General features: G+C 73.8%; 50 protein-coding genes and 4 pseudogenes (2 of these 54 cut by a window edge). 27 read left to right on the forward strand and 27 right to left on the reverse strand.

The features are described 5' to 3' along the window. A protein-coding gene (locus tag ACIPK4_RS15055; protein WP_402312794.1) for a glutamate--cysteine ligase crosses the window boundary here: on the forward strand, nt 1-791 show its 3' portion. Its footprint begins 358 nt before the window's first position; only the last 791 of its 1149 coding nucleotides appear in the window; its start codon lies beyond the left edge, outside the window; its stop codon occupies nt 789-791. A 15-nt stretch (nt 792-806) separates the two neighbouring features. On the opposite strand, the gene ACIPK4_RS15060 is transcribed toward ACIPK4_RS15055, so the two are convergent. Continuing rightward, nucleotides 807-1229, reverse strand: a complete 423-nt coding sequence (locus ACIPK4_RS15060; RefSeq protein ID WP_402312797.1) for a YjbQ family protein — start codon at nt 1227-1229, stop codon at nt 807-809. 210 nt (nt 1230-1439) lie between these two features. Between ACIPK4_RS15060 and ACIPK4_RS15065 the strand changes: the two genes are divergently transcribed. After that, a complete protein-coding gene (locus ACIPK4_RS15065; RefSeq protein WP_376193361.1) occupies nt 1440-1595 on the forward strand; it encodes a DUF6131 family protein in 156 nt (51 codons plus the stop codon). Between the two features lie 217 nt (nt 1596-1812). Here the strand turns inward: ACIPK4_RS15065 and ACIPK4_RS15070 are convergent, their stop codons facing one another. Then, nucleotides 1813-2172: an STAS domain-containing protein gene (locus tag ACIPK4_RS15070; protein WP_402312799.1), complete on the reverse strand. Its 360-nt coding sequence runs from the start codon at nt 2170-2172 to the stop codon at nt 1813-1815. Nucleotides 2173-2433: 261 nt separating this feature from the next. Here ACIPK4_RS15070 and ACIPK4_RS15075 point away from each other — a divergent pair, with 261 nt between their 5' ends. Next, nucleotides 2434-2841 (forward strand): ATP-binding protein, encoded by a 408-nt coding sequence (locus tag ACIPK4_RS15075; RefSeq protein ID WP_402312801.1) that lies wholly within the window; start codon nt 2434-2436, stop codon nt 2839-2841. 13 nt (nt 2842-2854) lie between these two features. On the opposite strand, the gene ACIPK4_RS15080 is transcribed toward ACIPK4_RS15075, so the two are convergent. Next, a complete protein-coding gene (locus ACIPK4_RS15080; RefSeq protein ID WP_402312804.1) occupies nt 2855-3742 on the reverse strand; it encodes a YihY/virulence factor BrkB family protein in 888 nt (295 codons plus the stop codon). A 226-nt stretch (nt 3743-3968) separates the two neighbouring features. Between ACIPK4_RS15080 and ACIPK4_RS15085 the strand changes: the two genes are divergently transcribed. From ACIPK4_RS15085 to ACIPK4_RS15105, 5 genes are all read left to right on the forward strand, one after another. Further along, complete coding sequence (locus tag ACIPK4_RS15085; RefSeq protein ID WP_402312807.1) at nt 3969-4427, forward strand: VanZ family protein; 459 nt, start codon at nt 3969-3971, stop codon at nt 4425-4427. Nucleotides 4428-4636: 209 nt separating this feature from the next. Continuing rightward, a complete protein-coding gene (lanKC, locus tag ACIPK4_RS15090; protein WP_402312810.1) occupies nt 4637-7282 on the forward strand; it encodes a class III lanthionine synthetase LanKC in 2646 nt (881 codons plus the stop codon). Next, entirely contained in the window at nt 7269-7403 is a 135-nt protein-coding gene (locus ACIPK4_RS15095; protein ID WP_376196603.1) for a SapB/AmfS family lanthipeptide, read from the forward strand. The genes lanKC and ACIPK4_RS15095 overlap by 14 nt, the downstream gene beginning before the upstream one ends. A 75-nt stretch (nt 7404-7478) precedes the next feature. Beyond that, nucleotides 7479-9302 carry an ABC transporter ATP-binding protein gene (locus ACIPK4_RS15100; protein WP_402312814.1) on the forward strand — a complete coding sequence of 608 codons (1824 nt, stop codon included), beginning with the start codon at nt 7479-7481 and terminating at the stop codon, nt 9300-9302. Then, nucleotides 9299-11071 (forward strand): ATP-binding cassette domain-containing protein, encoded by a 1773-nt coding sequence (locus ACIPK4_RS15105; protein WP_402312817.1) that lies wholly within the window; start codon nt 9299-9301, stop codon nt 11069-11071. The genes ACIPK4_RS15100 and ACIPK4_RS15105 overlap by 4 nt, the downstream gene beginning before the upstream one ends. Nucleotides 11072-11104: 33 nt before the next feature. Here the strand turns inward: ACIPK4_RS15105 and ACIPK4_RS15110 are convergent, their stop codons facing one another. The 3 genes from ACIPK4_RS15110 to ACIPK4_RS15120 form a co-directional block, all read right to left on the reverse strand. Next, entirely contained in the window at nt 11105-11713 is a 609-nt protein-coding gene (locus tag ACIPK4_RS15110; protein WP_402312820.1) for a response regulator transcription factor, read from the reverse strand. Between the two features lie 195 nt (nt 11714-11908). Beyond that, nucleotides 11909-12736: a DUF1206 domain-containing protein gene (locus tag ACIPK4_RS15115; protein ID WP_402312823.1), complete on the reverse strand. Its 828-nt coding sequence runs from the start codon at nt 12734-12736 to the stop codon at nt 11909-11911. 2 nt (nt 12737-12738) lie between these two features. Continuing rightward, on the reverse strand, nt 12739-13188 hold the full coding sequence (locus tag ACIPK4_RS15120; RefSeq protein ID WP_402312826.1) for an SRPBCC family protein: 450 nt from the start codon (nt 13186-13188) through the stop codon (nt 12739-12741). Between the two features lie 187 nt (nt 13189-13375). Here ACIPK4_RS15120 and ACIPK4_RS15125 point away from each other — a divergent pair, with 187 nt between their 5' ends. Both ACIPK4_RS15125 and ACIPK4_RS15130 read left to right on the forward strand, forming a co-directional pair. Continuing rightward, a complete protein-coding gene (locus tag ACIPK4_RS15125; protein WP_402312829.1) occupies nt 13376-13933 on the forward strand; it encodes a hemerythrin domain-containing protein in 558 nt (185 codons plus the stop codon). Between the two features lie 177 nt (nt 13934-14110). Continuing rightward, complete coding sequence (locus ACIPK4_RS15130) at nt 14111-15208, forward strand: mechanosensitive ion channel family protein (protein WP_402312832.1); 1098 nt, start codon at nt 14111-14113, stop codon at nt 15206-15208. Nucleotides 15209-15334: 126 nt separating this feature from the next. Here ACIPK4_RS15130 and ACIPK4_RS15135 read toward each other — a convergent pair. The 6 genes and pseudogenes from ACIPK4_RS15135 to ACIPK4_RS15160 all read right to left on the reverse strand — a co-directional run. After that, nucleotides 15335-16274: pseudogene (locus ACIPK4_RS15135) on the reverse strand (NAD(P)/FAD-dependent oxidoreductase); the annotation flags it as partial. A gap of 101 nt (nt 16275-16375) precedes the next feature. After that, on the reverse strand, nt 16376-16498 hold the full coding sequence (locus ACIPK4_RS15140; RefSeq protein WP_376196630.1) for a hypothetical protein: 123 nt from the start codon (nt 16496-16498) through the stop codon (nt 16376-16378). Between the two features lie 71 nt (nt 16499-16569). Further along, nucleotides 16570-17034: an ATP-binding protein gene (locus ACIPK4_RS15145; protein WP_402312836.1), complete on the reverse strand. Its 465-nt coding sequence runs from the start codon at nt 17032-17034 to the stop codon at nt 16570-16572. Nucleotides 17035-17159: 125 nt separating this feature from the next. Further along, nucleotides 17160-18110 (reverse strand): anti-sigma factor RsbA family regulatory protein, encoded by a 951-nt coding sequence (locus ACIPK4_RS15150; RefSeq protein WP_402312837.1) that lies wholly within the window; start codon nt 18108-18110, stop codon nt 17160-17162. Beyond that, nucleotides 18107-18544: an STAS domain-containing protein gene (locus ACIPK4_RS15155; protein WP_054226219.1), complete on the reverse strand. Its 438-nt coding sequence runs from the start codon at nt 18542-18544 to the stop codon at nt 18107-18109. Before ACIPK4_RS15155 ends, ACIPK4_RS15150 begins: the two co-directional genes overlap by 4 nt. Nucleotides 18545-18552: 8 nt before the next feature. Next, nucleotides 18553-19488 (reverse strand): SigB/SigF/SigG family RNA polymerase sigma factor, encoded by a 936-nt coding sequence (locus tag ACIPK4_RS15160; RefSeq protein ID WP_402312839.1) that lies wholly within the window; start codon nt 19486-19488, stop codon nt 18553-18555. 218 nt (nt 19489-19706) lie between these two features. Here ACIPK4_RS15160 and ACIPK4_RS15165 point away from each other — a divergent pair, with 218 nt between their 5' ends. Further along, nucleotides 19707-20054 carry an STAS domain-containing protein gene (locus ACIPK4_RS15165; protein WP_402312841.1) on the forward strand — a complete coding sequence of 116 codons (348 nt, stop codon included), beginning with the start codon at nt 19707-19709 and terminating at the stop codon, nt 20052-20054. Here ACIPK4_RS15165 and ACIPK4_RS15170 read toward each other — a convergent pair. After that, a complete protein-coding gene (locus tag ACIPK4_RS15170; RefSeq protein WP_402312843.1) occupies nt 20049-20513 on the reverse strand; it encodes an ATP-binding protein in 465 nt (154 codons plus the stop codon). The two genes, ACIPK4_RS15165 and ACIPK4_RS15170, sit on opposite strands and share 6 nt — an antisense overlap. Nucleotides 20514-20689: 176 nt before the next feature. On the opposite strand from ACIPK4_RS15170, the gene ACIPK4_RS15175 reads away from it, so the two are divergent. Beyond that, nucleotides 20690-24163 (forward strand): HAMP domain-containing protein, encoded by a 3474-nt coding sequence (locus tag ACIPK4_RS15175; protein WP_402312845.1) that lies wholly within the window; start codon nt 20690-20692, stop codon nt 24161-24163. 64 nt (nt 24164-24227) lie between these two features. Next, nucleotides 24228-26651: a SpoIIE family protein phosphatase gene (locus tag ACIPK4_RS15180; protein ID WP_402312847.1), complete on the forward strand. Its 2424-nt coding sequence runs from the start codon at nt 24228-24230 to the stop codon at nt 26649-26651. Nucleotides 26652-26672: 21 nt separating this feature from the next. Here the strand turns inward: ACIPK4_RS15180 and ACIPK4_RS15185 are convergent, their stop codons facing one another. From ACIPK4_RS15185 to ACIPK4_RS15195, 3 genes are all read right to left on the reverse strand, one after another. Then, on the reverse strand, nt 26673-28232 hold the full coding sequence (locus ACIPK4_RS15185; protein ID WP_402312849.1) for a mucoidy inhibitor MuiA family protein: 1560 nt from the start codon (nt 28230-28232) through the stop codon (nt 26673-26675). Nucleotides 28233-28239: 7 nt separating this feature from the next. Continuing rightward, a complete protein-coding gene (locus ACIPK4_RS15190; protein WP_402312851.1) occupies nt 28240-30357 on the reverse strand; it encodes a DUF4139 domain-containing protein in 2118 nt (705 codons plus the stop codon). Nucleotides 30358-30482: 125 nt separating this feature from the next. Further along, nucleotides 30483-30983 carry a VOC family protein gene (locus tag ACIPK4_RS15195; RefSeq protein ID WP_054227421.1) on the reverse strand — a complete coding sequence of 167 codons (501 nt, stop codon included), beginning with the start codon at nt 30981-30983 and terminating at the stop codon, nt 30483-30485. 311 nt (nt 30984-31294) lie between these two features. Between ACIPK4_RS15195 and ACIPK4_RS15200 the strand changes: the two are divergent. The 8 genes and pseudogenes from ACIPK4_RS15200 to ACIPK4_RS15235 form a co-directional block, all read left to right on the forward strand. Further along, nucleotides 31295-31453, forward strand: a pseudogene (locus ACIPK4_RS15200) (serine/threonine protein kinase); the annotation flags it as partial. Nucleotides 31454-31494: 41 nt separating this feature from the next. Continuing rightward, a pseudogene (locus tag ACIPK4_RS15205) lies at nt 31495-31788 on the forward strand (serine/threonine protein kinase); the annotation flags it as partial. A 128-nt stretch (nt 31789-31916) separates the two neighbouring features. Further along, nucleotides 31917-32294 (forward strand): annotated as a pseudogene (locus tag ACIPK4_RS15210) (hypothetical protein); the annotation flags it as partial. A gap of 273 nt (nt 32295-32567) precedes the next feature. Continuing rightward, entirely contained in the window at nt 32568-33074 is a 507-nt protein-coding gene (locus ACIPK4_RS15215; RefSeq protein ID WP_402312854.1) for a hypothetical protein, read from the forward strand. Nucleotides 33075-33193: 119 nt separating this feature from the next. Continuing rightward, the gene (locus tag ACIPK4_RS15220; RefSeq protein ID WP_402312856.1) at nt 33194-33973 is read left to right on the forward strand and encodes a hypothetical protein; all 780 of its coding nucleotides are present in this window, start codon (nt 33194-33196) and stop codon (nt 33971-33973) included. After that, nucleotides 33928-34671, forward strand: a complete 744-nt coding sequence (locus ACIPK4_RS15225) for a class I SAM-dependent methyltransferase (protein ID WP_402312972.1) — start codon at nt 33928-33930, stop codon at nt 34669-34671. The genes ACIPK4_RS15220 and ACIPK4_RS15225 overlap by 46 nt, the downstream gene beginning before the upstream one ends. 255 nt (nt 34672-34926) lie before the next feature. Continuing rightward, the gene (locus ACIPK4_RS15230; protein WP_402312858.1) at nt 34927-35730 is read left to right on the forward strand and encodes a hypothetical protein; all 804 of its coding nucleotides are present in this window, start codon (nt 34927-34929) and stop codon (nt 35728-35730) included. Nucleotides 35731-35903: 173 nt separating this feature from the next. After that, nucleotides 35904-36734, forward strand: coding sequence for a polysaccharide deacetylase family protein (locus ACIPK4_RS15235; protein ID WP_402312860.1), 831 nt, complete (start codon nt 35904-35906; stop codon nt 36732-36734). An 18-nt stretch (nt 36735-36752) separates the two neighbouring features. Here ACIPK4_RS15235 and ACIPK4_RS15240 read toward each other — a convergent pair whose 3' ends face one another. After that, nucleotides 36753-37382 carry a TetR/AcrR family transcriptional regulator gene (locus ACIPK4_RS15240; RefSeq protein WP_402312863.1) on the reverse strand — a complete coding sequence of 210 codons (630 nt, stop codon included), beginning with the start codon at nt 37380-37382 and terminating at the stop codon, nt 36753-36755. 100 nt (nt 37383-37482) lie between these two features. Here ACIPK4_RS15240 and ACIPK4_RS15245 point away from each other — a divergent pair, with 100 nt between their 5' ends. Continuing rightward, nucleotides 37483-38526, forward strand: coding sequence for an aldo/keto reductase (locus tag ACIPK4_RS15245; protein ID WP_402312865.1), 1044 nt, complete (start codon nt 37483-37485; stop codon nt 38524-38526). A gap of 16 nt (nt 38527-38542) precedes the next feature. On the opposite strand, the gene ACIPK4_RS15250 is transcribed toward ACIPK4_RS15245, so the two are convergent. Beyond that, nucleotides 38543-39220 carry a TetR/AcrR family transcriptional regulator gene (locus ACIPK4_RS15250; protein WP_402312868.1) on the reverse strand — a complete coding sequence of 226 codons (678 nt, stop codon included), beginning with the start codon at nt 39218-39220 and terminating at the stop codon, nt 38543-38545. A gap of 61 nt (nt 39221-39281) precedes the next feature. Here ACIPK4_RS15250 and ACIPK4_RS15255 point away from each other — a divergent pair, with 61 nt between their 5' ends. Beyond that, nucleotides 39282-40928, forward strand: a complete 1647-nt coding sequence (locus ACIPK4_RS15255) for an FAD-binding oxidoreductase (RefSeq protein ID WP_402312871.1) — start codon at nt 39282-39284, stop codon at nt 40926-40928. 26 nt (nt 40929-40954) lie between these two features. Here ACIPK4_RS15255 and ACIPK4_RS15260 read toward each other — a convergent pair whose 3' ends face one another. Together ACIPK4_RS15260 and ACIPK4_RS15265 are read right to left on the reverse strand one after the other, a co-directional pair. After that, a complete protein-coding gene (locus ACIPK4_RS15260; RefSeq protein WP_376196628.1) occupies nt 40955-41374 on the reverse strand; it encodes an SSI family serine proteinase inhibitor in 420 nt (139 codons plus the stop codon). Between the two features lie 333 nt (nt 41375-41707). Continuing rightward, on the reverse strand, nt 41708-42940 hold the full coding sequence (locus ACIPK4_RS15265; RefSeq protein ID WP_402312874.1) for a M20 family metallopeptidase: 1233 nt from the start codon (nt 42938-42940) through the stop codon (nt 41708-41710). Between the two features lie 320 nt (nt 42941-43260). On the opposite strand from ACIPK4_RS15265, the gene ACIPK4_RS15270 reads away from it, so the two are divergent. Next, entirely contained in the window at nt 43261-43464 is a 204-nt protein-coding gene (locus tag ACIPK4_RS15270) for a cold-shock protein (RefSeq protein WP_054227409.1), read from the forward strand. A 492-nt stretch (nt 43465-43956) separates the two neighbouring features. Continuing rightward, nucleotides 43957-45078 carry a nucleotide disphospho-sugar-binding domain-containing protein gene (locus tag ACIPK4_RS15275; RefSeq protein WP_402312877.1) on the forward strand — a complete coding sequence of 374 codons (1122 nt, stop codon included), beginning with the start codon at nt 43957-43959 and terminating at the stop codon, nt 45076-45078. Nucleotides 45079-45378: 300 nt separating this feature from the next. Here the strand turns inward: ACIPK4_RS15275 and ACIPK4_RS15280 are convergent, their stop codons facing one another. From ACIPK4_RS15280 to ACIPK4_RS15305, 6 genes are all read right to left on the reverse strand, one after another. Beyond that, a complete protein-coding gene (locus ACIPK4_RS15280; RefSeq protein WP_376202087.1) occupies nt 45379-46260 on the reverse strand; it encodes an ABC transporter substrate-binding protein in 882 nt (293 codons plus the stop codon). A gap of 175 nt (nt 46261-46435) precedes the next feature. After that, on the reverse strand, nt 46436-48562 hold the full coding sequence (locus tag ACIPK4_RS15285; protein ID WP_402312879.1) for an ABC transporter permease subunit: 2127 nt from the start codon (nt 48560-48562) through the stop codon (nt 46436-46438). 52 nt (nt 48563-48614) lie between these two features. After that, nucleotides 48615-49712: a glycine betaine/L-proline ABC transporter ATP-binding protein gene (locus tag ACIPK4_RS15290; RefSeq protein WP_402312880.1), complete on the reverse strand. Its 1098-nt coding sequence runs from the start codon at nt 49710-49712 to the stop codon at nt 48615-48617. Then, complete coding sequence (locus tag ACIPK4_RS15295) at nt 49709-51277, reverse strand: GMC family oxidoreductase (RefSeq protein WP_402312974.1); 1569 nt, start codon at nt 51275-51277, stop codon at nt 49709-49711. Before ACIPK4_RS15295 ends, ACIPK4_RS15290 begins: the two co-directional genes overlap by 4 nt. A 15-nt stretch (nt 51278-51292) precedes the next feature. Beyond that, nucleotides 51293-52777 (reverse strand): aldehyde dehydrogenase family protein, encoded by a 1485-nt coding sequence (locus tag ACIPK4_RS15300; RefSeq protein ID WP_402312882.1) that lies wholly within the window; start codon nt 52775-52777, stop codon nt 51293-51295. A gap of 387 nt (nt 52778-53164) precedes the next feature. Further along, entirely contained in the window at nt 53165-54409 is a 1245-nt protein-coding gene (locus ACIPK4_RS15305; RefSeq protein WP_402312884.1) for a GNAT family N-acetyltransferase, read from the reverse strand. A 176-nt stretch (nt 54410-54585) separates the two neighbouring features. On the opposite strand from ACIPK4_RS15305, the gene ACIPK4_RS15310 reads away from it, so the two are divergent. Next, nucleotides 54586-54948 carry a hypothetical protein gene (locus ACIPK4_RS15310; RefSeq protein WP_402312886.1) on the forward strand — a complete coding sequence of 121 codons (363 nt, stop codon included), beginning with the start codon at nt 54586-54588 and terminating at the stop codon, nt 54946-54948. A gap of 11 nt (nt 54949-54959) precedes the next feature. Then, the gene (locus ACIPK4_RS15315) at nt 54960-55931 is read left to right on the forward strand and encodes an alpha/beta hydrolase family esterase (protein WP_402312887.1); all 972 of its coding nucleotides are present in this window, start codon (nt 54960-54962) and stop codon (nt 55929-55931) included. Here the strand turns inward: ACIPK4_RS15315 and ACIPK4_RS15320 are convergent. Then, on the reverse strand, nt 55882-56023 hold the 3' portion of the coding sequence (locus tag ACIPK4_RS15320) for a hypothetical protein (protein ID WP_402312888.1). 1439 nt of this gene lie beyond the right edge of the window; only the last 142 of its 1581 coding nucleotides appear in the window; its start codon lies beyond the right edge, outside the window — the gene reads right to left on this strand; its stop codon occupies nt 55882-55884. The two genes, ACIPK4_RS15315 and ACIPK4_RS15320, sit on opposite strands and share 50 nt — an antisense overlap.

The following is a 56023-nucleotide window of genomic DNA, read 5'->3' on the forward strand; positions in this document are numbered from 1 at the left end:
TGCCCGTCCAGGAACAGCTGACCTGCGGCTGTCACGTCCACGTGGCGGTGGACTCCGACGAGGAGGGCGTGGCCGTCCTCGACCGGATCCGGCCCTGGCTGTCGGTCCTCACCGCACTGAGCGCGAATTCGCCCTTCTGGCAGGGCGAGGACACCACGTACGGGAGCTACCGCAGCAGGGTCTGGAACCGCTGGCCCTCGGCCGGTCCGGTGGACGTCTTCGGATCGCCCGAGCGCTACCACCAGAGGGTGCGGGCCATGGTCGCCACGGGCGCCATCAGGGACGAGGGGATGATCTATTTCGACGCGCGGCTGGCCGCGTCCTATCCGACCGTGGAGATCCGCGTGGCGGACGTCTGCCTGGACGCGTCGACCGCCGTGCTGCTGGCCGCCCTGGTGCGGGGCCTGGTGGACACCGCGGCCCGGGACTGGCGGGCGGGCCGGCCGTCGCCCGTGGCCGACACGAGCCTGCTGCGACTCGCCGCCTGGCGAGCGGCCCGGTCCGGGCTCGACGGACCGCTGATCCACCCGGCGACCCTGCGCGAGGACTCCGCCGAAGCCGTGGTCCAGGCCCTGTACGACCACGTGCGGGACGCCCTGGAGGACAACGGGGACGCCGGCCTCGTCAAGGAGGGCCTGGCGGGCCTGCAGGCCCACGGCAACGGTGCCCGGGTGCAGCGCGAGCTGCTCCGCGGCGCGGGCGGCGACCTGGCCGCGATGGTGCTCCGGTGCGCGCGCCGCACCCTCGGGGACGATACCGGTGCCGCGGCCGTACCCGCCCGGTCCCGCTGACTCTCCCCGGTCCGCTCAGCCCAGGAAGGACAGCCGGACGGTGCGCCGGGGGTTGTCCCTGTTGGTGTCCACCAGAACCACCGACTGCCAGGTTCCCAGCGCCAGCTCGCCCCCCACCACCGGAAGGGTGGCGTGGGGCGGTACGAAGGCGGGCAGGACGTGGTCGCGGCCGTGGCCGGGGGAGCCGTGCCGGTGGCGCCAGCGGTCGTCGGCGGGCAGCAGCGTGCGCAGCGCGTCCAGCAGGTCGCCGTCGCTGCCGGCTCCCGTCTCGATGACGGCCAGCCCGGCCGTCGCATGCGGGGTGAACACGTTGAGCAGCCCGTCCCGGCCCCGGGCGGCGTCCCGCAGGAACTCCGCACACGCCGTGGTCAGGTCGTGGACGGTCTCCTCGGAGCCCGTCGTCACATCGAGCGTCCGTGTCGTGAAGGTGTCGGTCATGCACCCATCCTCGCCCTCCGGTCGCTGATCGCGATCGACCCACGGGGGCCGACCCGCCGGACCGACGTCATCGCAGCGCGGTCGCGGTCGGCGTCCTGCATTGAGTGGTCCGTCGCACCGGTGGGGACGGGATTCGGGGGTACACGCCGTCAGAGGCGCCACGGCGGTCCAACCGTTCCGCCGGTCCCCAACCTGAGAACGAGGGAACACATGATTCTCGTCGGACTGATTCTCCTGCTCATCGGTTTCCTGACCGGACTTTCCTTCCTGTGGACGATCGGGGTCATCCTGCTGGTGGTCGGGGCGGTGCTGTGGGTCCTGGGCTCGGTCGGGCACGCGGTCGGCGGCCGGCGCCACTACTGGTGACCGCACCAGGCGGTACACACGGGGCGGGCGGGTCCGTTACACGGGCCCGCCCGCCCGTTCTCCGGTGTTCAGCCGGGGTGACCCGGCGGGGAGTCGATCCCGACCCACACGCGCTTGCCGTGGCCGCCACCGCGCTCCAGCCCCGGTTCCGGCCGATCCGCTCCACGATCCGCAGCCCTTTGCCGCCGGCCGGGCCGGCGGCAAAGGGCTGCGGCCGTCAAGGTGTCGCCAGCGCGGCTTCCACGTCGGAATGGAATCGAAAGAGCTGGTCGGCTCCGGTGATGTGGAACATCCGTTCCACCGGCGGGTGCACTCCGACCAGCTCGAGGGAGCCCCCGGACTCGTTCACGGCGAGACGGCCGTGCAACAGCACGTTCAGTCCCGTTGAGTCGCAGAAGTCCAGGTGGCTCAGGTCCACCAGCAGACGCTCGCCGCCGCCGGCCTGCAACGGGGTGCCCAGAGCCTCGCGCAGGGGTCCCGCGGTGTCGTGGTCGAGTTCCCCCGACAGGGTCACCACCGTGGCCCCCGGAAGGGACTCCACCTCGACGCCGAAACGCTCTCCGCTCGGGATGGTCATCGACTCCTCCCTTCTTCGGGCGTTCAGGGCGTACCACGCCTACCCCTCCGTACAGTGCCTAACCCTGCGATCCCGGGCACGGCCCCGGCCGCCCGGCCCGTGGTGTCCGGGCCGTCGGGGCGGGCATACGCGGGTCCGGGGAAAGCAACGTCGACGGTCGGAATGAGGACCACAGTGAACACGACGGGAGTAACAGCCCAGAACCCTCGGAGTACGGGAGGGCCGGTCGCGGGACAGCGCCGCCGCCTCTGCCTGCGCAGCGTGCGGGGAGCGGTCGGCAAGGGCCGCGACTTCACGCGCCGGACCCTGCACGACTGGGGGTGGGACGGCAGCGAGAGCGCCGAGGACGCCCTGCTCGTCGTGTCCGAGCTGGTGTCCAACGCGGCCCTGCACGCAGGCGGCTGCCACGAGCTCGTCCTGACCGCCGGGCAGGCCCTGCGCATCGACGTCCTCGACGGCGCACCCTCGGCGCCACGCCCCCCGGCCGGGTGGCGACCCGGTGTCCCCGGCGGCCACGGCCTGCACATCGTGCAACGGCTGTCCGACCGGTGGGGCTCCTACACCCACGGCGCCGGCAAGAGCGTCTGGGCGGAGATCGAGGGCTCCCGGCTGGCCGGTGGCGGGCGCCGGGACCCCCGGTGGCCCCCCTCGGACGGCCCCCGGGGATGACGGCCGGCGAGGGTCAGGGCGGCGGCCCGGCAGCCGTTCCCCGGGCCCGTTCGGCGTTGAACTGGGCCCCGGTGAGCAGCGCCAGATTGGCGATCCACAGCCAGACGAGGAAGACGATGACGCCGGCCAGCGATCCGTACAGCCGGCCGTAGGTGTCCAGCCCCGTGTAGAGCGTGAAGAGCGCCGAGGCGGCCAGCCACAGCAGGGCCGCCAGTACGCCGCCGGGCAGGCCCCGGCGGGTGCCCCGGCTCTGGGCCGGTCCGGTACGGAAGAGGACCAGCACCAGGAGCGTGACGGCCGCGAGCAGGACGGGCCAGCGCAGGAGCGTGACGGCGTCCGGGCCGGCCCCGCCGACGGTCTGCGCCAGCCACCGGGCCGGCGGCCCGGACAGGACCAGTCCGGCCGCGGCGACCACGAGCAGGACCAGCAGCAGCGTCGCGTTCACGAGCAGCGTGTGGGCCGCCCGTAGCGGGGGCCGCCGGTCGGGCACCCGGTGCATCGCGTGCAGGGCCCGGCGGAACACCGCCAGATAGCTGCACGCCGACCACAGTGCGCTCAGCACCCCGCTGATCAGCAGGGCCCACATCGACGACTGCTCCGCCGCGAGACCGCCGAGCGCGTCCCGCAGCACCTGCGCGGACTGCGGCGGAGCGTACGAGGTGAGCTCGGTGATCAGCCGCTCCCTGGTCACCCCGCCCAGCAGCCCCACGAGGGAGACCGCGATGACGAGGGCGGGCAGCAGCGCCAGGACGGCGTAGTAGGTGAGCGCGGCCGCGTGGTCGGCGAGGTTGTCGCTCCACACGCGGACGGCCGTACGCAGCAACTCGGCGCGGGTGCGCGCCGCGAGGGCGGCGCCGCCCGGACTGCTGCGGTGCGTGGCGGTGCGGGGGATGTCGGTCACGCTGCACACGTGCCCGACGGGGCCCGGCCGCATGCGCCATGCCGCCGCGGGGCCGCGGCGGCGGTCCCGCGTACCGGGCGGCCCGCAGGGTAAGCGCCACCGCATGACATGGAGGCGCGCACGGCGGAGCACGGAGAAGCGGACGGAACGCAGGAGGGCGGGAGGGGATGGGCCGGCCGCCCGGGGCGGACACCGTCCGGCCCACCCGGCGGTCCGGGCGTCCGCCATGGTGACCGCCTTCGCCGGAACCGTGCTGTTCGGCGTGGTCCTGGCGCGGCTGACGCTGGAACCGTCCGCCGCCTCGGCGGCGCTCGTGCACAGCAACGTCCGGCCCGGCGCCTCGATCAGGGCCTATCTGGACGGGACGTCGACGATCGAGGCGGTGCGCCAGCTGGGCGGGAACCTCCTGCTCGGGCTGCCGTTCGGGGTGCTCCTGCCGGTTCTGCTGCCGCCGGCGCGGGGCCTGTTGCGGGTCGGTGCCGTGACGGCCTGTCTGATGACGCTGGTCGAACTCGTCCAGGGCGCCCTGGTCACGGGTCGCGTCTTCGACATCGACGACGTCATCCTCAACACGGCCGGCGCGCTCCTCGGGTACCTGCTGATCGGCCTCCGACTCGGACGGGCCGTGCACCCGCGCCGCCGCCACTGGTGGACGCGCCGGGCCGCGGAGCCGGGTGACACCTGACCCGTGACCGGTGCCGCGCGGGTGGCCCGTGACCGGTGCCGCCCGACGGCTGACCGGTGCCGCGGGTGGCCCTTCCCCGGCGCCGCGTGACGGGTGCCCCGTAACCGGTGACTCGTGAGTACTGCACACCCCATCGGTGACACACGTGACTGTCGCCGCATCCGCCGGACGTGACACCTTCGGGTCTGCCGCCGACCGAGGGAGCAGGTGTGAACAAGGGGTACGCCGCCTTCTGCGACGCCGACCGCTGGTTCTACGACGCGCCGTACCGGCGCGCCGGTGAGAGCTACCCGGCCGCGCTCGCCCCCGTCCCGTCGGGGTGGCGCTCGCATCGCAGCGGCGACTGGCTCGCGCTGCGCCCCGCCGACGCCGAACTGCCCTCACAGGGCTGGAAGATCCACGTCTCGGCCACGCTCGACAACGCCGAATCGCTGCTGTCGAAGGTGTACGCGTACTGCACCGCCCGCCGGATCGCCTTCAAGTTCATACCGAGCCGGTACCTGCTGCACCTGCGGAACGCCAAGTACGCCGACCGGGCGGCGAGCGGGAAGTTCATCACCGTGTACCCGGCCGACGAGGAGCAGTGCCACCGGATCGCTGAGGACCTCGACGCCGCGCTGGCCGGGGCGGCCGGCCCGTACATCCTCAGTGATCTGCGCTGGGGCGCCGGCCCGGTGTACCTGCGCTACGGCAGCTTCACCCTGCGGCACTGCTACGACGAGCACGGCGAACTCGTCCCGGCGATCGAGACCCCCGACGGGCGCCTCGTACCGGACCGGCGCGGGCCGGTGTTCCAGCCGCCCGAGTGGCTCGAACTGCCCGCATTCCTGGAGCCGCACCTCGCGGCGCGCTCCGCGACCACCCTGACCGGCATCCCCTTCACGGTGGAGCGGGCGCTGCACTTCTCCAACGGCGGCGGGGTCTACGTCGGCAAGGACAGCCGCACCGGCGAGGCCGTGGTCCTCAAGGAGGCCCGCCCGTACGCCGGGCTCGCCGCGGACGGCGCCGACGCCGTGACCCGGCTGCACCGCGAACGGGCCGCGCTGGAACGGCTGGCGGGCCTGGACTGCGTACCCGCGGTCCGCGGCACCTTCACCGTCGGCGACCACCACTTCCTGGTGCTGCAGCACCTCGCCGGCAAACCGCTCAACACCTACTTCGCCCGCCGCCACCCGCTGATCGAGGCGGACCCCGACCCGGCGGAGCTCGCCTCCTACACCGAGTGGGCCCTGACCGTCCACCGGCGCGTCACCGAGGCCGTCGAAGCCGTGCACGCCCGCGGCGTGGTCTTCAACGACCTGCACCTCTTCAACATCATGGTGGAGGAGGACGACGACGGCGAACCCTCCGTCGCCCTCCTGGACTTCGAGGCCGCCGCGCACGTGGACGAGGGCTTGCGGCAGACCGTCGCCAACCCCGCCTTCGTCGCGCCCGCCGAGCGGCGCGGGTTCTCCGTCGACCGCTACGCCCTCGCCTGCCTGCGGCTCGCCCTGTTCCTCCCGCTGACCAGCCTGCTCGTCCTGGACCGGGCCAAGGCCGCCCATCTGGCCGCCGTCGCAGCCGAGCAGTTCCCCGTACCACGGCGGTTCCTCGACGAGGCCGTCGAGGAGATCCTGTCCGGCGCCCCGCAGGGCGCACCGGGCCGCCGCCCTCCCGCACCGCCCGGCCCGTACCTGCCCGTCGAGCCGGGGGACTGGCCGGCCGCCCGTACGTCGATGACCGCGGCGATCCGCGCGAGCGCCACCCCGGAGCGCGAGGACCGGTTCGTGCCCGGAGACATCGCCCAGTTCGCGAACGCCGGGGGAGGCACCTGCTTCGGCAACGGCATCGCAGGAGTGCTCCACGCCCTCGCCGAGACCGACGCCGAACCCTGGCCCGAGGCCGAGGAATGGCTGCTGGAGCGGACCGCGGAACCGGCCTCCGGCACCCCGCTCGGCTTCTACGACGGCCTCGCCGGCACGGCCTGGACCCTGTACCGGCTCGGACACGCGGACCGCGCCCTCGCCCTCGCCGAGCGGCTGTTGCACCAGCCCTGGGGGAGCGCCGGCCCGGACCTGCACGGCGGACTCGCCGGCATCGGGCTGGCCCTGGACGCACTCGGCACCGCGAGCGGCGAGGGCGAACTGCACACCGCCGCCCTGCGCTGCGCCGAACTGCTCTCCCGGCCCGAACAGCGCACCGCCCGCGCCGGACTGATGTACGGGAACACCGGCCCCGCCCTGCTCTTCCTGCGGCTGTACGAACGCACCGGCGACAAGGAACTGCTGCTCCAGTCCGCCCGGGCGCTCCACCGCGACCTCGACCGCTGCGTCACCAGCGCGTACGGCACCCTCCAGGTGAACGAGGGCTGGCGCACGATGCCGTACCTCGGCGAGGGCAGCGTCGGCATCGGCATGGTCCTCGACGACTGGCTGGAGCACGCTCCCGACGAGCGGTTCGAAAAGGCCCGGCGTGAGATCGTACGGGCGGCGCAGGCGACCTTCTACGCCCAGCCCGGGCTGCTGCGCGGCGCCGCCGGCATGATCCTCCACCTGGCCCGGACCACCACGCCCGGCCCGGGCACGGGCCCCGCCGACATCGCCCGCCAGATCGACGCGCTGGCCCGGCACGCGGTGCCGTACCAGGGGCATCTGGCCTTCCCCGGCGAGCAGATGATGCGCCTGTCCATGGACCTCACCACGGGCACCGCCGGCGCTCTCCTCGCCCTCGGCAGCGCCGCGCCCGGAGGGCGCGCGCACCTGCCGTTCCTCCCGCCGCTGCGACACACTGCGGTGGCCCCAGAGCCGGTCCCGTCCGGGACCGTGACCCATCGCACCACTCAAGAGAAGAAGAGGAATCGACATGACGCTTCTTGACCTGCAGTCGATGGAGACCCCGAAGGAAGAGACCACCGAGGCCGCGATGACCGGCGGCGGCAGCCGCGCCAGCCTGCTCCTGTGCGGGGACAGCAGCCTGAGCGTCACGACCTGTAACTGACGCAGGTCCTCTCGGGCCCGGGCGGTTCGCCGTCCGGGCCCGCACCACGTACCACGCGACTGGAGGCATCCGCCGATGAGCCCCCTCGACGCGCAGGACGCCGGCGCGGAGCGGGCCGCGTCCGTGGCAGCCACCGCAGACCGGGCTCTCGTGGCGGCGGCCCGGCACAGCGCCGGGCGCACCGCCGCCGTCCTCGGATGCACCCTGGGCGCCGCCGCGGCGGCGCTCGCCGAACCCGCCGTCCTCGGCCACACCCTCGACCTGCTGCTCCGCGGCGCCCCGGCGGGCCCCACCTGGACCCTTCTGTGCGCCGTGGTCATCGCCGCCGAAGTGGCCCTGGACGCCGCCGCCGGCCGGCTGACCGGGGACGTCGACGGCCGCTCCACCGCCCGGCTGCGCCGGCTCGGGCTCGCCCGGCTGCTGCGGGCGGCCCCGCACCACGCCGCCCGCCACGCACCCGGCGAGACCGCCGCGCGGCTGACCGCGCACGCCACCGAGGCCGGGAAGGTCCCGGCGGCCGCCGCGCACGCCGTCGCGGCGCTGCTGCCGCCGCTCGGCGCGGTGACCGCCCTCTTCCTCATCGACCTGTGGACGGCACTCGCCTTCCTCGTGGGCGTTCCGTTCCTCGTGCTCCTGCTGCGGGCCTTCGCCCGCGACACCCACGCCAGCATCGCCCGCTACCAGCAGGTCCAGCTGGAGACCGCCGGCCGCCTGACCGAGGCACTGGCCGGGGCGCGCACGATCGCCGCCGCCGGCACCGTGGAGCGCGAACGCGCCCGTGTCCTCGCCCGGTTGCCCGAGCTCGGCACCGAGGGCCGGCGGATGTGGCAGGTCTACGGCGGCACCACCGCCCGGTCCACGGCCCTGATGCCGATGCTCCTGTACGCGGTCCTCGCCGTCGGCGGCGTCCGCCTGGCGGCCGGGGCCATCGGGGTGGGCGAACTCCTCGCCGCGGTGCGGTACGCGGGTCTCGCCGCCGGGATCGGAGCGGTCACCGGCGGCCTCGCGGCCGTGGTCCGGGGCCGGTCCGCGGCCCGGCGGACCGCCGCACTCCTGACCCTGCCCGCACTCGCCCACGGGCGGGCGCAGCTGCCGGAGGGCGGCCCGGGCACCCTGGAACTGCGCGACGTCCGCGTCGTGCGCGGCGCGGCCACGGTCCTGCACGACATCAGCCTGGTGATACCCGGAGGCACCACGGTGGCCGTGGTGGGCCGTTCGGGCGCAGGGAAGACCCTGTTCGCGGCCGTGGCCGGCCGGCTCACCGATCCCGACGCGGGCCGGGTGCTGCTGGACGGAGTGCCCCTGCGGGAGCTGACCGCCGAAGCCCTGCGCCGCGACGTCGGGTACGCCTTCGACCGGCCCGTGCTGCTCGGGGACACGGTCGGCGGTGCGATCGCCTTCGGCGCGGGCCCCGGCCCAGGCCCCGAAGCGGTGCGCGTCGCGGCCCGTGCCGCCGGCGCCGACGCGTTCGTACGGCGTCTGCCCCACGGGTACGGCACGGCCCTCGCCGACGCCCCGATGTCCGGCGGGGAAGTCCAACGCCTGGGGCTGGCCCGGGCGTTCTGCCATGCGGGCCGACTCCTCGTCCTGGACGACGCCACCTCCAGCCTCGACACCGTCACGGCCCGCGAGGTCGAGCGTGCCCTGGCCCGCGAGATCCGTCCGGGCACCCGGATCGTGGTCGCGCACCGCCTGTCGACCGCCGCCCGGGCCGACATCGTCGTCTGGCTGGAGGACGGGCGGGTACGGGCGACCGGCACCCACCGTGAGCTGTGGCGGGCAGATCCCGCCTACCGAACGGTTTTCGGCGCCGACGCGGACGAGGACACGGAACGGGACACCGGACGGGACACGGAACGGCACACCGGACGGGACACGGAACGGGAGGCGGCGCGGTGACGGTGACCGGGGCGGCGGCGCGGGGCAGGGTGGCCCCCGAGGGCAGGCGGTTCCTGCGCGGCCACAGGGGCGCCCTCGGACGCCTGGCCGCATGGTCCCTGCTGGAGTCCGTGCACACCTTCCTCGGCGGCTACGGGGTGGCCCGCGCCCTCGACGACGGCTTCCTCGCCGGCCACACCGCCACCGGCCTCGGCTGGCTGGCCGCGGCCGGGGCCGGGGCGCTCCTCGGCGGCTTCGCGCTGCGCGGGGTGTTCGCCGGACTTGCGGACCTCGTGGAACCGCTGCGGGACGGCCTGGTCCGGCGGGCGGTGCGGCAGGCACTGGACCGGGCGGTCGCGGACCCGGCGGGCGCCGGTGACACCGGCGCGGTGTCCCGGCTGACCCAGCAGACGGAGATGGCCCGGGACTCCTTCGCGGGACTCGTCCTGACGGCGCGTTCGTTCGTCTTCACCGCTGTCGGCGCCTTCGCCGGCATGGCCGCCCTCGCGCCCGTGCTGCTGCTGGTCGTGCTGCCGCCCCTGCTGCTGGGCGCGGCGGCCTTCCTGGCCACCCTCCGCCCCATGGCCGCCGTACAGCGCGTGTCCCTGGACACCGACGAGGCGCTGGCCGACCGGGTGGGGGAGCTGGCCGCGGGCCTGCGCGACATCGCCGCCTGCGGCGGACAGGGCGCGGCGCAGGCCCGGGTGGAGCCCCTGATCGCCGCCCAGGAGCGGCTGGCGCGCACCCTCGCGGGCTGGGCGGCCCTGCGTACCCTCGCCCTGGGGACGGCGGGCCGGCTGCCGGTGATCGCCCTCCTCGCCGCGACACCCTGGCTGCTGGGCCGGGGGATCACCGCCGGCACGCTGGCCGGCGGCCTCACGTACCTGGTGCAGGCCCTGCTGCCGGCCCTCAACTCCCTGATGGCCGCGTTGGGATCGGCCGGGACCCGGCTGCTCGTGGTCCTCGAACGCTTCACCGCGACGCCGCCGGACCCGGCCCGCGGACGCCCGGCGAAGCCGCGGCCGGCCGGGCCGGCCGGGAGGCACAGCGCCGCCGCGGCCGAGCTCCGCGGCGTCACCTTCGCCTACGGCCCCGGCGCGGCTCCCGTACTCGACGGCCTCGACCTGGTGGTGCGTCCGGGGGAGCACCTCGCGGTCGTCGGGCCCAGCGGCATCGGCAAGTCCACGCTGACCGCGCTGCTCGCCGGAATGCTCTCCCCCGACGCGGGAGCGGTCCTCGTGGACGGCGCCGCCGCCCGCCGGGACCCGGGGGTCACCGGACCGGACCCGCGGCGGACCCTGCTGCCGCAGCAGGCCTACGTGTTCACCGGCACCGTACGGGAGAACCTGACCCATCTCGCCGCCGTCCCGGGCGCCACCGGGCCCGGGGACGCCCGCGTGCTGGGCGCCGTCCGGGCCCTGGGGCTGGACGGGCTGGTGGAGCGGCTCGGAGGCCTGGACGCCGAGGTGGCGCCCCGGCTGCTGTCGCGGGGCGAGAGCCAGCAGCTCGCGCTCGCCGCCGCCTACCTCTCGCCCGCTCCGCTGCTGCTGCTCGACGAGGCCACCTGCCATCTGGACCCGGCGGCCGAGGAGCGCGCCGAACGCGCGCTGGCGGAGCGCCCCGGCACCCTCGTCGTGGTGGCCCACCGCGTCTCGTCCGCGGCGCGCGCCGACCGGGTCCTGGTCCTCGACGGGGCCCGGGCCGTCTGCGGCACGCACCGGGAACTGCCCGCCAGGTCGCCCCTGTACCGCGAGCTGGTGGGGAGGTGGAACCAGGCCGCGGACGGGTGAAGGGCGGGTGGGCCCGTCCGCGGCGCCCGCGGATCACACCCAGCCGGCCCGCCTGGATATCCGTATCGCGTCGATGAGGTTGCGCGCGCCGGTCTTCCGGGTCGCCGCGGCCATGTAGTTGCGTACCGTGCCGCTCGCCAGGTGCAGCGTGCGGGCGATCTCGGCGATCGAATCGCCCTCCGCCGCCCGGGTCAGCACACTGAGTTCCCGCGGGCTCAGCGGCAGCGGATCCGCCTCCATGAACGCCGAGGCCAGGGAGGCGTCGATGAACCGTTCCCCCGCGGCGACCTTGCGGACCGCCCGTACGAGCCGCCCCGGCGAGCCGTCCTTGTCGACGTAGCCGCGCGCCTCGGCCCGGAAGGCCCGGTGCAGCAGCCCCGGCGCGCCGGTGGAGGCGAGCACCAGGACCGTCGACGGGGGCGGGAGCACCTGGTGGTCCGTGCGCTGCCCGGAGGCCAGGACGGCCGTGGTCCCCGGACAGTCGAGGTCGACGACCGTCACGTCCGGTCGTAACGACTCGGCTTGGCGCGCCGCGGTCCTCCAGCCCGCCGACGTGACCTCGAACGGCCCTTCGGATCTCAGCAGGGCGGCCAGCGCCGACCTGACCAGGCTGACGCTGTGCAGGACAAGGACCTTCGTCATCGTGTGCGCTCCTCGTTTGACGTGCCAACGGCCCACGGGTGCCCCCATACAGGGCCGATGGAACGTCACTGCGGGGGGCGTTCAGGGGCGCACGGCCAACTTGGCCGAGATTCCCTCGGAATACGCTTCCGTTCGGCGGGTTACCCCCTTGAGCGGCCGGAACCGCTCTGGCCCACCGCCGCCGACGGGCCGGTCTCAGACCTCACGCCACCGCGCCATCGCCGCGGAGAACACCCCGAAGAGCATCAGCCCGACGGCGACCGCGACGAGGAGCCGCGGCCCCGCCGCGGTTGCGGCGAAAGCCCTCAGGGTGTCGTCGACGCCCTTCGCCTGCGCGGGGTCGTAGCGCACCGCGGCGTACACGACGAACCCGCCGGCCGCCGCGAACACGGCGCCGCGGGCCAGGCCGCCGCTCACCCCGAGGAAGTCGACGGCCCTGCGGCCCCACCGGGGGACCCCGCCCATGGCGAGGTGCCTGCGGAAGCTGCGCCGCGCCGCCTGCACCCCGACGACGACGCCCGCGACGGCGATCCCGAGCCCTGCCGCACCCACCAGCCACCGGCCGGCGGGCAGGTCCAGCGCCCTGGCCGTCACATCGCGGGACTGCTCGTCCCCGGAGTGCCCGCCGCCGCCCGTGGCGAACGACAGGGCGGAGAAGGCGACGACGGCGTAGAAGACCGTCCGGCCCGCCGAGGCCAGCCGCTTCGCGGCCTTGTCCCCGTCCGGGCCGGCCGCGCCGAACACCGCCTCCGACAGGCGCCACAGCATCATGCAGACGAGTCCGAGGCCCACGGCCCAGACGAGGACGTCGCCGAAGGGTTTCTCCACGAGCTCCTGCAGGGCGCCCTGGCGGTCGGCCTCCTCGCCTCCGCCGTCACCGGAGGCCACGCGCAGGGCCAGCATCCCGATCAGCACGTACAGCACTCCGCGCGCGAGCAGGCCGCAGCGGGCCGTGACCTTGCGGAGCCCTCCGCCGCGGGACGCGGTCTGGACGCCCGTGCCCTCGAACCCGCGTACCGTCACGGTCAGACCTCGCCCCGCCAGGCGCCCGTCTCGGCACCGCGCGACTCGATGAACAGCTTGAAGCGCTTGAGATCGCCGGCCACCTGGCGCTTGACGAAGCCGAGTTTGTCGGCGGCCGTCTCGGCCAGGCCGTCGGGCACCCAGTTCATGTGCAGGACGACCTTGGTGGTGGTCGCGTCGATCGGCTGGAAGGTGACCAGGCCGGCCTGGCGCGGCTCCCCGTCCACCGTCATCCACGCGACGCGCTGGTCCGGGAGCTGCTCGGTGATCTGCGCGTCGAACTCGCGCTGCACACCGTTGACGTTCGTCACCCAGTGGGTGAGGGTGTCGGTGCGCTGGTCGATGCGCTCGACCCCCTCCATGAAGGCGGGGAAGTCCTCGAACTGCGTCCACTGGTTGTAGGCCGTGCGCAGCGGCACGTTGACCTCGACATACTCCTCGACGTGTGACATGTGACTCCTTCCGTGTGGTCGGCGGACATGGTCGGCGGAACTTTCACGGCCCGGCTACCCGTACCCGCGCGCGGCATGCGCCGACCGCCGCGGACCCGCGCCCTCCGTTAGCACTGCGTGATCCCGGGTACGCGCGCGGCGACCGGCGCGCACCGCCGGCCGAGGCCGAACGGGAAGGAACAACGGCATGGGACACGCAGGCGACATCATCGCCGAGCTGACCGTCGACCACCGCGAGGTGGACGGGCTGTTCGACAGGATCGAGCACACCACCCCGGCGGGCGAACGGCAGAAGGCGGCCGAACAGCTGACCATCGAGCTGGTGCGGCACTCGGTCGCCGAGGAGGAGCATCTCTACCCGGCGATCCGGGAGCATTTCCCGGACGGCGACCTCATCGCGGACAAGGAACTCGCCGACCACGCGCGCGTCGAGAAGCTGCTGAAGGACCTGGAGGGACTGGACGCCGCGGGGCCGGAGTTCGACCAGCTGATCGCCGTACTGAAGGCGGAGGTCACCGCCCACGTGTACGACGAGGAGCAGAACCTGTTCCCCCGGCTGCGCCAGGCGTGCTCACCGGAGGCCCTGGAGACGCTGGGTGACAGGGTGCGCCGGGCCAAGAGGTTCGCGCCGACCCGCCCGCACCCCGGCGCCCTCCCCTCCTCCCAGCCGCACCACCGGCTGCTGTCCGCCGGCACGGGGCTGGTCGACCGCGCCCGGGACTTCCTCAGCGGACGCGGCGAGTAGGGGCTCCGGCAGCCGACCGCCGCCGCCGGTTCCACCCCTGTCCGCAGGGGCGGGACCGGCGGCTGTCGTGTACGCCACAGGGCGCCCGGCACGCGCCGCGCGGAAGGCCCCCGTGTCGCCCCTCCTCGGCTGGGCATGCGCGGGGAATCCATGCCGTCTACATTCGCCGAGGAGAGCATGAACCACGCCCTTCGCTTGCTGACCGTCCTGGGAGGTTCGATCCTCCTCACCGTCGCGGCCGGATGGGCCGCCGACCTGCTGTTGCGCCGGGCCGACGCCCGCCACCCCGAAACACCCCTGTGGAACTCGCTGCGCCGCTGCCGGCCGGCCCTGCAGATCGTGCTGTTCGCCGCCCTCCTCAGGGGCGCCCACGGGCAGACCGGGTGGCAGCCGCTCCAGGAGCACGAGGCCGCCGTCGGCCGGACGCTCTCGCTGGCGCTGATCGGAGCCGGCGCCTGGCTGATCGTGGGGGTGGCCTCGGCCGCCGTCGAGTCCGGTTACGCCCGTTACGCCGCCGGCACCCGCGATCCGGCCAGGCTCCGCAGGGTCCGTACCCAGGTCACCCTGATCACGCGGGTCCTGACCGCGGTGGTGGCCGTGGTCGCGGCCGCCGCGATGCTCCTCACCTTCCCGAGCTTCCGCGCGCTCGGCACGTCCGTGCTCGCCTCCGCCGGGATCATCGGGATCGTGGCCGGTGTCGCGGCCCAGTCCACCCTGGGAAACCTCTTCGCCGGCTTCCAGATCGCCTTCGGCGACATGGTGCGCATCGGCGACACGGTCGTGGTCGCCGGCGAGTGGGGGGTGGTGGAGGACATCACCCTCACCTTCCTCGCCGTCCGCACGTGGGACGAACGCCGCCTCACCATGCCCGTCTCGTACTTCACCACCCGGCCCTTCGAGAACTGGTCCCGCGGCGGGGTCCAGATGACGGGCACCGTCTTCCTCCACTGCGACCACAGCGCGCCCGTCGACCTCATGCGGGACAAGCTCCAGGAGATCCTGCACGACTGCCCGGAGTGGGACGGCCGCGGCTGGGACCTGGCCGTCACGGAGACCACGCCCTCCACCATCGTGGTGCGGGCCATCGTCACGGCCAAGGACGCCGACGACCTGTGGACCGTGCGCTGCGCCGTACGGGAACGACTGGTCGCCTGGCTCGCGGAGAAGCACACGGAGGCCCTGCCCCGCGTGGTCCTCGCCCCGGCACAGGAGTCCGCCGCCGACTGGGGCGTGACCCTGGACAAGCCGGGCTCGCCGAGCCCCCAGGGCCGGTGACCCCGCCCCGGGCAGCATCGTCGCGGCGCGGGACGGCCCCGCCACCGGGGATCCGCCGCTTCCGACGGTGTGCGGCCCGCGGAGGCGGGCCGCACCGCCCAGGCGCTGCGCGGCGAGCCCCGCCGGTGCCGTGGGGCCGCGGACCTGTTCGGGGGTCAGGTGTGTGTCGGCGTGTTCGAACTCCCTGAGGGGCGCGGCGGCCCCGCCTGGCAGCCCGTGCGGACGAAGGCGTCGCCCGCGACCGCGTCGAGGAGCCGGTTCGCCGGCTCCCGCGTCCTGGCCACGGGGGTGCGCAGCGCCGCCGAGTGGCACCGCGGGCCGCCGCCTGCGCGGGCAGCCCGCGCAGGCGGCGGCCCGCGGCGAGGTCGGGGACCGCTGCGGCGTCGCCGAGCCCGAGGACTCCGGGAAGGCCGGGCAGGCACCGTCAGATCGGGCGGGACCACGAGCCGTCCGTGATCGGTGTCGGCCTCCAGGGCGGCGATAAGCGGGCCGGCGAACACAGCCCCGGCGCGGTGTCCACGAGGTGCCGGCGGATCTGCCCCGGGTCCAGGGGGAGCGCCGGACCGCGTGGCGGGTGAGCCGCTGGAGGGGGGCCGCCGTCCCGGTGCCCGCGTATCCGCCGCCCACGGCGACGAAGACAGCCTCGACGCTCGCTCCGCCCCGTCGCGCAGGTGTCGGCGAGGTCGAGCTGAGCGATGGCGTGGCGCGCAGGTGGGCTGCCTCGGCAAGGGCCTGCATACCGCGGGCGTGCACGGCGAGCGCGGGGATGTCGAAGGAGCGGGTGCTTGCTGCCCGGGGCCAGGCCCAGGTCGGTGGTCGTAGGGCCTGCGGGGTGAGCGCGCCCGTGATCTTCCGTACGGCGCACGCCCTCGCCCGGGTGTCCACGCCGCCGACTCCGCCGGGAACGATGCGGGGTCAGCACCCCGCCGTCCATCTACGGCAGCTGCGGCAGGTACAGCGGGAGGAGGACGGGGTGACGAGGGTGATCTCTGCCTCGGCGCGGCGCGGGGGAGAGGCGCCGCTCCAGGCGGCGCGCCCGCTCCACACCGGCGAAGCCGTCGCCCAACCACCGGGATCCCGACGTGCCACGGCTGTCATGGCGTCGTTCCCTTCCCGGGCCTGCCGGGTCCACCGGCTCCTGCGGGTCCGCCCGGGGGAAAAGGGTTCCTACCGGTGGCGGGCCAGGGTGCGGACGAGGACCAGGAGGGCGAACGCGATGACGAGCAGGTGGACCCAGGCGGGGCCGGGCGCCGGGGTCAGGGCCAGGGAGGTGAGTGCATTCGATGTCATACCCTGCGCCTGCCCCGGCCTCCCGGAATGACGCCCCCCGGCGGGGAAAACGGCGCCGGGGGGCGGTCGGGTCAGCGACCGGTGGGCCTGCCCGAGGTCAGCCGCGACGACTCGATCTCGGCCCAGACGGCCTTGCCGCGCTCGTGGGTGTGGGTACCCCAGCGATCGGACAGGCGCTCCACGATGTAGAGCCCGTGCCCGCCCGGGAGGCCACGCTGCGGGGCCGGGTGGCGGCGCGGCAGCACCGTCGAGCCGTCGAAGACCTCGACCCGCAGGACCTCGCCGGCCGAGACCACGAGCTCGATGCAACCGCCCGCGTGCAGTGCCGCGTTGGTCAGCAGCTCGGACACCAGGAGCAGGGCGTCCTCGGAGGTTTCGGTCCCGTCCCAGCCCCAGTCCAGCAAGGCCTGGCGCGTGAAGTCGCGGCCCTTGGCCACGTGGCCGCGGACGCCGGACAGGGCGAGGCGGCGGCGCTGCACCACGGCGGAAGGTCCGGAACGCAGCGGATCGCCGGTTCCCGGTCCAATGGTTTCCACTGTGGTACCTCACCCCCGCCGTTGACGCTGGTCTCTCTGCTCGCCGGGACCCCTGTGGTCCCATTCGCCCCCCGTAGTCTGGGACATTCGAGCATGCCCGTGACAGTTTAGAGGACCCGCCGGTCTCAAGAGCATGCCATGTGCATCCTCAAAATGAGGCCGCTGCCCGAGGAGCGGATCTCGACCAGGTCGCACAGCTGATGGATCATCCACAGGCCGCGGCCTCCGTCGACCGACGCCAGGGAGGGGCGGCGGCGCCCCGCCAGCGGGTCGGCCAGCCGGCCCCCGTCGCGGATCTCGGCGACGACCCCCGCGCCGGCGCTGCTCCACAGCCGCAGCGAGCCGCTCCCGCCGCCGTGGGCGAGGGAGTTGGCGGCGGCCTCGCTGACCGCCAGGAGCAGATCGCCGCGCCGGGCCGCGCCCAGCGCCGTGCCGCCGGTCCACGCCTCGGTGTACGCGCGCACCTCGCCCAGCTGCCCCACGGTGTAGGCGAACGAGGGCACGTCGCCGTCGGGTTCGGGCAGCGGGCGGTCGCAGTCGGCGCCGACCGATGCCGGGTCGGCGTACTCCGGGCTGAGCGTGCTCTTGCCGTCCGCCATCACGGTGGGATGGGTCCGCCGGGCGTCGGACACCACCGCGGACGGCAGGCCCAGGACGTCGTACGGGCACAGCACCGTGGCCCGCCGCCCCGCGAAGGCGGTGTTGATCAGGGCCTCGTGACGCGTGGCCTCCAGCACCTCGGGCTGCGTGCGCCCGGGCCATATCGGCTCGCCCACGATCCGGGCCGGCCGGTCCGCCTGCCGGTCGGCGAAGTCCTGCAGGGCGGCCAGGATCCGCCCGGGATTGCGGCCAAGCTGCGTCATGTCCGCCCAGGAGACCTCGGCCGCGCCCACGTCGAGGCTCTCACGCAGGGCGTCCATGCGGGGGCCGGGCACGGCCACGAGCACCGGTTCGTCGGCCGCGAGTGCGGCGCGTACGAACCCGCCCACCTCCGCCAGGTACTCCGCCTCACCCTGGTAGAACAGGGCGGGGTGGACGAAGTCCCCAGGGGTGGTGGACGCAGATCCGTTCATCATGCTGCGACCTCCAGCGCGGCACATTCGTCCGGGAACATCTCCACTACCTTGCGGAGCGAGTATGGCGGGTGGTGGAGCAGCAGGCGACGGCCCTGCCCCGCCACGGTGGCGTTGGCCTGCACCAGGGCGGCGACGGCGGAGGCGTCGAGGAAGGCCACACCGGAGAGGTCGAGATGGACGACCGGGCCGGGGATCCGGGTGACGACGCCGAGCGCCGCGGACAGGATCGGCCGCGTGTCGAGGTCGCAGCTGCCGTGCAGCAGGGCACCGGGACGGTCCCGCAGCGGCTGGGCGGTCAGCGGCTGCGGCGCACCCGTCCCGGTGCCCCCGGCGTCCGCGCACCGTACGACGGCGTCCGCCCACACGACGTCGTCGTAGAGCGCCTGTGCGCCCGGGGGCGGTACGGGACCGTCGCTGCGGTGAGCCGGTGTCATGCCGCTGCCTACACCGAGAGCATTCCGGCGCGCAGCCGGGACAGCGTCCGCGACAGCAGGCGCGAGACCTGCATCTGCGAGATGCCCAGCTCGGCGCCGATCTCGGCCTGGGTCTTCTCCTGGCCGAAGCGCATCTGCAGGATCAGCCGGTCGCGTTCGTCCAGCTGCTGCAGCAGCGGTGCCAGTGTGTGGAACTCCTCGAAGAGCTCCATGGCGGGGTCCACGTCACCGAGCCGGTCCGCCAGCGGCCGCGTCGTCCGGCTCGTCGACGTCGCGGGCTCGTCCCCTTCGGTGCCGGCGGTGTCCAGGGAGCCGCTGGTGTAGCCGTTCGCGGCGACCAGCCCGTCGATGACCTCCTCCTCGGTCAGTTCGAGGTGCTGGGCGACCTCTTTGACCGTCGGGGCCCGCCCCAGGACGTCGGTGAGGGCCTCCTGGGCCTTGGCGAGCTCCGTACGCAGTTCCTGGAGGCGGCGCGGTACGTGGACGGCCCACGTGGTGTCGCGGAAGTAGCGCTTGATCTCACCCGTGATGTACGGGAGGGCGAGCGTGGAGAACTCGACCTCGCGGGCGGGGTCGTAGCGGTCGATGGCCTTGATGAGGCCGATGATGCCCACCTGGATGATGTCGTCGATGTCCAGGCCGCCGCCCATCACCCGGGCGCGGAAGCGCCGCGCGGCGAACTGCACGAGCGAGAGGTTCATCTCGATCAGGGTGTTGCGGGCGTACTGGTACTCGCGGGTGCCTTCCTCCAGGGAACGCAGCCTGCTGAAGAAGAGCCTCGACAGCTCGCGAGCGTCGCCGGGTGCCACCTCCCGGGGGTTCCTGACCTCGGGCAGTGCCACGTCCTGCGACGGGGTTCCCACGGTCCTGTCGGCGGGTACCGAGGGCGTGACCTGCTCGTCTGTGACACGAATGGGGCCTGCGGCGGTGGCCGAGCGTGACATGTGGCCGTTCCCTCCCGATTGACTGACGGCTGCCCGGGCGCTCATGCCCCGGCTTTTCCTTCTTACACGATCGGGGCGAAAACTTTTTTGCAGGCGTCCGCCGGGCGGCCGCAACGGCCTGCCGCAGCGGCGTGCCGCGGTCCCGGCGCTTTCGTACCGGCGAGAGGCAGGCATACTCCCTTCCGGAGGCCATACAGGTGACGACCGGGGAGGCGGACATGACCGGAGCAGGGGACACGCACCGTGAAGGTGTGGTCGGGGACGGCCACCCGGCCGGGCCCGGATGGGTGGTGGCCGCGCACGGGGAGCTCGACCAGGACACGCTGGCCCCCCTCGAGGAGGCCCTCGCCGCCGCCGCGGACCGGCACCCGCTGGTGGTGCTGGACGTGGGATCCGTCACCTTCGGGGACTCGTCGTTCCTGAACCTCCTGCTGCGGCTGCACCATCAGACCGCCCTGCGCATCGCCGCCCCCGGCGAGCAGCTCCGCCGCCTCTTCGCCCTGACGGGCGCCGATACGGTGCTGTCCGTGTACCCCAGCGTCGAGGAGGCCGTCGCCGGGTCATGACCGGCGCGGCCCGGCCCGGCCGGCCGGCGGGCCGGTGTGCGGGTCCGCACCGCCGTACGGGCGGAAGCAGGCCGTGATCGCCTTGCCGCCGTGACACGCATGGATGTCCCACGAGTCGGCCAGGGCGGTGACGATCCCCAGCCCCCGGCCGTGGGTGGCGCCGCCGCCCACGTCCGCCCGCGGCGGGCCGGGCAGGTTCGGGTCCGAGTCGGCGACGCTGACGTGCAGACAGCGGCCGTCCCACGTCAGCACGAGGTGGGCGGTGCCGGCCGCGTGCAGGTGGGCGTTGGTGACGAGCTCGGAGACGCTGAGGAGCACCGAATGCACGGTGTCCGCGGCCGAGTCGTCCCACGGCAGCGACTCCAGGTGCCCGGCGGTCCACTGTCGTGCAGCCCGCACCCCCCTCGACACCGGGAACGAGCGGGCCCAGCCCACAGCCTTGATCGACAACGTCCTCACCGCTTTCGTCGGTTGTGTTCTTCGTCACCGGTTCGTCTTACCCGGCTGCCGCTTGTAAACCCGGCGCTTGCGCGTCCGTGTCCGGAAGCGCTGCTTCAGAGTGACTGGTCGTGCCATAGGGTCCATCGGGTCGGCGTTAACCTTCGTCGATCGGTCGCATGGCGAGGGGTTGACGGATGGCTGAGCGGACGAGCCCGGATTCGCCGAGCGGTTCGCCGGAGCCCGCGGCAGGCGACGGGGTCGGTGAACCGGAGCTGCGCAGGCTGCTGGCCGGCCTGACGGCGGTGCGCGACGGCGATTTCCGTACCCGGCTGCCCGACACCTCGGACGGACTGCTCGGTGAGATCGCCACCGTCTTCAACGGGATGGCCGACCAGCTGTCCCTGGTCACCTCCGAAGTGACGCGGGTGGCCCGCGAGGTCGGCACGGAGGGCACCCTGGGCGGCCAGGCCGAGGTAGTACCCGGCGTCGGCGGCGCCTGGCTGGACCTCACGGATTCGGTCAACTTCATGGCCGGAAACCTCACCGACCAGGTGCGCTCCATCGCCCAGGTCGCGACCGCGGTGGCCGAGGGCGACCTCTCGCAGAAGATCACCGTCACTGCGCGCGGGGAGATCCTGGAGCTGACGGAGACCATCAACACGATGGTCGACCAGCTCTCCGCCTTCTCCGGGGAGGTCACGCGGGTGGCCCGCGAGGTCGGCACCGAGGGCCGGCTCGGCGGCCAGGCGGACGTCAAGGGCGTCTCCGGTACGTGGAAGGACCTCACGGAGTCGGTCAACGTCATGGCCGACAACCTGACCGCACAGGTCCGTTCCATCGCCCAGGTCACCACCGCGGTGGCCAAGGGCGACCTGACCCAGAAGATCCGCGTCGATGCGCGGGGCGAGATCCTGGAGCTGAAGGAGACCATCAACACGATGGTCGACCAGCTCTCCGCTTTCGCCGCCGAGGTCACGCGGGTGGCCCGCGAGGTGGGCAGCGAGGGCCGGCTCGGCGGCCAGGCCGAGGTGGAGGGCGTCTCCGGCACCTGGAAGCGGCTGACCCAGAACGTCAACGAACTGGCCGGGAACCTCACCCGCCAGGTCCGGGCCATCGCCGAGGTCGCCAGCGCGGTCGCCGAGGGCGACCTGACCCGCTCGATCACCGTCGACGCCTCCGGCGAGGTCGCCGAACTCAAGGACAACATCAACTCGATGGTCGGTTCGCTGCGCGAGACCACCCGGGCCAACCAGGAACAGGACTGGCTCAAGTCCAGCCTCGCCCGGATCTCCGGTCTGATGCAGGGCCACCGCGACCTCTCCGTCGTCGCCGCCCTCGTCATGGACGAACTGACCCCGCTGGTCGCCGCCCAGTACGGTGCCTTCTACCTCGCCGAGGAGCGGCCCGGAGGCACCGTGCTCACCCTGGTCGGCTCCTACGGCCGCCCCGCCGGCACCGGCGAGGGCACCGCCTTCGCCCTCGGCGAGTCCCTGGTCGGACAGGCGGCCCGCAGCCAGCGCATCATCGCCACGGACCAGGTTCCCGGCGACTACGTGATCTCCTCGGGGCTGGGCCGCACCACCCCGGGCAGCCTGATCATCCTGCCGATCGTGGTGGACGACCAGGTCCTCGGGGTGCTCGAACTCGCCTCGTTCGGCGCCTTCACCGCCGTGCACCGGGACTTCCTCGGCCAGCTGATGGAGACCATCGGCGTCAACGTCAACACGATCGTCGCCAACGCGCGGACCGACGAGCTCCTCGGGGAGTCCCAGCGGCTGACCGGCGAACTGCAGGCGCGATCGGCCGAACTCCAGGTGCAGCAGGAGGAACTCCAGCGCTCCAACGCGGAACTGGAGGAGAAGGCGGCCCTCCTCGCCAGCCAGAACCGCGACATCGAGGCCAAGAACCTGCAGATCGAGCAGGCGCGGCAGGAACTGGAGGACCGCGCCCAGCAGTTGTCGCTGGCCTCCAAGTACAAGTCCGAGTTCCTCGCCAACATGAGCCACGAGCTGCGCACCCCGCTCAACAGCCTCCTGATCCTGGCCCAGCTCCTCGCCCAGAACCCCACCCGCAACCTCACCCCGAAGCAGGTCGAGTACGCGGGGGTCATCCACTCGGCGGGATCCGACCTGCTCCAGCTGATCAACGACATCCTCGACCTGTCGAAGGTCGAGGCCGGGAAGATGGACATCAACCCCGAGGCGGTGGCCCTGCCGCAGCTGCTGGAGTACGTCGACGCCACCTTCCGCCCGATGACCACGCAGAAGAGCCTCGACTTCACCGTCACCACCGCCCCCGACGCCCCGCACGCCCTGCACACCGACGACTCGCGGCTGCGGCAGGTCCTGCGCAACCTGCTCTCCAACGCCGTCAAGTTCACCGAGCGCGGCGGCGTCGAGCTGCGGATCGAACCGGCGACGGCGCCCGAGGTCCCCGCCGGGCTGCACGGGCGCGGGCCCGTGGTGGCCTTCCGGGTCCGCGACACCGGCATCGGCATCCCCGAACAGCAGCTGGCGTCCGTCTTCGGCGCCTTCCAGCAGGCCGACGGCACCACCAGCCGCAAGTACGGCGGCACCGGCCTCGGACTCTCCATCAGCCGTGAGATCGCACAGCTCCTCGGCGGCGCCGTCACCGCGGAGAGCACACCGGGACAGGGCAGCACGTTCACCCTCTACCTGCCCGTCAAGTGGGCGGAGTACGAGAAGGACCCGGTCCCCGACGCTCCGGCGTCCGTTTCGCACGGAGCCGCGGCCGGGCCCGCCGAGGCGGGCTACCCGGGGACCCCGGCCGTGCCCGCGCAGCGCCAGGCCCGCCGCCTGCTGGTGATCGAGGAGCGTCAGGGCGGCCTGCTCTCCCTCGTCGCCGAGAGCGCCGACCGGGACTTCGCGCCCCACCACCGGCCGGCCGGGGACGCGGGAGGCATACAGGTCGTCGGCGTCACGAGCTCCCGGGAAGCCGCCGCCGCCCTCGCGACGGACTCCTTCCACTGCGTCGTCCTCGAACTCGACATGCCCGACGGCGAGGCCGTGCGCTTCCTCGACGCGCTCGACGGCGACCCGGCGCTCTCCTCCCTCCCCATCCTCGCGCACAACAATCCCCGCCTGAACACCGGCCAGGAGAGCGCCCTGCGGGAACGGGCCGCGTCACGCCGCCTGGAGCTGCTGTCCAGTCTGGACGAGCTCCGCGAACGCATCGTGCTGCACCTGTCCGCGGACCAGCCGGGGGACGTACTGCCCTTCGTCCAAGCGGGCGCGGAGCGCGGGCAGACCCCCGCCCACGTGCCCGACGACGGCCTGGCCGGACGCACCGTCCTCGTCGTCGACGACGACGCGCGCAACCTGTACGCCCTCAGCGGCGTGCTGGAACTGCACGGCATCCGCGTGCTCCACGCGGAGGACGGGCGCAAGGGCATCGAGACCCTCAACCGCAACCAGGACGTCGACCTGATCCTGATGGACGTGATGATGCCGGAGCTGGACGGCTACGCGGCGACCACCGAGATCCGGCGGATGCCCGCCCACGCCGGCCTGCCCATCATCGCGGTCACCGCCAAGGCGATGCCCGGAGACCGGGAGAAGAGCCTCGCCGCGGGCGCGAGCGACTACGTGACCAAGCCGGTCGACGCCGACGACCTCATCGCCCGCGTCCGCCACTGGCTCACGAGATGAGCACCTCCCCGCCCAACTGCACGCCGCCCCCGCACTCCCATCCCGGCAAGGAGCCACTCGCACCGTGAGCACCCCCGACACACAGCGGCTCGGCGATGCGCGGGCACCGGAAGCGGTCACCGAGGACCCTCTGCCCCCGGCGATCCCGCAGCAGGCCCCGACGCCCCTGGGCCGGCTCGTCGCCACCGTCGAACGGCTGCGCCGCGAGGTGCAGGCGGCGCACGCCGCCGCGGACGGCAGGGCCCTCGTCGAACTGGCCAAGGGCATTCTGATCGGACAACTCAGCTGCACCCCCGCCGCAGCGGCGCGACAGCTGGACGAACTGTCGCGCGAGACCGGCCTGTCCCCGCTCGACCTGGCCGCGGACATCGTCAACCAGGCCGCCCGCGACCACGTCAGCGAGGTCGCCGCCGAGTTCGTCGAGCGCACCGGCACGCTCGGCCCGGCCAAGCCGTCCACGAGGGTGGCGGTACGGCTGCGGACCGCCGAGAGCGGGATGCTGGCCGCCGCCGACGACACCCAGGCGGTCGCCGAATCCCTCCTGACCAACGCCCTCAAACCCCTGGGCGCGATCGCCGTCGCCGTGTGGACCGCGGCGCCCGACGGCTCCCTGGCCCTCGCCGGGTACGCCGGGTTCCCGCCCGGGGAGGCCGCGCGCTGGCGCCACGTACCCCCGGGCGTCTCCACCGTCGCCCGCCTCGCGCTGCGCGAGCGCCGGCTGGTCACGCTCGCCCGTCTGGGCCGGGAGGGGCTGCCCTCGATCGCCCACCTGCACTGGCCCGACGGCGGACGGATGGCCGTACCCGCCGGGACGGGCGGCCGCATCCACGGGGTCCTGGAGATCTGCTGGCCGCAGCCGCTGGCACCGCAACCCCCGCAGATCGAGCGCCAGGTCGAGGCCCTCGCCGAACTCTGCGCCCGCACCATGGACGCCTCGGCCCCCGCGGATCCCGTCCTCCCCGACGTGCCGCTCCCGGACGTCTCGGAACTGACCGACCTCGCCGAGGGACTGCACGATCCGGCCGTCATCCTCACCCCGGTGCTCGATCCCGAGGGCCGGCTGACCGACTTCCGCATCCGCCACGCCAGCAGCCGCTTCGTCGACCCCGCCGGGCGGCAGCGCGCCGACGTGAACGGCGCCCTGCTGCTGGAGGCCTATCCCATGGCGGCCGGCGCGAACGGGCTGTTCGACATCATCGAGCGCGTCCACGCGACCGGTGAACCCTTCAGGGCCGAACGCATGAGCCTGACCGCGCTCGTCGACGAGATCCCGCTGACGTCCGTCGCGGACATCAGCGTGAGCCGGCACGGCACGGCCGTCCTGCTGATCTGGCGGATCGAGGACGAGACGGCGCGCCTGGCCGACCTGCTCCAGCACGCCCAGCGCCTGGGCCGGATCGGCGGCTTCGAGGAGAACCTCGTCACCGGCGAGATCACCTGGAACGCGCAGCTGTACGCGCTGCACGGACTCCCGCCCGCCGCCCGCCCCGTACCGCTGCGGGACCTGCCCGGATACGCCCACCCCGACGACTCGGCCGCCCTGGGCCGCTTCCTGCGCGCCGTGCTGCACCACCGCCGGCCCGCATCCGTCGACCTGCGCCTGCAGCGGTCCGACGGGATCACCCGCCACATCCGTGTCGTCGCCGAGCCCGTCCTGGGCGCCGACCGGCGCCTGCACGCCGTGCGCGGCGCCTACCAGGACATCTCCGCCCAGCACTGGACCGAAGTCGCCCTGGCCGCCACCCGGGACCAACTCGCCCACACTGCGGCCGAGTCCGCCGAACGCAACCGCCTGACGCTCCAGCTCCAGCACGCCATCATGCCCCCCACCCCGGCGGCCGTCGAAGCCCCCGGCCTGCGCGTCGCCGTCCGCTACCGGCCCGCGGAATCCGAGTCGCTCGTCGGCGGGGACTGGTACGACACGGTGGTCCTGCCCTCCGGGCTGATCATGCTGTCCGTGGGTGACGTCGCCGGACACGGCATCGAGGCCGCCACCGGCATGGTCGTCCTGCGCAACGCCCTGCGGGGGCTCGCCGTCACCGGAGCGGGCCCCGCCCAGCTGCTGTCCTGGCTCAACACGGTCACCCACAACCTGGCGAAGAACGTGACGGCCACCGCCGTCTGCGGGCTCTTCGACCCGCGTACCCGGGTGATGCGGTGGGCGCGCGCCGGCCACCTGCCGCCCGTGCTGGTCCGCGGCGGCGAGCCCGAGGTCTTCCCGCTCATCGAGGGACTGCTCCTCGGAGCCCTGCCGGACATCACGTACGTCGAACGGGAGGTCCAGCTGGAACCGGAGGACACCCTGCTCATGTTCACGGACGGGCTGGTGGAGCGCCGGGACTCCTCGGTGGAGGACTCACTGGGCCACCTCGTGAGCGCGGCGGCCGCCGCGGCCGGAGACCTCGACCGGCAGCTGGACCGCCTGCTCGCCGAGAGCCGCTCCGACACGGACGACGACACCTGCGTCATCGGCATCCGGGTCGGCTGACACCGCCCGCGGTACGACGCGTCAGAGCCCGGCGACCTTGGCGCTCGCCGACAGCTCGTAGACCAGGGTGACCGTACGGCGGCCACCCGGCGGGAGGGTGACGTCCCAGCGTGCGATGCCCTCGGCGTCGACCTCGTCGGGGGCGGGGGAGCAGGCCTCCTGCAGCAGGCGCACCTCCACCGCCGAGACCTCCGAGACCGGGATCCGCTCCCGTACGGTGACGACCCGTCCGCCGTGCTCCGCCGGCGCGGAGAACCGGGACAGGTGCAGGCGCACCGTGCGGGTGACCACGGTCCGCTGGGTGATCCCGGTGGTGGTCCGGGACTCCTCGGTCTCCCGGACCACGCTGTGGTCGTCGCAGCTGCCGAAGGCCAGTGCGACCGGGGCGCCGGGGGCGGTGAACTCCAGCGCGCCGCGGCCGCTGAACCCACCGGTGCGGACCAGGTCCACGGGACCGGCGAGCAGGACGTGGCCGGACGCGTTGTCGAACCGCACCACCCGGGTGACCAGCGGGGACAGCTCGGGCGAGCAGGCGTACTCGCTGCTCGCGGGCGTGGTGAACGCCGACAGCGGCACCCGGTGGGCGCGGCCGTCCCCGGGCACGGAGACCGGTGCGGGAGAGTTCAGCACCCGCGCCTCGCCCCCGTCGTCCACGCCCGGCAGGCCGAGCACCGGGGCCGGGCCGAGGTCCCCGATCGCCTCCTCGCGCAATTCGACGTCGACCGTACGGCGTTCCGCTGCGGTGCGCTCACCCAGCGTCAGCCGGTCCTCGCCCAGCCGCGGCGGCTCGCCGGCCAGCGCCGACCGGGCCGTCGACAGCGTCAGCCGTACACCGGACCAGTCCTCGCCGGTGCGCTGCCAGACCATCGCGTCGGTCTCCAGCGTCAGGGAGCCGCCGTCGAGCACGGCCCGGTAGGCGGGCCGCCACAGAGCACACGGGGTGAGGTGGCTCAGCCGCAGGCGGACCGGCCCGGCGGCTTCGGCCTCCACGGTCAGCTCGACGTGGCCGACCAGCTCGGCGGGCGCCGTCTCTGAGCGGGTCATGGCCCCCTCGACCGCCCTGAGTTCGGCGTCGAGCTCGTCCAGCCGGGCCTGGGTGGCGCGCAGCTGTTCGCCGAACTCCTCGCGCTCACCGTCCACCCGGTCCAGTTCACGCGCCCAGCGGGGCCCGTCACTCTCCCCGGCGCCGGCGCCTTCACCGATCTCCCGCAGCAGATCCGCGGCGAGGCGGCCGAGCACGTCGAGGCGGGCGTGCAGCCGGTCGCGCCGCTGTTCCACGGCGTGCTGCTCGGCTTCGATTTCGTGCAGGCGGCGGCGCAGCGCGGAGTCGTCGGCCGATGGCAGCGGCCGGGCGGGAGTCCAGGTGCGGACCATCCGTACGTCGAGCACGGTCGCCGGGTGGTCGGCGGTCAGCTCGGCGTGGAGGCTGCGGTCGACGGCCAGCGCACTGACCGGCCCCAGACGCAGCCGCTGGACTCCGGCCTCCAGATCGAGCACGACGGTGCGCTCGACGTGGGCCCGGTCCTCCAGACAGGTGACGGCGGTGACGGGGAGGGCGATCGGCGTGGGGGCCGTGAACATGGCTGTGTCAGCTCCTGCGGTTGCCGCCGACCAGGCCCTTGCCTGCCGGTATGCGGATCTCGTAGCCGCCGTCGAGGGCGGTGGTGGCGCCGGCGGGCAGGTCCACCCGCCAGATGCGGGTGCCCGGTGCGTGGTGGTCGGGTCCCGCGCCCTCCTCGGGCACCCTCCAGTCGGCGCGTTCCTCGATCCGGACGTCCGCTTCGGAGGTGACGGGCACCCGCTCGCGGACCTCGACCGTGACGGGGGTGCCGAGCCGGTTGGCCAGCTCCACGTGGACGCGGTGGTCGAGCACGGTGGTGTTGCCCCGCAGGCCGGCGGTCGACTCGTGCAGGTTCGTACGGCGGGTGACGCCGATGCCCTCGGCCGGCCCGAGTCCCACCCGGCGGACGCCGCCAGGGGCGAGGGTGGGCAGGGCGGCGGTCAGCAGGAACTCACCGTCGACGGTGACCTCCACCGGCCCGGCCAGCAGAGCCTGGTCGGTGGCGTTGGAGAGCACCAGCGTCGCGTACACGGTCTGCTCCACGGACGGCACGCACAGGTACTCGGTGCGCAGACCGACCGGGATCTCGCCGACGGTGACGGTGTGCCAGGTGCCGTCCGAGGGGACGTCGGCACGGGCGGCGGCATCGAAGCGGTGGTCGAACGAGCCGGCCGACGTGCGGGGGCGCACGGCGTGTCCGGGCAGCGCCAGAGCGGCCACCGACTCGGCACGGCGGCGGTGTTCGGCCGCTACCGGGTCGAAGGGGGCCTCGGGGAACAGCCGGCCTCGGCGGCCGCCCTGCTCGTCGGGGCCGGACAGCGTGAGGGCGGCGTAGTCGAGTTCGGCACCGCTCGGCCGGGGCGGACCGGCCGGTGGTGCCGCAGGCGCCGGTGGCGGGGGCCCGCCGGGAGCCGCGGGAGCCACCGGGGCGGGGGCGGGCCCGGCGAAGCCTCCGCCGCCGGGGCGGCCGCCGGCCCGTGACCGGGCGGGTGGCGGGGCGGCGCCGAAGCCCGGGGGAGCGGCGCCGGCCGCGCTGCCGGGTGCGGCGGGCATCGCAGCCGGCGCGCCGTACCCCTGGGGTGCCGGCGGCGGCGCCGACACGGGTACGGGTACGGGGGGCGGCGGCGGAACGGGACCGGGCGCGGAACCGACCCCGACGGCCCTGCGAGCGCCACCGGTGGGCGCGCCGGCCGGGGCCGGGCGAGGGCCCGCCGCCTCGTACCCCGCGAACAGGTCGCCGAGCCCCGCCGGAGGCTCGCGCCAGCCGGACGGCGCGGGGGCGGGCTGACGGCGTCCGATCCGGATGGAGTGGAGCTTCGGCAGATCGGTGCGGCGCATGAGGTCGGCGGTGGCCAGGGCGATGCGCACGCCGGTCCAGTCCTCCCCGGTGCGCTGGGCGACCGAGGCGCGCAGCACGAGGCGGCCGGTGCCGTCGCCCTGCCGGTGGGCGAGGCGGTAGGCGGGCACCCAGACGGCGCCGGGCACCGTGTACTCCAGCTCCAGCTCCAGCTGCAGGTCCGGATCGGGCTCCTCCCCGTCGGCGGCGCCGCCGAGGGTCAGTACCGCGCAGACCGTGGTCTCCACGTGCCGGGACGGCGCGTCGGTGGACGCGCGGGCGAGCCTGTCCGCGGCGACGGAGAGTTCATGCTCGGCGAGGCGCTCCGCCTCCTGCAGTTCGGTGAGACGGGCGTGCAGCGCGGTCAGCCGGGCGTCGACGAAGTCGGCGAGCTCCAGCCATGCGTCGACCGGAGTACGGCGGTGCGGGTCCCCGCGCCGGCGGTCCGGCGGCACCGGGCGCAGCCCCCGGACCTCCTCGATCAGCCCCTGTTGCCGTTCCCGGCGGCCCTGCGCCGCCGCGTGCCGCTCGCGCAGCCGCGCGACTTCGCGGCGGAGCGCCTCGGGTGCTCCGGCGCCCAAGGGCTCGGCCCCGACCTCCACGCGGGCCTCGGTGACGCGCACTCCGGGGGTGTTCAGGACACGGGCCCGCAGGGAACCGTGGTCCATCGAGCGGGGGAGACCCGTCACCCGCAGCCGGGCGTCCGGCGGCATGATGCCGCGCACCAGGCGGCGGCAGACCGCCCCCTGCGCGTACACCACGACCGAATCGAGGGTCGACCCCCAGGTCCGTGCCGTCTTGTCGGTCATGTGCCCCGCCCCGCCCCCGTCGCGTCCGTGCTGAGCGAAGCCTACGCCCGAGCGCCGGGTGCGCACGGGCGCCCTCGTCATCCTGGCAGGCCCTTCCCCGCAGGCGGTGTCCCGCAGGCCGTTCGTCAGCTGGCGGAGCCCGCCGCCGAACCCGTCGCGAGGTCCGCGCCCCACCGTGCGATCGCGGCCGGCAGGTCGAGCGCACCCGGGCGCAGGCCGGAGTCCTCGGCGGGCCAGTCCTCGCGGGGGACGCGCCACATCACCTCGAACTCGTTGCCGTCCGGGTCCTTGGCGTAGAAGGACTTGGAGACCAGGTGGTCGCTCGCACCGACCAGCGCACCCCGGTCGGTGAGCTTGCGCCCCAGCTCGGCGAGCTCGCCGAGGGTGCCGACCTCCCAGGCCAGGTGGTAGAGCCCGACCCGGCCCTGCTCGGGACCGGGCGCGTCGCCGCCGACCGAGAAGAGCCCGAGGTCGTGGTCGTTGAGGCTGCCGGGAGCGCTCAGGAAGGCGGCCCGGCCGGCGACCATGTGGTCGACCTGGAATCCGAACACGTCGGTGTAGAACGCGACAGAGCGCTCGACGTCGCGGATCCAGAGCACGGCGTGATTGAGGCGGCGTACGGACATGGGACAGCGCTCCCGGTGGCTCGAAGGGCGTGGCTCGATCTGGTCAGTACCAGCATAACGTTCAAATTCGAACTATCGACCCCGGAACCCTGTTCTCCGCCGGCGCCGGAAGGCGGCGTTGTACCTCGACGGTCGCCACGGCGCGGGGGGCCACGGCGTGGTGTACGAGGGCTACGGAGCCGACGGCCGTCGGGTGCCCGTCAAGCGACCGGGACGGGCTCCGCAAGGAGGTCGAGGCCCGGAGCCGGGTGGCGCCGTTCTGCACCACCACGGTGCTCCACGCCGACCTCGACGGGTCCGTCCCGTTCGTCGTGAGCGAGTACGTGGCCGCGTCCGACCTGCGACGGGCGGTCACCGCCGACGGACCCTGCGGCCCGGAGGAGCTGCGCCGCCTGGCGATCGGCGTCGCGACAGCGCTGGTCGCCATCCACCGGGCCGGCGTGGTGCACCGGGGCCTCAAGCCCGAGAACGTCCTCCTCGGCCCGGACGGCCCCCGCGTGATCGATTCGGCATCGCCCGGATCATGGAGGGCACCGCCACCGCCGGGCTGCCCATGGGCACCCTGCGCTACATGCCGCCGGAGCGCTACCGCGGCGAGAACGCAAACGCCAAGGTCGACATGTGGGGCTGGGGCGCCGTCGTGTTCTTCGCCGCGACGGGCCGGCACGCCTTCGACGGGGACACCGCCGGGGCGCTGACCTACCAGGTCGCCACCCACGAGCCCGACACCTCGGTGCTGCGGGAACCGCTGCGCTCCCTCGTCCGCGCAGCGCTGTCCAAGGACCCGGCGGACCGGCCGTCCTCGGAGGAACTGCTGCTCTCTCGTCGGCCGCTCGGACCCCGCCGACGTCGTGAAAGGGGTCGTTCCCCAGAGTCCGTCGGGGCCCGAGGAGCCCTCGCGCTCCGACGGCGCGGAGGCCGGCCGCCTTCTCCCGCCTGGGCACCGCCGCGCAGGAGCCGGTCTCCCAGGTGCTGCTGCGCCTGGTCGCCCCGGGGGAACGAGCCGAGGACACGCTGCGCTCGGCGCACCGGTCCGAGTTCGCCGACGGCCGGACGCCGCAGGAGGTGCTGGACGGGGACCTGACCGCGTTCACGCAAGCGCGGGTCCTGGTCTGGGATGGCGATCCGGTCACCCTGTCCAGCGCCGCACTGATCCGGGCCTGGCCCCGGCGGCGCGACTGGGCGGAGGCCGAACGCCCGGGCCTGGGCGTCCACCAGCGCCTGTCGGAAGCGGCCCGGCTCTGGGAGGGGAACGGCCGGAAGCCCAACGACCTGCTCCAGGGCACCGCTCTGGAACGCACCCGCGACTGACTGGGCCGCCAAGGGGCGCCGCCACCTCATCCTCAACCACACTGAGCGGGACTTCCTGGACGCCGGATCCGCGCTGACCCGGCGCCGGGGGCGCCTGCGCGTCCTGCTCAGCGCCGTCCTGGCCGTCCTGCTGGTCCTCGCCGTCGGCGCGGCCGCCGTGGCGTTCGACCAGCGGCCGGACCGTTATCGCCCAGCGGGACCGGGCGGCCTCCACCCAGGTCGTCGGCACGGCCCAGTCCGTCCGCAGCACCGATCCCCGGCTCGGCCGCAGGCTTGCCCGGCTTCGTCCCGGCCTACTCCGATCTCGATGCCACCGGGCGGACGCTCATGGCCGCCGCGGACACGAACGTGGAGTTCTGGAACGTCGAGACCGGCACGAAGACCGGCTCCTACACGGCTCCGGCCAGGATCCACCGGGTCGACCTCTCCGACGACGGCACGACGGCCGCCGTGAGCACCGACGACGCATACACCCGCGTGCTCGACGTCGCCGTCGTCCGCCCGCGCGACGCACACACCTTCCCCACCCCCAAGATGTCCGGCGGGTACTGGTCCCCGATGAAGCTCAGCCCCTCGGGAAGCTATCTGCTGGGTGAAACGCTCGATGCGGACATGAAGTCCACGCTGACGGTGTGGGAGACCCGGACCGCGGACCCTCACGCTGCCCCGCGCCTCCTCCCTCGACATCCGCTCCCCGCAGTCCGGGGCCAAGCGGGCCACACTGAGCCCGCCTGTCGAGGGTTACTCAAGCCCCATGGAGAAGACCGAGCTCAGCCGTGACGGGCGCCTGGCCGCCGTACTCCAGAGCACCACGATCGGGATCTGGGACACGGCCGACGAGCAGAGGCCGGTCCTGCGCAGCCTGCCGGTCGTGGACCAACCAGCAGGTGCGCAGCGGGGTGTCGATCGCCTTCGCGTTCTCGCCGGACGGCAGGTCGCTGGCCGTCCAGGTCGTGACGAAGGACGAGGTCAACACGTTCACGTTCCGGGATCTGACCGCCATGCGGCAGATCCGGAAGGTGAGCGCCGCCCTCGGCTATCCCGCCAACGGCGGCCCCGTCACCTTCCAGCCGGACGGCGCATCCGTCATCGCCGCCCCCATGTTCGGCCGGGTCGCCTTCCCCTCGGGCGAGGTCATCACCAAGGGCGGCCCGAGCCTTGAAGTGGACCCGGTCAGCGACGACGGCACGACCCCCTACACACACCCGCGCGGCTTCCGCCCCTACATCCGGCTCTGGGACGCCCGTACGCTCCGGCCCATGGGCCAGGACCTGAGCACCGGCCCGGTCCGGACGAGCCTGTCCGCACCCGAGACGGCGACGGCCGTCTCCCCGGACGGACGGCTGTTCGCCACCGTGCACGCATCCCGGCCCGGCCACCAGATCAAGGTGTGGGACAGCCGCACCCGCACCCAGCTCGGGGTACCCCTGACCGGGCCGGCGCGCCGGCCGTGGCCGGGCGGGTCCCCTGTCGCGACGGGGGTCCGCCCGCCACACTGGTGGCCACGGGGCGCGGCGCCCCGTCACGAGGAGGTGGTGGGGTGTCGTCGGCGAACCCTGCAGAGCAGCCCGCTCCGGCCGTACGGCCCGAGGTGTGGGAGACGTACGGGCCGGCCGATCTCAGTGCCGTGCCGGTGTTCGCCGGAGGGTTCATCAACTTCGGCTACTGGCGCGCCGTAGACCTCGAACGGCCCCTGTCCCAGGGCGACCGGATCCGCAGCGAGCAGGACCTCTACCGGCACGTCCTCGACGCGGTCGGCCCCGGCGGCGGCCGCGCCGTGGAGGTCGGCTGCGGTCTGGGCCTCGGGTGCGCCCTCGCCCTGGAGGAGTACGGACCCGCGCAGATCACCGGCGTGGACATCCACCCCCAGCAGCTCCAGCGGGCCCGCGAAGCCAACGGCCGCCTCCTCGAAGCAGAGCCGGACCGGCTGCGCTTCGTGCTCGGGGCGGCGGAGAGCCTGCCGCTCGGCGACGCCGCATTCGACTGCCTCTACAGCGTCGAGGCGGCCCAGCACTTCCCCGACCTGCCCGCGTTCGCCCGCGAGGCGGCGCGCGTCCTGCGCCCCGGCGGACGGGTCGCGGTCACCAGCTTCTTCAGCGTCGAGGGCGCGTCCGCCCCGGCGGAGCGGCTCGCGGGGCTGCTCGACTCGTTCGCCAGCGGCCTGGACATCGCCCGGCCCGTGTCCCGGCTCGGCGAAGCCCTGGCCGACGCCGGTTTCACCGACGTGCGGACCACTTCGATCGGCCCGCAGGTCTGGCCCGGCTGGGACCGCTGGCTCGCCCGCCTCTGGGAGCCCGGCACCTGGCCCCGCAACTTCCTGGCCGCCTGGGAACAACAGATCCTGGATTACTACCTGGTCACCGCCACCCGTCCGTAGCCGTACCGCAACGGCATCCCTCCGGCGCCCGGGCAACACCTCAAGGCACGTTCGGGGAAGGGGAGTTCCGCGCCCCGGCCTCGTACGCGAACACGCCGTCGGGGCGCGGAAACACACCCTGCACGCGTTGCTCCGCGCCGCCCGGCAACTCCGACCGCGAACACCTCCTTTGGGCTCGGTACCGCTCAAACCCACACACCTCACAGGTCACCTGGGTAGAGTCCGCACCCAACACCGTCCATCGGAGGAGTCCGCATGTCCGCTCGGGAGATTCCCAACCTCAAGTCCCAGTACGCAGAGAAGGTCGCCGCCGACCTCGACCTCAACACCGCCGAGCAGGAACGCATCCGAGAGGAGATCACCTCCCTCCAGGAGCGCCTGGCCGGTCTGGAGCAGGACCACGCACTCCTCGTCGGAATGCGGTCGGCCCTCGGCGACGTCGCGGCCGCGGTGCCCGCTCCGCGCGCCGGCAAGAAGGCCGTGACGCCTGCCCCCGCGACGGCCGGCACCGCGAAGAAGGCGACCACCAAGGCGACCGCGAAGAAGGCGACCACCACCAAGGCGACCGCGAAGAAGGCGACCGTCACGAAGACGGCGGCCAAGGGGGCGACCGCCGAGAACGCAACCGCCAGGAACACGACCGGCGCGAAGACGGCCGGTGTGAAGTCGGCCGGCGCGAAGACGTCCGCGGTGAAGGCCGCGGCGAAGGCGCCCGCGAAGGAGAAGGCCGTCGCGTCCAAGGAGAAGCAGGTCCCGCTGACCGAGCTGATCCACCGGCACCTGAGCGGGCAGGCGGAGCCCAGGACGGCCCGCGAGATCGCCCAGGCCCTCAAGGCCGCGCACCCGGACCGCAGCGTCAGCGACAACCTGGTGCGCACGACCACCGAGCGTCTGGTGGCCCGCAGCCTGGCGGAGCGCGTCAAGCAGGGCGCCACCGTCTACTACACGGCCCTCCCGCACCACGGTGGGGCTGCCGAGGCCGCCGAGGCCCCTGCCGCGGCCGTCGAGGCGGCGGCCGGAAGTGAGACGGAAACCACTCCGGTGCCTGCCGACGCCTGACCGGCCCGTACCACGGGCGCCGCGACGCGGTGCTTCCCCGGGCCTGCCGGCTCTGCCCTCCGGCCCGGGGGTGCCGAATGGGCCGTTCGGATGAGATGGGCCCGCGTGCACGTGACCTACCCTGGATCGGAATCGTGTGTTCCGGGGGTCGAGCGCAAAGGAAGAGCGCGTCCATGGGCATCACCAGCAGTTCCGCGCGTCGTCGACGGGCGGGGTCCGCCGTGGCCGGGGCCGTCCTCGGCCTTCTGGCGGCAGTTGCCACCCCGGCCTTCGCCACCACGGACGGCTCGGCGGGCCGGTCCACGGACGGCTCGGCGGGCCGGTCCGCGGCCGGCTCGGAGCACGCCAAGCAGGCCAGGCAGGAGAAGCCGGCCAAGGGCGCCACCACCACGATCCCGCTGGGCATCTCCCGGCTGGCCCAGGGACCGGGCCATGACGTCGCCATCACCATCGACGACGGCCCCGACCCCCGTTGGACCCCTCAGGTCCTCCAGGTGCTGAGGCAGAACCACGTCAAAGCCACCTTCTGCATGATCGGAACCAAGGCCCAGAAGTACCCGGAGCTGGTGCGCCAGGTCGCCGCGGACGGCCACCAGCTGTGCGACCACTCCGTCGACCACGACGTGACGATGGACCACAAGCCCGTCGCCTACCAGCGGCAGCAGATCCTGGACGCCAAGACCATGATCGAGAAGGCTGTGCCGGGTGTCGCCGTGAACTACTACCGGGCGCCGGGCGGTGCCTTCACCCCTGACAGCCGTGCGATAGCCGTGGCGAGCGGGATGCGGCCGCTGGGCTGGAGCGTGGATCCCCGGGACTGGAGTCGCCCGGGCCTGCCGGCGATCGTCGCCGCCGTGGAGGGCAAGCTGCCCCGGCAGCCGACCGTCCTCTTCCACGACGGCGGCGGCGACCGCAGTGAGACGGTCGCCGCGCTCAAGGTGTACCTGCCCTGGCTGGCAAAGCAGGGCTACAGCTTCACCTTCCCGGCCCTCACCACCCCGTAGGGCGGCCGGGTCCGGGACTCACCTCCCGGCCGCCCGTACATACGCCCCGGCCGCCGCGGCCGCCGCCGCGGCGTGCGCGGCGCGGTCGGCGTCGGCCTCGTCGAGCGGGAGCGCGGTGGTCAGGAGCCGGTAGTACAGCGGGGCTGACGTCGCGCGGATCACCTCGCGCGCATCGGTGCCCCCGGGCACCTCTCCGCGGGCGGCGGCCTGCTCCACGCACGGCGCCCACTCCTCGACGCGGGCCGTGTAGAAGCCGCACAGGGCCTCCGCCGCCTTGGGGTCGGATCCGGCCGCCGCGATCACCGCCTTGAACAGGGCCCCCTGGCGGGGGTCGGCCAGCGTGCGCTGCACCAGACGGGCGTTGGCCGTCAGGTCCCCGAGCAGCGAGCCCGTCTCCGTGCGCGGCACGGACTGCTGTGCCATGTCCAGCAGCAGGTCGGTCACGAGGCCGGTGGCCGTGCCCCAGCGGCGGTAGACGGTCGTCTTCCCGACCTCCGCGCGGCGCGCGATGTCGGCCAGGTCGAGATGGGCGAAGCCATGCTCGGCCAGCACGTCCGCGGCGGCGCCCAGCACGGCCGCCCGCACCCGTGCCGTGCGCCCTCCGGGCCGGGTGGTCCCCGGATCGGACTCGGCTTCCGTGTACTCCATAACGGGACTCCAGTTCCATTAACTCGCGCACCTTGCTACGCTCGACCCATCTTAACGGAACCGCAGCCCCATTAGCAGGGCTGGTGAGAGGGGATTCGTCATGGAGTACAGGCGACTGGGTGCGTCGGGACTTCAGGTTCCGGCGCTCAGCTTCGGCGCCGGCACCTTCGGGGGCCGCGGACCGCTCTTCGGGGCCTGGGGCAACACCGGGGTGGAGGAGGCGCGCCGCCTCGTGGACATCTGCATCGACGCCGGGATCACCCTGTTCGACACCGCGGACGTCTACTCCGACGGCGCGTCCGAGGAGGTGCTCGGAGCCGCTCTCAAGGGCCGCCGCGACCGGGTGCTCATCTCCACCAAGGCCGGCCTGCCCACGAGCGACGCCCCGGGTGACGCGGGTACCTCGCGCTCCCGCCTGATCACCTCCGTCGACAAGGCGCTGCGCCGCCTCGGCACGGACCGCATCGACCTCTTCCAGCTGCACGCCTTCGACGCGGGAACCCCCGTGGAAGAGGTGCTCTCCACGCTGGACGACCTGGTCCGGGCCGGGAAGATCCGTCACCTCGGCGTCTCCAACTTCTCCGGCTGGCAGGCGATGAAGTCCCTCGCCGCCGCCGACCGCCGCGGCCGGGAGCGCTACGTCGCCCACCAGGTCTACTACTCCCTCATCGGCCGTGACTACGAATGGGAGCTGATGCCGCTCGGCCTCGACCAGGGGGTCGGTGCGATCGTCTGGAGCCCCCTCGGCTGGGGACGGCTCACCGGCAGGATCCGCCGGGGCCGTCCGCTGCCCGCCGGCAGCAGGCTGCACGACACCGCCGACTTCGCGCCGCCCGTGGACGACGAACACCTCTACCGCGTGGTCGACGCCCTGGACGAGATCGCACGGGAGACCGGGAGGGCGATTCCGCAGATCGCCCTCCGCTGGCTGTTGCAGCGGCCGACCGTCTCCTCCGTCATCATCGGCGCCCGCAACGAGGAGCAACTGCGCCAGAACCTGGGGGCCGTGGGCTGGGAGCTCACCCCTGAGCAGATGGCACGGCTCGACGAGGCCAGCGCCCGCCCGGCCCCCTACCCCTACTTCCCCTACCACCGCCAGCCGGGCTTCGCCCGCCTCAACCCTCCCGTGGTCCCGGCTCGTTGATCGCCGGCGGCCGTCGTCAGCCGCCGCGGACGGCCCTGAGGAGGCGGGCGCAGCGGGTGCTCATGTCCCGGGCTGACTGGTCGGGGTGGGCGATCCACCAGCCCATCAGGGCGCTGACGGTGCCCGTCCACACGTGCTTGAGGGCGTCGGCGTCGAGGGGGTCGTCGTTGCCCAGTCCGCTCAGCAGCGCCGCGGTGCCCGTCGCGGCGAGTCCGTCGACGGCCTCGCGGTGCCGCTGGGCGGCCAGGCGCAGTTCGGATCCGGGCGGCAGGCTCCTGTCGTAGAGGACGAACCAGGCGTGACGGCGTTCTTCGAGGGCCGTGAAGAGCCCCGTGAGGACCGCGTGGGGGAGCCGCTCGTCGTCTGCGGCCGGTCCGGCGGCCATCGCCGCGTCGATGGCCGCGATGACGCGGGCGGCGATGTGTTCGAGGCAGGCGAGGTAGAGCCCGTCCTTCGAATCGAAGTAGGCGTAGAGCATCGGCTTCGTCACGCCCACCCGCCGGGCGATCGCGGCCATCGAGGCGGACGCGTGACCGTGGCGGCCGAACTCCTCCATCGCGGCGGCGAGGATCTGTTCCTCGCGTTCGGCGCGCGGTACGCCCTTCGTCCCCGCCGGTCTGCCCCGGCGCCTGCCCGGTGGTGGTGTGGGCGGCGGTGCGGTGCCCGGCGCGGCGCCGGAGCTTGTGGAGTCCATGAGGAGAACTATACGGTGGAGTAAATTACCAAGCGGTAAATTACCGAAGGGTTGCATCGCCATGGCCGAGACCGTGCCCGTCGCCCCTCTCGCCCCGCCCCCGCCCCGCCGCTCCTGGTGGGGCTGGGGCGCCGCCGACAAGGCCCTGTCCGACCGTGAGTGCGTCGCCCTCGGCGCGCTGGTCCCGGGGGCAGCCGGCACCCCGCTGCCGGTGCCCGACGTCCGCTCCACCGACCTGCCCGACGTCCGCGTCGCCCCGCCCGCCTCCCTCGCCCACCTGATGTCCGACACCCCGCCGGACCGGGTCTCGCACACCTACGGCAAGGCCTACCGTGACGTCGTACGGGCCCTGCGCGGCGAACTCGGGGCCGCACCCGACCAGGTCGCGTTCCCCCGCTGCGAGCAGGACGTCGTGGACGTCCTGGACTGGGCCGAGGCCGCGGGCGTGGTCGTCGTGCCGTACGGGGCGGGGAGTTCGGTGGTCGGGGGAGTGGAGTACCGCGGGGACCGCCGGGGCGGTGTGCTGTCCCTGGACCTCTCCGCCCTGGACCGTGTCCTCGACATCGACACCACCGGCAGGGCGGCACGGATCCAGGCGGGCGTGCTCGGGCCCGACCTCGAAGCCCAGCTGCGGCCGCACGGGCTGACCCTGCGCCACTTTCCGCAGAGCTTCGAGTTCTCCACCCTCGGCGGCTGGCTGGCGACCCGTGCCGGCGGCCACTACGCCACGCTCCTGACCCACGTCGACGATCTGACCCAGGCCCTGCGCGTGGTCACCCCGGTCGGCGTCAGTGAGTCGCTGCGCGTGCCCGGTTCGGGTGCGGGCCCGTCCCCCGACCGGCTGTTCCTGGGGTCGGAGGGCACGCTCGGAGTGATCACCGAGGCGTGGATGCGGCTTCAGGACCGGCCCCGGCACAAGGCGTCCGCCTCGTTCCTGTTCGACGACTTCGCGACCGCGGCCGGAGCCGTCCGCGCCATCGCCCAGTCGGGCCTGCACCCGGCCAACTGCAGGTTGCTCGATCAGGGCGAGGCGGCGCTCGCGGGCGTGGCCGGCGGCGGCCGCAGCGTCCTCGTGCTCGGGGTGGAGTCCGCTCACTTCCCCGTCGCCGACCGGCTGGCCGAGCTGGTCGCCCTGGCGCGGGACCACGGCGGTTCGCCGGCCCCGGCCCCGACTCCGCCCGTGGCCGGGAGCCCTGCCGGCGGCCGCACCGACGACTCCGCGGCCGACGCGTGGCGCTCCGCGTTCCTGCGCATGCCCTACCTGCGGGACGGGTTGGCGCGGATGAGCGTGATCAGCGAGACCTTCGAAACGGCCTGTACGTGGGACCGCGCCGAGGCGCTGTACGAGGCCGTGCAGCGGGACCTGGGCGCCGTCGTGCGCGAGGTCACCGGCGCCGAGGCGATGATCAACTGCCGCTTCACTCACGTCTACCCCGACGGCCCCGCCCCGTATTTCACCGTCATCGCCCCGGCGAGGCGCGGTTCGGAGGTCGCGATGTGGGACGAGGTCAAGTCCGCCGCGATGGACCTGCTCGGCGCGCACGGCGCGACCGTCACCCACCACCACGCCGTCGGCCGTGACCACCGGCCCGGATACGACCGGCAGCGCCCGGAGCCGTTCGCCCGGGCGCTGCGGGCCGCGAAGACCGCGCTCGATCCGGCCGGGATCCTCAACCCCGGAGTGCTCTTCGACGGGGAGCGGGGCTGACCGGACGGCGCACCTGCGGCGGGACGTCAGAACGCGAAGACGGGGTTGCCGTTGAGGCTCGCGGACATGGTGCACGCGTTGGAGAAGGTGTGCTTCCAGGAGATGCGGCTGCCCTTCCAGATGCCGTCCGCGGAGACGGTGACGGGGGCGTAGTGCATCGGACAGACCCGGTCCCGGTCCGGGGCGGCGAGCAGCGCGTCGAGGCTGCCCGCGGTGGCGGTGAGGGCGGCGCAGGCCGCCTGGGGGTCGGGGTGCGTGCCCTGGGCGGTCGGCGCGCAGCTGAGGGCGGTGGCGCGGGAGACGGCCGCCCCGGCGTCGCCGGGGGCGACCGCGAGGACCACGGCGGACGGGGCGTACAGGCTCGCGGGCTGTGCCTCGGCGGTCCCGGCGGCCCCGGCGAGGGGGAGGAGGGCGGCGGCGGTGACAGCAGCGATGCGGTGACGCACGACAGTACTCTCTTTCAATTCGAAGGGTGGACGCAGAATTTGGCTGCGGTGTACCGGTTGGACAGCACTGAGTCTCTCGGGTGCGAAGGCCGTGTGCACATCGATGACCGATTTACGGACACTGCGTTCGATTACCGACGACCGAACGGTCGTTCTGGCAGCTCAGGCCCGGTGTGAGCCCTCCGCGATCACGCGTGGACGGAGGGTGATGCCGGGTGTGACGCGCCGATCGCAGCCCGTTGACCTGCCCTGGGACGCACGCGGTTCATCGAACGTCCATCCAGGCTGACCGGATAGTGCCGTTGTGCACCCTCCGGCCCGGTGCGGGCCGGCTCAGGCGCGTTCCGCGCCGGACGTGCCCCCGGCGTACAGGGCGGCGGCCGCGTGCAGGGCCGATCCGGCGGCCAGGGCCCCCTCGTCGAAGACGACGCGCGCCGAGTGCAGGTCGGGAGCCTGCGCCGCCGGGGTTCCGGGCGGACGGGCGCCGAGGAAGGCCATCGTGCCCGGCACCCGCTCCAGGACGTACGCGAAGTCCTCGGCCCACAGGAACGGCCGGTGCAGCAGGTGGACCCGGTCGGCTCCGAGGAGTGCGGCCGCGGTGTCCCGGAGGGCGGCGGTGCGATCCGGATCGTTGACCACGGGCGGATAGCCCTCGGTCAACGTGACCTCGGCGTGGGCGCCGTGGGCGGCGGCGACGTGGTGGGCGACGCGGGTGACGCCCTCGCGTACGAGCCGCCGCGTGGCGGGGGAGAGGGTGCGGAAGGTTCCGGTGATCTCCGCCGTGTCGGGGATGACGTTGGCCGTCGTACCGGCGTGCACCGACGCGACGGTGACCACCGCCGGATCGTGGACGTCGACGGTACGGGTGACCATCGTCTGCAACGCCTGGACGATCTCGCACGCGACCGGCACCGGGTCCAGACCGAGATGCGGGGCCGAGGCGTGCCCGCCCCGCCCGCGGACGCTCACCCGGAACAGGTCGGAGGCCGCGAACGTCGGCCCGGGCCGCAGGTGGAGGGTGCCGCTGTCGAAGCGGGTGGTGAGGTGCAGGGCGAAGGCGCGGTCCACGCTCCCTCCGTCCGCGGTCCGCAGCACACCCTCGTCGATCATGCGCAGGGCACCCCCGCCGGACTCCTCGGCCGGCTGGAACATGAACACGACGCGCCCGGCCAGTGCTCGGCGCCGCGCCGAGACCAGCCGGGCGGCCGTGACGAGCATGGCGGTGTGGGCGTCGTGACCGCAGGCGTGCATGACACCCGGCACCTGCGAGGTGAAGTCCAGGCCGGTCTCCTCGTCCAGGGGCAGGGCGTCCATGTCGGCGCGCAGCAGGACCGTGGGCCCCGGCAGTGCGCCGTCGAGGGTGGCGGTGACGGAACTGAGGCCGGATCCGGTGGCCACATCGAGCGGCAGTCCGGCCAGGGCGTCCAGGACGGCGCGTTGTGTGCGCGGCAGATCCGTACCCAGCTCGGGGTGGCGGTGGATGCTCCGGCGCAGGGCCACGGTGTCGGGCAGGAGTGCGTGCGCCTCTGCGAGCAGCCCCGCGAGTGCCTCCCGGGCCGCGCTCACCGGCCTTCCAAACCGCACACACCTCACCCGTATCGCGGACCGCTCTGACCGCAGAGGGTAGACGGGGAGGGCGCCGAACGGGCTCTGCGCCGCGCGGATGACGCCCCGTTCGGGCGCAGTTCGTACGGCTCGTCGCAAACGAGTGATCGTTGCTCTCTGGTGAGGGGCAGTTCCGCCGTGTAGCGTCAGCGTCAGCTGTCGTGGTTCGCAGTCCCTGCCCGCGCCCTGGCGTGGGCATTCTGCTGTGCAGTGCCGGACCAGGGCGATCACCTCCCGGGGCCGCGCGGTGCGGACCCCACATCGAACTGAGAGGTACGAGCATGGCCAGCGGAACCGTGAAGTGGTTCAACTCCGAAAAGGGCTTCGGCTTCATCCAGCAGGACGGCGGCGGTCCGGACGTCTTCGCGCACTACTCCAACATCAACGCCAACGGCTACCGTGAGCTCCAGGAGGGCCAGGCCGTGACCTTCGACGTCACGCAGGGCCAGAAGGGCCCGCAGGCGGAGAACATCACGGTCGCCTGATCGCAGACCCGTCACGAGGCTCCCGGAGCGATGCGCTCCGGGAGCCTCGTGCGTTCCCCATGCGCCTACGGATGGCCCCTCGCGGCGGAGTTCCGGGCGGCCCGGCACGGAGCGCGGCCTCCACCGGCACGGGCCGCGACGCCCCCGCCCAGCCGCGCCCAGCCGGGGTCATCGGCATCGCGCTGGGCGCCGTGCTGGCGGCGATGCTCGCGCGGGGTCCGTGGCGGCGTTTCGCCACGTGCATCCGGGTGACACTCGGCCGGCCTCTTCGAGGAGGTGGCCGCGGACGGCGTCGAGGCGGTGGGAGCCGGGACGTGGCAGTGGTGGCGCCCGGAGGGGAGGGCTGCTGGCCGACAAGTCCCGTCCCAGAACGTCCGATTATCGCCCCCTTCAGCGGGAACACAACATCGCCGCCCGGCAGTTTCCCGAAGGGAACCGGGGCGAGCCCGCACGACTCGGCCTCGACCGGCAGACCACTGGCAAGGAGAAACCGTGCGCATACTCTTCACCAGCCCGGCCGCGGCAGGCCACCTCTTCCCGATGATCCCGACCGCGCAGGCCCTGCGTGCCGCCGGGCACGAGGTGCTGTTCGCGGGCTCGCAGCCGTTGGACCGGCTTCGCGAGGCCGGTTTCCCGATCGTCGAGATCGGTGACGGCCGCACCATCCGGGACGTGTTCGAGCAGTCCACCGGCGAGCAGACGCGCTACGTCGCCCCCGACATGACCCCGGACCAGATCCTCGACATGGCGGCCCGCGGCTTCGCGCTCGTCTCGCGCCCCACCGTGGACGGTCTGCTGGACGTCGCCGAGAACTGGGGCGCCGACCTGCTGGTCTACGACTCCTTCCAGGCCTCCGCCCCCCTGGTCGCGGCCAAGCTCAAGATCCCGTCGGTGATCCAGAACTTCGGCGTCATGTCCGGCATCGACATGGTCGGCCGGATCGCCGCCAACTTCACCGAGGCGTACGAGACGTACGGGGTGGACGGCCCCGCCGGAGCCACCGCGCTGAACATCGTCCCCGCCTCGCTCGGCGGCGACCCCGGCGGCATGCGGATGCGCTACCTGCCCTACAACGGCGGTGGTACGGTCCCCGCCGAGCTGCTCCGCCGCGGCGCCCGCCCGCGCGTCGCCGTCACGCTGGGCACCGTGCTCACCGAGATGGACGGCGTCCGCTCCATCGTCCGCCTGATCGAGGCCGCCGCCTCGGTGGACGCCGAGTTCCTGCTCGCCGTCGGCGACACCGACCTCGCCGCGCTCGGCACCCTCCCGGACAACGTGAGCCCGCTGCCCTGGGTTCCGCTCGCCGAGCTGCTCACCGCCTCCGACGGCCTGATCCACCACGGCGGCTCCGGCACCTTCCTCACCGCCCTGCAGGCCGGCCTGCCGCAGCTCGTGCTGCCCCAGGGCGCCGACCACTTCACCAATGCCGACGCCCTCGTGGGCAGCGGCGCCGCCCTGCGCTCCTCCTCCGACGACGTCGACACCGAGCTCCTCACCCGCCTCATCACCGACCCGGCCCTGCGCGAGGGCGCCGCCCGCCTCCGGGCGGAGAACGCCGCGCTGCCGACCCCGGCCGCAACGGTCCCCGCCCTGGAGGCCCTGGTCACCTCCTGACCCCCCGCGCCACCCGCCGGGGCGGGGCACCCACCGCCCCGCCCCCGGCGTTGCGCGGAGCGCGACAGAACGGGGGCTCGGACACCGGCCCTCGCGGTTTTGGAGGCCGACGGATTCCCCATCCGGGTGAATGCCGAGTACGCCGTCGTCGACGAGGTGACCGGCTCCTCGGGGAAGCCCTGACGTCAGGGGAGCCTGCGACGCCGGGGCGGGCGCCGCCGTCGTCGACGGCCCCGCGCACTCGTGCGCGGGGCCGTGCGGAGGGAGCCTGCGGGAAGGGGCCAGGCCAGGCAGGGGCGGTCAGGCCAGCCAGGGGCGCCAGACGGCCTCGTTGCGCTCCACCCACTTCTTCGCCGCCTCCTGCGGCGAGAGCTTCTCCTCGGCGATCATCAGGGCCACCTCGTTCTGCTCCGCCGTGGTCCAGCGGAACTTCTTCAGGAACGCGGCGGCCTTGCCACCCGATTCGGCGAAGCGCGTGTTCAGGTACTTCTGCAGCGGCGTGTGCGGGTACGCGCAGGCCACCTTCTCCGGGACGTCGGCGCAGCCCTCGGTGTACTCGGGGAGCTTCACCTCGGTCATCGGGACCCGCTCGAAGAGCCACTGCGGCTTGTACCAGTACGTCAGGAAGGGCTTGCCCTCCTTGGCGAACTGCCTGATCTGGGTGATCTGGGCCGCCTCGGAGCCCGCGAAGACGACCTCGAAGTCGAGCCCCAGGTTCTTCACCAGCGCCTTGTCGTTCGTGACGTACGAGGGCGAGCCGTCCATCAGCTGGCCCTTGCCGCGGCTCTCGGCGGTGCGCAGCTGGTCGGCGTACTTGTCGAGGTTCTTCCAGTCGGTGACGTCCGGGTGGGCCTCGGCGAAGTAGGTGGGGACGAACCAGCCGATGTGGCCCGTCACGCCCAGGTCGCCGCCCCGCGTGATCGTCTTCTTGCCTTCGACGTACCGCTTCTCCTGCTCGGGGTGGCCCCAGTCCTCCATGATCGCGTCGACGCGGCCCTGGCTGAGCGCGTCCCATGCGGGAACCTCGTCGACCTGCACGGTGTCCACGCGGTAGCCCAGCTCGTGTTCGAGGAGATAGGCCGCGACGGCGGTGTTCGCCTGGGCGCCGACCCAGGACTGTACGGAGAGGGTGACGGTCTTCGCGCCTCGCGCGGCGGCGTACGGGGACGTCTGCCGTGTCATGTCGGCCGCTCCGCAGCCGGTGAGCACGGCGAGCCCGGTCGCCGCCGCGAGCAGGGCCGTGCCCCGGCGGCCGGGGCGCCCGCGTCTGCGGCGGCCGGGGTGTCCGGCGTCGCCGGAATCCGCCGGGCTTCCGGCGTGTCCGTCGCGTCGTCCGGGGAAGGGTCGGTTTCGCATCTCAGGCCTCCTTCGCGGGCTGGGTGACGCGGTCGAGCAGCAGGCCGAGGCATACGATCGCGGCGCCGGCCACGAGGCCGGTGGCCAGGTCGCCCTGCGCGAGGCCGAGGACGACGTCGTAGCCGAGCGCACCACCGCCGACCAGACCGCCGATGATGACGACGGCGAGGACCAGGACCACCGCCTGGTTGACGGCGAGCAGCAAGGCGGGCCTGGCAAGCGGCAGCTGGACCTGCCGCAGCTGCTGCGAGCGGGTCGCGCCCAGCGAGCGCGCGGATTCGAGCGCGGCCGGGTCCACCTCGCGCAGGCCCTGCGTGGTGATGCGTACGACCGCCGGCAGGGCGTACACGACGGCGGCAGCCGCGGCCGGAGCCCGGCCCACCCCGAAGAGCGCGACCACAGGGATGAGGTAGACGAACTGCGGCAGGGTCTGGCACACGTCCAGCACGGGGCGCAGCAGACGCTGGGCGCGGTCGCTGCGGGCGGCGCCCACCGCGATCGCGAAGCCCAGTACGAGGGTGACGGCGACGGCCGCGAGGACCTGGGAGAGCGTGTCGAGGGAGGCGTCCCACACACCGAGCACGCCGACGGCGGCGAGGGCGAGGACGGCCGTGAGCGCGGTGCGCCAGGTGCCGACGAGCAGGGCGAGAGCACCGGCGCACAGCAGGAGCAGCCACCAGGGCGCCGCCTGCAGACCGCCGCGCAGGGGGTCGAGGACCCAGCCGGTGAACCGGGCCGCCCAGTCGGCGGTGCCGCCGACGACGGGCACACCGGAGTACAGGTGGGCGGTCATCCAGGCGACCGTCTCGTTCACGGGCGCGGCGATGGGCACCGTCCAGGACGCCGGCCACAGCGAGGTGCCCGCCATCCGGCCGGCGACGGCGACGGCCACCGCCGTGAGGACGGTCAGCAGCCATCCGTACCAGCCGTCGAACACGCGGAGCAGCAGCTGCCGCGGGCCGCGTCCCGGGGCCTCGGTGCCGCCGATCCGCCGGCCGGCCGCGTCGGCGGTGCGGTCGAGGACCACGGCAAGCAGCACGATGGGGATGCCGGCGGCCAGGGCGGCGCCGACGTCCACGGAGGCGAGGGCCTGGTAGACCCGGTCGCCGAGGCCACCCGCGCCGATCACGGAGGCGATCACGGCCATCGAAAGGCCGGTCATGATGGTCTGGTTGACGCCGAGCAGCAGCTGCCGGCGGGCGAGCGGCAGCCGGGCCGTCAGCAGCCGCTGGCGGCCGGTGGCGCCGAGCGAGGCGGCGGCCTCCAGCACTCCCGCGTCGGCCTCGCGCAGGCCGAGGGCGGTGAGGCGGGCCATCGGCGGGGCGGCGTACACCACGGTGGCCAGCACGGCGGCGGGCACGCCGATGCCGAAGACCAGCACCATCGGCAGCAGGTACGCGAAGGCGGGCAGGATCTGCATGGTGTCGAGCACCGGCCGCAGGACGCGGTCGGCGCGCGCGGAGAGCCCGCCGGCGAGACCGAGGAGCCCGCCCACGGCGACGGAGGCGGCGACGGCCACGACCATCAGCGCGAGCGTCTGCATGGTCGGCACCCACATGCCCAGCAGCCCGCACGCGGCGAAGGCGGCGGCACACGTCAGGGCGAGCCGCAGGCCCGCCAGACGCCAGGCCACCAGGGCCGCCAGCGCCGTGACGCCGGTCCAGCCCGCGGCGAGCAGGACGACGTAGACGGCGCGGACCGACACGACCACGGCGTTGCTGATATGGCCGAAGAAGTAGAGGAACAGCGGGTGGCTGTCCCGGTGGTCGATGATCCAGTCGCCGGCCCGGCCGAGCGGCCCCGAGAGGTCGACGGCCAGCGCCGCGGGCCAGCTGCCGGCGCCCGGGAAGACGACGGCGAGCGGGACCAGTACGGCGGCGGCGACGGCGAGCGGCAGGAGCAGTCCGCGGCCGAGGGGGCGTCCGAGCAGGGTCCGGCCGCCGCGCACACGGTCCGCCGGCCGGTCCCCGGCCGCCGCGCGTCTCGCGGCGGCGGTGCGGTCACGGGGAGCCGGGCTCTTCGCCGCGGGCCGGTCCGCGGCGCGGTGCTTCGCGTCGCCGGGGCAGCCGGACGACTGCGGGCCGCCCGGCCGGGAGGGTTCGCGGGCGGGGGCGGTGGTCGCGGTCATCCGCGCCACCCCCCGGTGCCGGGGGTGGCGACGGCGGGCCGGGGCGTGCCGGTCATGCCGCCACCTCCCGTCCGGTCCCCGCCGGGAGCCCGGCCACCACGGCGAGCAGCCCGGCCTCGTCGACGATGCCGAGGCACCGGCCGCGGTCGACGACCCGGGCCGGGCCGCCGCTGCGGACGACGGCCTCGATGGCCTCGGCCACGGTGGTGGAGGGGGTCAGCGCGGGGCCCTGTCCGGCCGCCTCGCCGGTGGCAGGGCGCATCGCACTGCGTACGGTGAGGACCTGTTCGCGCGGGACGTCGCGCACGAAGTCCCGTACGTAGTCGTCGGCCGGGGAACCGACGATCTCCTCGGGCGTGCCCAGCTGCACGATGCGGCCGTCCCGCATCAGCGCGATGCGGTCGCCCAGGCGCAGGGCCTCGGCGAGGTCGTGCGTGATGAAGACCATCGTGCGCCCCTCCTCGTGGTGGAGCCGGGCGACCTCGTCCTGCATCTCGCGCCGGATCAGGGGGTCGAGCGCGCTGAACGGCTCGTCGAACAGCAGTACTTCGGGGTCGGCGGCGAGCGCCCGGGCGAGCCCGACGCGCTGCTGCTGGCCGCCGGAGAGCTGTCCGGGACGGCGCTCCTCCAGCCCGGTGAGGCCGACCTTGTCGACCATCTCGGCGGCCTTTTCCCGGCGTTCGGCGCGGCCGACGCCCTGGATCTCCAGGCCGTAGGCGACGTTGTCCAGGACGCTGCGGTGCGGCAGCAGACCGAAGTGCTGGAAGACCATGGCGGCCCGGTGGCGGCGCAGCGCGCGCAGCCGGCCGGTGTCCATCGCGAGGACGTCCTCGCCGTCGAGGGCGAGGGTTCCGGCCGTGGGCTCGATCAGCCGCGTGAGGCACCGTACGAGGGTGGACTTGCCCGAACCGGACAGACCCATCACGACGAAGACCTCGCCCTTGCGGACGTCGAAGGTGACGTCGCGGACGGCCGCCGTGCAGCCGGTGCGCTGCCGCAGTTCCGCGGCGGGCAGTCCGGCGTGCTCCGAGCCGGGGACCTTCGCCGCCGCGCCCTTGGGGCCGAAGACCTTCCAGAGGCCCTCGACCGCGAAGACGGGCTCCTCGACGGGTGTGGCGGCCGCCTCAGTGGCGGCGGGTGCGGCGTTCATCGGTGACCTCCTTCCAGGGACAGCAGTTCGGCGGCCTTCTCGCCCACCATGAGGACTCCGATCATCGGGTTCACCGCGGTCATCGTCGGGAAGACGGAGGCGTCCGCGATCCGGATCCCGTCGAGGCCGCGCACCCTCAGGTCGGGCCCCACGACGGCGGTGGGATCGTCGGCAGCGCCCATCTTGCAGGTGCCCGCCGGGTGGTAGACGGTGTGGGCGACCGAGCGGGCGTACGCGCTCAGCGCCTCGTCGTCGGTGATCTCCGGCCCCGGGCAGACCTCCCGCTTCAGCCAGCCGGCCAGTGGCTCGGTCGCGGCGATCTCACGGGCCAGCTTGATGCCGTCCACCAGGGTCCGTCCGTCGTAGTCGTCCTCGTCCGTGAAGTACCGGAAGTCCAGGGCGGGTTTGACCTCGGGATCCGCGCTGGTCAGGTAGAGCCGGCCGCGGCTGCGGGGCTTGGGGATGTTGGGGGTCATCGACACACCGTGCGCGGGGCGTTCGTAGCCGATGCGCTCCGGGTTGTCGGTGAAGGGCACCTGGTAGAAGTGGAACATCAGGTCGGGCCCCGGGGAGTCCGGGTCGCGCCGCACGAACAGGCCGGCGTCGCTGTCCATCGCCGAGTTCTCCGGAATCGGGCCGTCGGTCTCCCAGACGATCACCGACTCAGGGTGGTCGAGCAGGTTCTCGCCCACCCCGGGCAGGTCGTGCACCGGCGGGATGCCGAGGGCCTCCAGGTCGGCGCGCGGACCGATACCGGAGTGCAGCAGGAGGCGCGGGGTGTCCACGGCACCCGCGCACACCAGCACCTCACGGCGCGCCGTGACGAGGGACTGCGTGCCGTCCTTGGACCGTACGTGCACGCCGCGCACCCGGGAGCCGTCGAGTTCGAGGCGGTACGCCCAGGTCTCCAGGAAGATGCGGAGGTTGGGGCGGTCGTCCATCACGGGGTGGAGGTAGGCGACCGACGCGGAGGAGCGCTTGTTGTCCTCGGGGTGGTACGCGAGGTCGAAGAACCCGGCGCCCTCGTGGAACGGCTTGCGGTTGAACCCCTCGACGAGCGGCACGCCCAGCGCCGACTGCGCGGCGTCGACGAAGTCGCGGGCGATGGCGTTGCGGTCCTTCTCGGCCACGGGGACGATGTTGTTGAGGAGCTTGTCGAAGTAGGGCTCCATGGCGGCGGCGTGCCAGCCCTCGGCGCCGGCCTGCGACCACTCGTCCCAGTCGGACGGCAGGGGCTTGAACGCGATCAGGGTGTTGTGCGAGGAACAGCCGCCGAGGACGCGGGCGCGGCTGTGCCGGATGTGAGAGTTGCCGCGCGGCTGCTGGGTGGTGGGGTAGTCGTAGTCGAGTTCGCCGCCCAGCAGGCCCATCCAGCGGCGCAGGGTCAGCACGTCGGGCCGGTCGACGTCGCTGGGGCCGCCCTCGATGACGGCGACGGTGACGTCCGGGTCCTCGGTCAGGCGGGAGGCGATGACCGAACCCGCGGTCCCGCCGCCGACGACGACGTAGTCGTACCGGAACTCGTGCTCGTGCGCGTGTTCGTCCGTGTGCGTGTGCGTGGTGATGGGTCTCCTCCTCCTTCAGCCCGCGAACCAGCGCACGGGGCGCGGAGCGAGGTTCTGGTACACGTGCTTGGACTCGCGGTACTCGGCCAGGCCGGCCGGGCCCAGCTCGCGCCCGATGCCCGACTTGCCGAAGCCGCCCCACTCCGCCTGCGGCAGGTAGGGGTGGAAGTCGTTGATCCAGACGGTGCCGTGGCGCAGCCGGCCGGCCACGCGGCGGGCACGGCCCTGGTCGGCGGTCCACACGGCGCCGGCGAGTCCGTACTCGGTGTCGTTGGCGAGCGCGACGGCCTCGTCCTCCGTACGGAACGTCTCGACGGTCAGCACCGGGCCGAAGACCTCCTCCCGCACCACGCGCATCCCCCGGTGGCAGCCGTCCAGGACGGTCGGCCGGTAGAAGTAGCCGGGCCCGTCCGGGCGGCAGCCGCCGGAGCGCAGCACCGCGCCCTCGGCGAGGGCGGAGGCCACGTACTCCTGCGTCCGTGCGAGCTGGGCCGCGGAGACCAGGGGCCCGCACTCGACGCCCGGGTCGGTACCCCGGCCGAGGCGGATCCGGTCGGCCCGGCGGGCGAGTTCGGCGACGAAGCGCTCGGCGACGGTCTCTTCCACGATGAGGCGGGACCCGGCGGAGCAGACCTGGCCGCTGTGCATGAACGCGGCGTTGAGGGCCTGGTCGACGGCCGTGTCGAAGCCTTCGTCGGTGGCGCAGGCGTCGGCGAAGACGACGTTCGGGTTCTTGCCGCCCAGTTCGAGGGCGACCTTCTTGACGGAGTCGGCCGCCGCCCGCATGACCTTCGTCCCGCTGGCGAGGCCACCGGTGAAGGAGACCAGGTCGACGTCGGGGTGGGCGGAAAGACGGGCGCCGACGGGGTCACCGGCTCCCGTCACCAGGTTGGCGACACCGGCGGGCAGGCCGGCCTCGGCCAGCAGGCCGATGAGCTCCACGGTGGACAGCGGGGTGATCTCGCTGGGCTTGAGGACGAACGTGTTGCCCGCGGCCAGCGCCGGGGCGATCTTCCAGCTCGCCTGGAGCAGCGGGTAGTTCCACGGCGTGATCAGCGCGCAGACGCCCACCGGTTCGTGGACGACGACGCTGTGGATGTCGGGGGACCCGGCGTCGACCACGCGCCCCGCGTTCTCGCCGGTGACGAGGTCGGCGAAGTAGCGGAAGGCGTCCGTGACGCAGTCCACGTCCACGCGCCCCTCTTCCAGGGTCTTGCCCGCGTCCCGGCTCTCCACCAGGGCGATGCGCTCGCGGTCGCGCTGGAGCAGGTCGGCGGTGCGGCGCAGCAGGGCGGCACGCTCCGCCACCGGGGTCTGCGGCCACTCGCCGCCGTCGAAGGCGGCCCGGGCGGCGCTGACGGCGGCGTCGGTGTCGGCGGTGCCGCCCTCGGCGACGACGGCGAGGACGCCGGCGTCCGCCGGGTCCAGGACCTCACGAGTGGCTCCTGAGACCGCGGACCGCCACGTTCCTGCGATGTGGATGGTTCTCTGCTCCGACACGACGCGCTGTACCTCCGCTTCCGACACCGCGGCTCACCCGCGGTGCATGTTGCATTCGGCTCCCTTGCCCAGGCACTCGCGGCGCATGCCCCATCCGTCACTGGAAGTGACGGGAGTCACGCCGCGTGAACCCCGGCACCGGTCCCGCGCATGCGGGTGCGTTGCGCCCGCGCGTGACCGGCGGCCCCTGTCGTCCGTCGACTCGCCGTGCGCCTGCTTCCGCACGCCGGCCCCGGCCGGCGACCGCCGCCGGGAAGCCGCCCCCGCCCCTGCCACGCCGCCGGTCCCGGCGCACGAGCGCGTCGCACGAGCGCGTCGCACGAGCGCGGCGCACGAGCGCGGCGCACCCCGAACTCCCGGCCCGCGAGCCGCCGGACGCCGCTCGCTCTAGAAGGCGTGCGGCGTCCAGGGGGCGAGGTCGCTCGTGAAGGCCGTGGAGGCCTGGGCCAGGGCTCCGGGCCTCAGCTCGTGGACCCGCCCCGCCGAGGCCAGTGCGGTGAGCGAGATGCCGCCCAAATAGACGCAGCCCAGATCCCGTACGGACAGCACCAGTTCGGGGTCGGCGCCGGTGCGCGCGCACTCCGCCCCGTCGACGCCCCCGGTGAGCCGCCAACGCCCCTCGTTCCACGGGCAGACGGGGTCCTCGACCTGGAGGACGACCTCGACGGGCGCGCGGTAGGTCCGGGCCCGCAGCGCCGCAGGGACGTCCACCAGCCGGACGAACAGTGCGTCACGCAGCCGGAGCTGGCACCGGCGGACGTCGGAGACGAGGTGCAGCCACACGTCGTCCGCGGGCCGGTTCGGCAGCGAGAGCCGCGACGTCAGGTCGATGGAGAACAGGAACCTCCACAGGGCGGCGTGGGCGGCCGGGTCCAGCGCCTCCAGATCGTCCACCACGACCGTGCCCCGGGGGCCGCCCGCGTCCCATTCCGGCCTGTTGCGGAAACGGGCGTACCCGACGGTCACCCCGTCGCGCTCGGCGAGCACGCACTGCAGCGGAGCTCCGCCCGCCGGCCCGGAGCCGTCCGCCTCGACGACGGCCAGCTGCTCCCAGCCGGGCCGGCGTGCCAGCATCCCGGGCCGCAGCGGCACGCGCTGGGCGTACACGGCCTCGCAGGCGTCGAGTGACGCCACGGGGTCGGCGTACCGGATCCGCACCGTGTCCGTACTGTGCGGTGCGGCGAGTCGGACCCGGTCGGTGTCGATGAGGGCGGAGAGCTGGTAGGCGGCCATGCCGTAGCCGAAACGGCCGTAGATGTCCGGCTCCGAGGCGATCAGGACGGACATGGGCTCGCCCCGCAGGTGCACGTCGTCCAGCTGGCGTCGCATCATCGCGGTGAGCAGGCCGCGCCTGCGGTGCGTGGCCGCGACGCTCACCATCGTGACGCCGGCCGCCGCGACCAGGGCCCCGCCCGGGACCGAGAGCCGGAAGGAGAAGGCTCCGGCCGTGCCCACGCAGTCGTCGCCGGCCCAGGCCCCGAGCGAGCGCTCGGGTTCGGTCAGCGTCCGCCAGAGCTCACGGACGCCGGGAGCCTTGGGTGCTCCGCCGAAGGCGCGCTCCAGGGTGGCGAACCACACGTCCCACTCGCCCGGCCGCAGGGTCCGCAGCTCTGTCCCCGACTCCGCTGTCATGCATCAGCTCTACCAGCGGTTTCCGTCCGCCGGTCACGCGGCGTGGCTGCGTCACCCGCGTGGGTCACCGTGCGCGGGAGGGGCGCGGGCTTGACGCGCCGCGCCCAAACTAATGACACTCCAAGTGCAAGTTATTGGTGTGTCGTCGTGGGGACCCGGAGGGTCGGGAGGCAGTCGTGTCCGTCGTCTACGTGCTCGCGGGCGCCGTCATGGGCGGGGTCTGGGCGCTCGGCTCGGGCACCCCGGCCTGGGAGCACGCACTGCGGGTCCTCGCACTCGTGCTCTGCGCCACAGCGGCGATGGAGCTGCTGCGCCGCCGTCGCGCCCGCCTCGGCCGGCTCCCGGTCGGCCGCCGGCTGTACCGCGGCCTGCTGCTGGGCAAGGTGCTCCTGGTCGCGGCCGCGCTCGCCGTCGACAGTGCGATCGGGCGGTGGATCTCCGAACCCGGCCCGGTCACCGCGGCCGCCCTGTTCGCGGCCGTTGCGTTGGGCGGCCCCGCCCTGCACCGGCGGCTCGCGCAAGAGGCAGGTGGGACGTGAAGGGAGTGAGGGTGTTGGGCGCTGCGTACGGTGCGGTGGTCAGTCGGCAGAGCCTGGACATCGGTGGGCTGCGACGCTCCTTCACCGTGGTCCGCCCCGTCCCGGCGAGGGAGAACGCTCCGGTGGTGCTCGTCTTCCACGGCGCCTACCAGAGCGCCAGGACGCTCCGGCTGGCCACCCGCCGGGCGCTCGACGGTGTCGTGAACACGTCGGGGGCGATCGTCGCCTACCTCGACAGCCACCGGTGGCACTGGAACGACGCCCGCGTGGACACGAGCTTCGCGGCCCGCACGGCGGCCGTGGACGAGGTCTCCTTCACCACCGCCGTCATCGACCGCCTGGGGCGCAGCCATGGCGCCGACGTCTCCCGCGTCCACGCGGTGGGCTTCTCCAATGGCGGGTACCTCGTCTTCCGGCTCCTGCACGAGATCCCCGAACGCCTCGCCGGTGCCGCGGTGATCGCCGCGACCCAGCCGGTGGCGGAGAACTTCGCCCCGCGCACCTCGCGGATCCATCCGCTGCCGACCCTGCTCATCCACGGGACCGGCGACCGGGTCGTGCCGTACGGGGGCGGCAGGGTGACCCTGGGTGGACGGCATTCGGGCGGGACGTGCCTGTCGGCGCGGGAGACGGCGGAGTACTACGCCCGCCGCAACGGAGTGGACGTCGCTGCGGTGTCCGCCATGTCCGCCGTGTCCGCGGTGCCCGCCCCGTCGCCCTGCGGCCGCGGGGTGTACCCGACGGGGATCCGGACGGACCTCGTCGAGTACACCGAGTTCCGGCAGGATCCCCACCCGCCGGTCGTGCTCTGCACCGTTCACGGCGGCGGCCACGCCATCCCCACCGCGGGCAGGACGCTCGGCAGCCTCCTCCGGCAGGACCGCCGCGGCTTCGACTCGGTGCGGGTGATCGGGGACTTCTTCGGCCTCGCCGTCAGACCAGCTCCACCAGGGGGAACGCCCGGTGGCGGCGCGGCGGGGTGAGGAAGTTCTGGCGCCGGGTGGCCGTCAGGAACCGCTCCAGGCCGTTCTCGTCCTCGGGCACGCCGTGCCGGGACGCCAGGTCGAGTGAGGCC

The organism is Streptomyces sp. NPDC086989 (genome assembly GCF_044745505.1).
Classification (GTDB): domain Bacteria; phylum Actinomycetota; class Actinomycetes; order Streptomycetales; family Streptomycetaceae; genus Streptomyces.

Excerpts from the sequence above, each read along its gene's own strand:
- ACIPK4_RS15060 (WP_402312797.1), bottom strand. The coding sequence starts at position 1,229 with ATGACCGACACCTTCACGACACGGACGCTCGATGTGACGACGGGCTCC.
- ACIPK4_RS15065 (WP_376193361.1), top strand. The coding sequence starts at position 1,440 with ATGATTCTCGTCGGACTGATTCTCCTGCTCATCGGTTTCCTGACCGGA.
- ACIPK4_RS15070 (WP_402312799.1), bottom strand. The coding sequence starts at position 2,172 with ATGACCATCCCGAGCGGAGAGCGTTTCGGCGTCGAGGTGGAGTCCCTT.
- ACIPK4_RS15085 (WP_402312807.1), top strand. The coding sequence starts at position 3,969 with ATGGTGACCGCCTTCGCCGGAACCGTGCTGTTCGGCGTGGTCCTGGCG.
- ACIPK4_RS15095 (WP_376196603.1), top strand. The coding sequence starts at position 7,269 with ATGACGCTTCTTGACCTGCAGTCGATGGAGACCCCGAAGGAAGAGACC.
- ACIPK4_RS15100 (WP_402312814.1), top strand. The coding sequence starts at position 7,479 with ATGAGCCCCCTCGACGCGCAGGACGCCGGCGCGGAGCGGGCCGCGTCC.
- ACIPK4_RS15110 (WP_402312820.1), bottom strand. The coding sequence starts at position 11,713 with ATGACGAAGGTCCTTGTCCTGCACAGCGTCAGCCTGGTCAGGTCGGCG.
- ACIPK4_RS15120 (WP_402312826.1), bottom strand. The coding sequence starts at position 13,188 with ATGTCACACGTCGAGGAGTATGTCGAGGTCAACGTGCCGCTGCGCACG.
- ACIPK4_RS15125 (WP_402312829.1), top strand. The coding sequence starts at position 13,376 with ATGGGACACGCAGGCGACATCATCGCCGAGCTGACCGTCGACCACCGC.
- ACIPK4_RS15130 (WP_402312832.1), top strand. The coding sequence starts at position 14,111 with ATGAACCACGCCCTTCGCTTGCTGACCGTCCTGGGAGGTTCGATCCTC.
- ACIPK4_RS15140 (WP_376196630.1), bottom strand. The coding sequence starts at position 16,498 with ATGACATCGAATGCACTCACCTCCCTGGCCCTGACCCCGGCGCCCGGC.
- ACIPK4_RS15150 (WP_402312837.1), bottom strand. The coding sequence starts at position 18,110 with ATGATGAACGGATCTGCGTCCACCACCCCTGGGGACTTCGTCCACCCC.
- ACIPK4_RS15155 (WP_054226219.1), bottom strand. The coding sequence starts at position 18,544 with ATGACACCGGCTCACCGCAGCGACGGTCCCGTACCGCCCCCGGGCGCA.
- ACIPK4_RS15160 (WP_402312839.1), bottom strand. The coding sequence starts at position 19,488 with ATGTCACGCTCGGCCACCGCCGCAGGCCCCATTCGTGTCACAGACGAG.
- ACIPK4_RS15165 (WP_402312841.1), top strand. The coding sequence starts at position 19,707 with ATGACCGGAGCAGGGGACACGCACCGTGAAGGTGTGGTCGGGGACGGC.
- ACIPK4_RS15175 (WP_402312845.1), top strand. The coding sequence starts at position 20,690 with ATGGCTGAGCGGACGAGCCCGGATTCGCCGAGCGGTTCGCCGGAGCCC.
- ACIPK4_RS15185 (WP_402312849.1), bottom strand. The coding sequence starts at position 28,232 with ATGTTCACGGCCCCCACGCCGATCGCCCTCCCCGTCACCGCCGTCACC.
- ACIPK4_RS15190 (WP_402312851.1), bottom strand. The coding sequence starts at position 30,357 with ATGACCGACAAGACGGCACGGACCTGGGGGTCGACCCTCGATTCGGTC.
- ACIPK4_RS15195 (WP_054227421.1), bottom strand. The coding sequence starts at position 30,983 with ATGTCCGTACGCCGCCTCAATCACGCCGTGCTCTGGATCCGCGACGTC.
- ACIPK4_RS15230 (WP_402312858.1), top strand. The coding sequence starts at position 34,927 with ATGTCCGCTCGGGAGATTCCCAACCTCAAGTCCCAGTACGCAGAGAAG.
- ACIPK4_RS15235 (WP_402312860.1), top strand. The coding sequence starts at position 35,904 with ATGGGCATCACCAGCAGTTCCGCGCGTCGTCGACGGGCGGGGTCCGCC.
- ACIPK4_RS15240 (WP_402312863.1), bottom strand. The coding sequence starts at position 37,382 with ATGGAGTACACGGAAGCCGAGTCCGATCCGGGGACCACCCGGCCCGGA.
- ACIPK4_RS15245 (WP_402312865.1), top strand. The coding sequence starts at position 37,483 with ATGGAGTACAGGCGACTGGGTGCGTCGGGACTTCAGGTTCCGGCGCTC.
- ACIPK4_RS15250 (WP_402312868.1), bottom strand. The coding sequence starts at position 39,220 with ATGGACTCCACAAGCTCCGGCGCCGCGCCGGGCACCGCACCGCCGCCC.
- ACIPK4_RS15255 (WP_402312871.1), top strand. The coding sequence starts at position 39,282 with ATGGCCGAGACCGTGCCCGTCGCCCCTCTCGCCCCGCCCCCGCCCCGC.
- ACIPK4_RS15270 (WP_054227409.1), top strand. The coding sequence starts at position 43,261 with ATGGCCAGCGGAACCGTGAAGTGGTTCAACTCCGAAAAGGGCTTCGGC.
- ACIPK4_RS15280 (WP_376202087.1), bottom strand. The coding sequence starts at position 46,260 with ATGACACGGCAGACGTCCCCGTACGCCGCCGCGCGAGGCGCGAAGACC.
- ACIPK4_RS15285 (WP_402312879.1), bottom strand. The coding sequence starts at position 48,562 with ATGACCGCGACCACCGCCCCCGCCCGCGAACCCTCCCGGCCGGGCGGC.
- ACIPK4_RS15290 (WP_402312880.1), bottom strand. The coding sequence starts at position 49,712 with ATGAACGCCGCACCCGCCGCCACTGAGGCGGCCGCCACACCCGTCGAG.
- ACIPK4_RS15305 (WP_402312884.1), bottom strand. The coding sequence starts at position 54,409 with ATGACAGCGGAGTCGGGGACAGAGCTGCGGACCCTGCGGCCGGGCGAG.